The sequence below is a fragment of the Adlercreutzia shanghongiae genome, from assembly GCF_035830635.1.
In the GTDB taxonomy this organism is placed as follows: domain Bacteria; phylum Actinomycetota; class Coriobacteriia; order Coriobacteriales; family Eggerthellaceae; genus Adlercreutzia; species Adlercreutzia shanghongiae.
This window is the reverse complement of record NZ_JAYMFI010000001.1, coordinates 343629-401299: the sequence shown is the minus strand read 5'-3', so window position 1 is coordinate 401299 and position 57671 is coordinate 343629. Positions and strand designations below refer to the sequence as shown.

The 57671-nt window shown below is 60.6% G+C and carries 45 protein-coding genes and 1 riboswitch (1 of these 46 only partly in view); of the genes, 35 read left to right on the top strand and 10 right to left on the bottom strand.

Going from position 1 to position 57671, the window contains the following annotated elements; genetic code table 11:
- On the top strand, positions 1–181 hold the end of the coding sequence (locus VJ923_RS01785) for a molybdopterin-dependent oxidoreductase (RefSeq protein WP_326437914.1). The gene continues 635 nt to the left of window position 1, outside the view; the window shows 181 of its 816 coding nt (coding positions 636–816); its start codon lies off the left edge, out of view; its stop codon occupies positions 179–181.
- Between the two features lie 241 nt (positions 182–422).
- Positions 423–1520: an aldo/keto reductase gene (locus VJ923_RS01780; RefSeq protein WP_326437912.1), complete on the top strand. Its 1098-nt coding sequence runs from the start codon at positions 423–425 to the stop codon at positions 1518–1520.
- Positions 1521–1538: 18 nt separating this feature from the next.
- On the opposite strand, the gene VJ923_RS01775 is transcribed toward VJ923_RS01780, so the two are convergent.
- Positions 1539–2426, bottom strand: a complete 888-nt coding sequence (locus VJ923_RS01775) for a LysR family transcriptional regulator (RefSeq protein WP_326437910.1) — start codon at positions 2424–2426, stop codon at positions 1539–1541.
- Between the two features lie 153 nt (positions 2427–2579).
- Between VJ923_RS01775 and VJ923_RS01770 the strand changes: the two genes are divergently transcribed.
- From VJ923_RS01770 to VJ923_RS01750, 5 genes are all read left to right on the top strand, one after another.
- Complete coding sequence (locus VJ923_RS01770) at positions 2580–3419, top strand: SDR family oxidoreductase (RefSeq protein ID WP_326437908.1); 840 nt, start codon at positions 2580–2582, stop codon at positions 3417–3419.
- Positions 3420–3421: 2 nt separating this feature from the next.
- Entirely contained in the window at positions 3422–4195 is a 774-nt protein-coding gene (locus VJ923_RS01765) for a carboxymuconolactone decarboxylase family protein (protein ID WP_326437906.1), read from the top strand.
- Between the two features lie 230 nt (positions 4196–4425).
- Positions 4426–6108: a molybdopterin-dependent oxidoreductase gene (locus tag VJ923_RS01760; protein WP_326437903.1), complete on the top strand. Its 1683-nt coding sequence runs from the start codon at positions 4426–4428 to the stop codon at positions 6106–6108.
- Between the two features lie 29 nt (positions 6109–6137).
- Positions 6138–6647, top strand: a complete 510-nt coding sequence (locus tag VJ923_RS01755; RefSeq protein WP_326437901.1) for a hypothetical protein — start codon at positions 6138–6140, stop codon at positions 6645–6647.
- 147 nt (positions 6648–6794) lie between these two features.
- Positions 6795–7667 (top strand): LysR family transcriptional regulator, encoded by an 873-nt coding sequence (locus VJ923_RS01750; RefSeq protein ID WP_326437899.1) that lies wholly within the window; start codon positions 6795–6797, stop codon positions 7665–7667.
- 301 nt (positions 7668–7968) lie between these two features.
- Here VJ923_RS01750 and VJ923_RS01745 read toward each other — a convergent pair whose 3' ends face one another.
- A complete protein-coding gene (locus tag VJ923_RS01745) occupies positions 7969–9216 on the bottom strand; it encodes a RidA family protein (RefSeq protein WP_326437897.1) in 1248 nt (415 codons plus the stop codon).
- 285 nt (positions 9217–9501) lie between these two features.
- On the opposite strand from VJ923_RS01745, the gene VJ923_RS01740 reads away from it, so the two are divergent.
- The 8 genes from VJ923_RS01740 to VJ923_RS01705 all read left to right on the top strand — a co-directional run bounded on the left by VJ923_RS01740 (position 9502) and on the right by VJ923_RS01705 (position 16709).
- Positions 9502–10314, top strand: a complete 813-nt coding sequence (locus tag VJ923_RS01740) for an MBL fold metallo-hydrolase (protein ID WP_326437895.1) — start codon at positions 9502–9504, stop codon at positions 10312–10314.
- A gap of 174 nt (positions 10315–10488) precedes the next feature.
- The gene (locus VJ923_RS01735; protein WP_326437893.1) at positions 10489–11403 is read left to right on the top strand and encodes a MerR family transcriptional regulator; all 915 of its coding nucleotides are present in this window, start codon (positions 10489–10491) and stop codon (positions 11401–11403) included.
- A 232-nt stretch (positions 11404–11635) separates the two neighbouring features.
- Positions 11636–12340, top strand: a complete 705-nt coding sequence (locus tag VJ923_RS01730; protein ID WP_326437891.1) for a 4Fe-4S dicluster domain-containing protein — start codon at positions 11636–11638, stop codon at positions 12338–12340.
- Positions 12340–13239 carry an NrfD/PsrC family molybdoenzyme membrane anchor subunit gene (gene nrfD / locus VJ923_RS01725; protein WP_326437889.1) on the top strand — a complete coding sequence of 300 codons (900 nt, stop codon included), beginning with the start codon at positions 12340–12342 and terminating at the stop codon, positions 13237–13239. The genes VJ923_RS01730 and nrfD overlap by 1 nt, the downstream gene beginning before the upstream one ends.
- A 41-nt stretch (positions 13240–13280) precedes the next feature.
- Entirely contained in the window at positions 13281–14759 is a 1479-nt protein-coding gene (locus VJ923_RS01720) for a molybdopterin-dependent oxidoreductase (RefSeq protein ID WP_326437887.1), read from the top strand.
- 12 nt (positions 14760–14771) lie between these two features.
- Positions 14772–15578 carry a molybdopterin-dependent oxidoreductase gene (locus VJ923_RS01715; protein WP_326437885.1) on the top strand — a complete coding sequence of 269 codons (807 nt, stop codon included), beginning with the start codon at positions 14772–14774 and terminating at the stop codon, positions 15576–15578.
- A gap of 244 nt (positions 15579–15822) precedes the next feature.
- Complete coding sequence (locus VJ923_RS01710) at positions 15823–15963, top strand: hypothetical protein (RefSeq protein WP_326437883.1); 141 nt, start codon at positions 15823–15825, stop codon at positions 15961–15963.
- Complete coding sequence (locus VJ923_RS01705) at positions 15960–16709, top strand: DUF3800 domain-containing protein (RefSeq protein ID WP_326437881.1); 750 nt, start codon at positions 15960–15962, stop codon at positions 16707–16709. The genes VJ923_RS01710 and VJ923_RS01705 overlap by 4 nt, the downstream gene beginning before the upstream one ends.
- Positions 16710–17011: 302 nt before the next feature.
- Here the strand turns inward: VJ923_RS01705 and VJ923_RS01700 are convergent, their stop codons facing one another.
- Positions 17012–17446 carry an FKBP-type peptidyl-prolyl cis-trans isomerase gene (locus VJ923_RS01700; RefSeq protein ID WP_326437879.1) on the bottom strand — a complete coding sequence of 145 codons (435 nt, stop codon included), beginning with the start codon at positions 17444–17446 and terminating at the stop codon, positions 17012–17014.
- A 652-nt stretch (positions 17447–18098) separates the two neighbouring features.
- Here VJ923_RS01700 and VJ923_RS01695 point away from each other — a divergent pair.
- The 6 genes from VJ923_RS01695 to VJ923_RS01670 all read left to right on the top strand — a co-directional run bounded on the left by VJ923_RS01695 (position 18099) and on the right by VJ923_RS01670 (position 27413).
- The gene (locus VJ923_RS01695) at positions 18099–19496 is read left to right on the top strand and encodes an MFS transporter (protein WP_326437877.1); all 1398 of its coding nucleotides are present in this window, start codon (positions 18099–18101) and stop codon (positions 19494–19496) included.
- A gap of 65 nt (positions 19497–19561) precedes the next feature.
- Positions 19562–21838, top strand: coding sequence for a molybdopterin-containing oxidoreductase family protein (locus VJ923_RS01690; RefSeq protein ID WP_326437875.1), 2277 nt, complete (start codon positions 19562–19564; stop codon positions 21836–21838).
- Complete coding sequence (locus tag VJ923_RS01685; protein ID WP_326437873.1) at positions 21831–22163, top strand: oxidoreductase; 333 nt, start codon at positions 21831–21833, stop codon at positions 22161–22163. The genes VJ923_RS01690 and VJ923_RS01685 overlap by 8 nt, the downstream gene beginning before the upstream one ends.
- Before the next feature lie 426 nt (positions 22164–22589).
- Positions 22590–24005, top strand: a complete 1416-nt coding sequence (locus VJ923_RS01680) for a helix-turn-helix transcriptional regulator (RefSeq protein WP_326437871.1) — start codon at positions 22590–22592, stop codon at positions 24003–24005.
- Positions 24006–24215: 210 nt separating this feature from the next.
- A complete protein-coding gene (locus tag VJ923_RS01675) occupies positions 24216–25760 on the top strand; it encodes an MFS transporter (RefSeq protein ID WP_326437869.1) in 1545 nt (514 codons plus the stop codon).
- Positions 25761–25820: 60 nt separating this feature from the next.
- Positions 25821–27413: an ABC-F family ATP-binding cassette domain-containing protein gene (locus tag VJ923_RS01670; protein WP_326437867.1), complete on the top strand. Its 1593-nt coding sequence runs from the start codon at positions 25821–25823 to the stop codon at positions 27411–27413.
- Between the two features lie 27 nt (positions 27414–27440).
- On the opposite strand, the gene VJ923_RS01665 is transcribed toward VJ923_RS01670, so the two are convergent.
- Positions 27441–28907 carry a response regulator transcription factor gene (locus VJ923_RS01665; RefSeq protein WP_326437865.1) on the bottom strand — a complete coding sequence of 489 codons (1467 nt, stop codon included), beginning with the start codon at positions 28905–28907 and terminating at the stop codon, positions 27441–27443.
- Positions 28908–29173: 266 nt separating this feature from the next.
- Between VJ923_RS01665 and VJ923_RS01660 the strand changes: the two genes are divergently transcribed.
- The 7 genes from VJ923_RS01660 (at position 29174) to VJ923_RS01630 (ending at position 39258) form a co-directional block, all read left to right on the top strand.
- Complete coding sequence (locus VJ923_RS01660) at positions 29174–30925, top strand: FAD-dependent oxidoreductase (RefSeq protein ID WP_326437863.1); 1752 nt, start codon at positions 29174–29176, stop codon at positions 30923–30925.
- A 295-nt stretch (positions 30926–31220) separates the two neighbouring features.
- On the top strand, positions 31221–32873 hold the full coding sequence (locus VJ923_RS01655; RefSeq protein WP_326437861.1) for an FAD-dependent oxidoreductase: 1653 nt from the start codon (positions 31221–31223) through the stop codon (positions 32871–32873).
- A 106-nt stretch (positions 32874–32979) separates the two neighbouring features.
- Positions 32980–33885, top strand: a complete 906-nt coding sequence (locus tag VJ923_RS01650; RefSeq protein WP_326437859.1) for a LysR family transcriptional regulator — start codon at positions 32980–32982, stop codon at positions 33883–33885.
- A gap of 209 nt (positions 33886–34094) precedes the next feature.
- Entirely contained in the window at positions 34095–35033 is a 939-nt protein-coding gene (locus tag VJ923_RS01645) for a LysR family transcriptional regulator (RefSeq protein ID WP_326437857.1), read from the top strand.
- Positions 35034–35165: 132 nt separating this feature from the next.
- On the top strand, positions 35166–37844 hold the full coding sequence (locus VJ923_RS01640; protein WP_326437856.1) for a molybdopterin-dependent oxidoreductase: 2679 nt from the start codon (positions 35166–35168) through the stop codon (positions 37842–37844).
- A gap of 4 nt (positions 37845–37848) precedes the next feature.
- On the top strand, positions 37849–38667 hold the full coding sequence (locus VJ923_RS01635) for a 4Fe-4S dicluster domain-containing protein (RefSeq protein ID WP_326437854.1): 819 nt from the start codon (positions 37849–37851) through the stop codon (positions 38665–38667).
- Between the two features lie 84 nt (positions 38668–38751).
- On the top strand, positions 38752–39258 hold the full coding sequence (locus tag VJ923_RS01630) for a hypothetical protein (protein WP_326437852.1): 507 nt from the start codon (positions 38752–38754) through the stop codon (positions 39256–39258).
- Between the two features lie 465 nt (positions 39259–39723).
- Here VJ923_RS01630 and VJ923_RS01625 read toward each other — a convergent pair whose 3' ends face one another.
- Positions 39724–40716, bottom strand: coding sequence for a hypothetical protein (locus VJ923_RS01625; protein ID WP_326437850.1), 993 nt, complete (start codon positions 40714–40716; stop codon positions 39724–39726).
- A 526-nt stretch (positions 40717–41242) separates the two neighbouring features.
- Between VJ923_RS01625 and VJ923_RS01620 the strand changes: the two genes are divergently transcribed.
- From VJ923_RS01620 to VJ923_RS01605, 4 genes are all read left to right on the top strand, one after another.
- Positions 41243–41662: a peptide deformylase gene (locus tag VJ923_RS01620; RefSeq protein ID WP_326437848.1), complete on the top strand. Its 420-nt coding sequence runs from the start codon at positions 41243–41245 to the stop codon at positions 41660–41662.
- Positions 41655–43778 (top strand): HelD family protein, encoded by a 2124-nt coding sequence (locus VJ923_RS01615; RefSeq protein ID WP_326437846.1) that lies wholly within the window; start codon positions 41655–41657, stop codon positions 43776–43778. Before VJ923_RS01620 ends, VJ923_RS01615 begins: the two co-directional genes overlap by 8 nt.
- Before the next feature lie 291 nt (positions 43779–44069).
- Complete coding sequence (locus VJ923_RS01610) at positions 44070–45854, top strand: ABC transporter ATP-binding protein (RefSeq protein ID WP_326437844.1); 1785 nt, start codon at positions 44070–44072, stop codon at positions 45852–45854.
- Between the two features lie 178 nt (positions 45855–46032).
- On the top strand, positions 46033–47349 hold the full coding sequence (locus VJ923_RS01605; protein WP_326437842.1) for an ATP-binding protein: 1317 nt from the start codon (positions 46033–46035) through the stop codon (positions 47347–47349).
- 79 nt (positions 47350–47428) lie between these two features.
- Here VJ923_RS01605 and VJ923_RS01600 read toward each other — a convergent pair whose 3' ends face one another.
- A complete protein-coding gene (locus VJ923_RS01600; protein WP_326437840.1) occupies positions 47429–49114 on the bottom strand; it encodes an FAD-dependent oxidoreductase in 1686 nt (561 codons plus the stop codon).
- Between the two features lie 274 nt (positions 49115–49388).
- On the opposite strand from VJ923_RS01600, the gene VJ923_RS01595 reads away from it, so the two are divergent.
- On the top strand, positions 49389–50786 hold the full coding sequence (locus VJ923_RS01595; RefSeq protein WP_326437838.1) for a helix-turn-helix transcriptional regulator: 1398 nt from the start codon (positions 49389–49391) through the stop codon (positions 50784–50786).
- Positions 50787–51057: 271 nt separating this feature from the next.
- On the opposite strand, the gene VJ923_RS01590 is transcribed toward VJ923_RS01595, so the two are convergent.
- Complete coding sequence (locus tag VJ923_RS01590; protein ID WP_326437836.1) at positions 51058–51525, bottom strand: hypothetical protein; 468 nt, start codon at positions 51523–51525, stop codon at positions 51058–51060.
- A 122-nt stretch (positions 51526–51647) separates the two neighbouring features.
- The gene (locus VJ923_RS01585; protein ID WP_326437834.1) at positions 51648–52220 is read right to left on the bottom strand and encodes a GNAT family N-acetyltransferase; all 573 of its coding nucleotides are present in this window, start codon (positions 52218–52220) and stop codon (positions 51648–51650) included.
- Between the two features lie 160 nt (positions 52221–52380).
- Here VJ923_RS01585 and VJ923_RS01580 point away from each other — a divergent pair, with 160 nt between their 5' ends.
- Positions 52381–52806 (top strand): hypothetical protein, encoded by a 426-nt coding sequence (locus tag VJ923_RS01580; RefSeq protein ID WP_326437832.1) that lies wholly within the window; start codon positions 52381–52383, stop codon positions 52804–52806.
- A 436-nt stretch (positions 52807–53242) separates the two neighbouring features.
- On the opposite strand, the gene VJ923_RS01575 is transcribed toward VJ923_RS01580, so the two are convergent.
- Positions 53243–54700 (bottom strand): alanine/glycine:cation symporter family protein, encoded by a 1458-nt coding sequence (locus tag VJ923_RS01575; RefSeq protein WP_326437830.1) that lies wholly within the window; start codon positions 54698–54700, stop codon positions 53243–53245.
- Positions 54701–54763: 63 nt separating this feature from the next.
- Positions 54764–54881, bottom strand: a riboswitch (glycine riboswitch).
- A 281-nt stretch (positions 54882–55162) separates the two neighbouring features.
- Between VJ923_RS01575 and VJ923_RS01570 the strand changes: the two genes are divergently transcribed.
- Complete coding sequence (locus VJ923_RS01570) at positions 55163–55834, top strand: SanA/YdcF family protein (RefSeq protein ID WP_326437828.1); 672 nt, start codon at positions 55163–55165, stop codon at positions 55832–55834.
- A gap of 64 nt (positions 55835–55898) precedes the next feature.
- Here the strand turns inward: VJ923_RS01570 and VJ923_RS01565 are convergent, their stop codons facing one another.
- On the bottom strand, positions 55899–57647 hold the full coding sequence (locus tag VJ923_RS01565) for an FAD-dependent oxidoreductase (protein ID WP_326437826.1): 1749 nt from the start codon (positions 57645–57647) through the stop codon (positions 55899–55901).
- Between the last annotated feature and the right edge of the window lie 24 nt (positions 57648–57671).

The following is a 57671-nucleotide window of genomic DNA, read 5'->3' as shown; positions in this document are numbered from 1 at the left end:
CGCCAATCAACTGTGGCTGGGGTCTACCTCAGCTCGTTACTTCGCTCGTGACATTATTGCCATCACCGTGGAAACGCGTGACACCTCTGAGGTGCCGGCCGCTCCCGGAATCGATGCGGCTGAGCGCGACTATGCGAACCTGCCGAATGTGGGTGTTGCTTTCGGCGGCACGGTGAAGTAACCCGAATCAAGCCCTCCCTCTGAAGCCCGCGACGGTAAACGGCGCGGGCTTTTTGTATCTTCATGTGGTTCCATGCATTAGTCGATTGAGCATTAGTCAGACTTATGAAGTGAAGAAGAGCATGCGATTGCTTGCAAGATTCCTCAATCTTACTATAGACTGAGGGCGCAGCATGGCCTTGCGTGCGTCATTGAGTTTTATGTCTTCCCGGAGCAGGTCGAAGGCCTGGAAAGGATGCCCTATGGAATACCGGACACTGCCCCATGGCGGGGAGAAGATCAGCGTCATCGGCCTGGGGGCCGGAAGCCTGCACAATTCATCGACCGCAGAGATTGAGCGAACGGTGCGCGCGGCCATGGAGGCCGGCGTGAACTACATGGACTTCATCCCCAGCGAGGCCTCGGCCTTCGAGGGCATCGCCCGGGCCCTGCGCGGTCAGCGTGACCGCATGATGTTGCAGGTGCACCTTGGCGCCGACTACTCTCGCGGAGCCTACGGCTGGACCACCGACGCCAAGACGGCCATCCGCGAGTTCGAGGAGCGTTTACGCACTCTTGACACTGACTACGCCGACTTCGGCTTCATCCATTGCATCGACGAGGATGCCGATTTCGACAAGGTGATGAACGGGGGCATTTGGGACTACGCCTGCCGCCGCAAGCAAGAGGGCGTCATTCGCCATCTGGGCTTTTCTACCCATAGCGTGCACATCGCCCGGCGTTTTTTGGCCACGGGGGCCATGGACATGGGCATGTTCTCGATGAATCCCATGTACGACTTCACCGATGAATCGGCCTACGGCAAGGGCAGTGCTGATGATCGTGCTTCGCTTTACAAGGAGTTCGAGCGCGCCGGCGTGGGCATTTCGGTCATGAAGACCTTTGCCGGTGGCCAGTTGCTCGATGCGGTGGCTTCGCCGTTCCATGCGCCGCTCACGCCGGTGCAGTGCCTGCAGTATGTGCTGGACAAGCCCGGCGTCATCGTGGCCCTGCCCGGTGTGCGCAACGAGGCCGATCTGGCGGATATGCTCGCTTGGGTTGACGCGACGCCCGAGCAGCGCAGCTATGCGGTCATCGGCCAGTTCGCACCGCCCGAGGCCGAAGGGGTGTGCGTCTACTGCAACCACTGCCAGCCCTGTCCCGAGGGCATCGCCATAGGTCTTGCCAACAAGTACTATGATTTGGCGCGTCTGGGCGACGCCATGGCCGCCGACCACTACCGCACGTTGGAGCGCCACGCGAGCGATTGCACCCACTGCGGGCACTGCAATCGCCGCTGCCCCTTCGGCGTCAATCAGAGCGCCCGCATGACCGAGATTGCGGCGTACTTCGGGGTGTAGCGTTTGCGGCAAGCGGGGTTAGGCGAAGAGGCCCTCGAGGATCTCGGCGAACTCCTCGACGAGGGGAGTGGTTCGACTCTTCAGCCAGAAGGCGTAGTACTCGTGAGAAAGCTGCTGGTCGCCAGAAGTTGTTAAGGGGATGCGGCGCAAAATGGTGCCCGAGGGTCCTTCGGCCAGGCGCGACTCCGTGGGCATGAAGCCGTGGTTACCGGCCACGAGCATGCGGCCCTCTTCGCGGGAGCGCACGAAGAGGAACTCTCCGTCGAAGTTCAGGTGGTCGCGATAGAAGGCGCGCTCGACCTCTTCCAGTTCCGGGGAGGCGATGAGAATGGCGGTCTGGTTCTTGAGAACGCCCACGGTAAGGCGCTCGGCGGTGGCGAGAGGATTGCTCTCGGAGAGCTCTGCGTAGGCGTAGCCCGTCATCAAATAGCGGTTCTCGAAATCGTCGGACAGCTCGCGGCGCCGGTCGTTGAAGGCCATGTCCACGGTGCCGGCAAGCATCATGCGGTACAACTCGTCGTGGCTGCCGCCGATGGCATTGATCTCGATGTGCGGATGGCGCGCGGCGAAGGCGGCCACAGCGGCTTGCACTTCCCAGCCTTCATAACGGTTGAGGTACCCCACGGAAAGCTTCGCCCCATAGCCACCGGCGATACCCTGCACCTCGTAGCGCAAATCTTCCAGCTGGGCGAGAATGTCGGCGGCTTTGCGATAGAAGTGCTCCCCGGCGGGAGTGAGGCGGAAGCTACGGCCGCGGCGTTCGATAAGCTCGATGTCGAGGTCGCCCTCGAGCGCCTTCACCTGCTGGGAGATGGCCGATTGCGAGACGAAGTTTTCCTCAGCAGCTTTGGTGAAGCTGCCACTTCGGCAGACGGCGCAGAAGTATTCCAGCTGACGCATGAGCATGGCGCATCCTCCTTTAGCGTGATTGCATTAGTGTAACTGATGAAAAGCAAAAGTTATTGGAATTGTTGATAAGTATAAAGCCGCTTAATATGGGCTCATGGCAAAAGCGGATCTCGGTTGGCCCGCGAAGACACGAAAAGAAAGAAGGTCGCCATGGACAACGCGAATACGTGGCTTGTCACCGGCGTAAGCTCCGGCTTCGGCAACGAGATGACTCGACAGCTTTTGGAGGCCGGCAAGACCGTCATCGGCACCGTGCGCTCGAGGGATAAGGTGGAAGAGCTCATCGAGCGCTACCCTGACACCTTCGACTGCGTCATTCTGGATGTGACCGATGTGCCTGCCGTGCACGAGGTTATCAACGCAGCTTTCGATCGTCATGGTGTGATTGACGTCGTCGTGAGCAATGCAGGCTACGGCCTGTTCGGCGCGGCTGAGGAGCTTTCCGATGCCGATATCGACAAGATCATCGCCACTGATCTCACCGGGTCCATCCAGGTGATTCGCACGGCACTGCCCCACCTGCGCGAGCAGGGCCATGGCCGCATCATCCAGGTTTCCAGCTACGGCGGGCAGGTGGCCTACGCCGCCAACAGCATGTACCATGCCTGCAAGTTCGGCATTGAGGGCTTTTGTGAATCGGTGGCCCAGGAGGTGGCGAAGTTCAACATCGGCGTCACCATCGTCGAGCCCGGCGGTGCGCGCACCGAGTTTCGCTACGGCAGCGCGCATGTGGCCGATCTCATGCCCGCCTACGATCACGTGCACGGCTTTTTGAACATGCTCGATCCCGCTAAGGGCTTGGCTGCGGGCGATCCTGCGAAGATGGCCGCGCGCATGATTGAGTCAGTGGCCATCGAGCCGGCGCCGCTGCGCCAGGTCTATGGAAGCCAGGCGCTTGCCGCCACTATCGAGCGCCTTGAGGAGCGCCTGGGCGACTACAAAACCCAGACGGAACTGGCCGCTTCTACCGACTACCCGGCAGGTGAGTAGCCATGACCTACGAGGCTCGTATCACCGAAGACGCCCGCGCCTTTCATGAGAAGATGTTCCCGGGCTACGAAAGTGACTTTCTGCGTACCGACCCTGAGTTCATTGAGCGCTTCGACAATTTCGCCTTCGACGAGGTTGTCACGCAGGTGCAGCTCGACGACGAGACACGCTATCTGGGCTGGCTTGCCACGCTTCTGGGTTGCCAGGGCATCGATGAATATTGCGCGATGCTCCCTGCCGCGTTGCGCAACGGCATCACGCCCGTTCAGGCGAAAGAGGTTGTCTATCAGGCCGTGGCCTATCTGGGTATTGGACGCGTGTTCCCGTTTCTGAAGGCGACCAATGAGATCCTGGAAGCCCAGGACACCCAGCTTCCTCTGCCCGAACGGGCAACCACCAAGCCCGAGCGCAAAAGCCGTATGGCCGCAGGCGAGCAGGCGCAAGTCGACATCTTCGGCGAATCCATGCGCGATTACAAGTCGAAGGGCAATCCCGATTACCCCTGGATAAACGAGTGGCTCGTGGACAACTGCTTCGGCGACTGGTACACCCGCGGCGGGCTCGATCTGAAGCAGCGCGAGCTCGTGACCTTCTGTTACATCGCCGCCCAGGGCGGCTGCGACGCACAGCTGCGTGGTCATGCCGGCGCGAATCTGTCCGTGGGCAACTCCCGCGAACTGCTTATCCGCGTCGTCTCGAGCAACCTGCCCTTCATCGGCTATCCCCGCACCCTAAACGCTCTGGCCGCCCTCGATGCGGTGGCGCAGGACGGATAGGCGTTTGCCTGTATCGCGAAACGTCTCCTGTGAGGGGTGCATACCCCTCACAGAGGTTGATGATCTGAAATATCCAGACAGATGGCACGTTTTTAAAATGAAACATAAGGATCAGCGGCTTCTTATGCCCATGAAGGGGGGTGCGGACCACGGACCGGAGCGGTGGAGAGAACCGCCTCGGTGCCACAGGCAAGCCACTGGGAAACGGAAACGTTAAGGAGGAGAGTTTCATGACGCAACACAGTGAGGCACCGAAACAGCGTAAGGCGCTAGCCTCGCGCAAGCAGCGCCTCGGCGCTCTCGTGCTCGGCTTCGTGATGGCTTTGGGGCTGGTGAGCTTTGTCGCTTGCGCACCGCAGTCGTCAACGGGCGAGAACTTGCCGAGTACGGCCGCCGAGGAGCCCTCGATGGACTTCCGCCACTACGGCGGATCGGCCGAGGGCTACGAGTACATGAACACCACCGATGCGGTGGAGGAGTATTCCAAGCATCTGAAAGACTGGACGCTCAACGACAATTTAACCGATCTGATTCCCGTGGTTGTCACTCTTGAGGACGGCACGCAGATTCAGAAGGTGCCGAGCGATTTCAGCAATCGCTTCGCTCAGCCGGATTTCCGCAACGGTACCGAGGTGCACAACATCGAGGGCTTCAACAACCTTATGTTCAATGCGGACAATCGTGGCTGCACGAGCAGCTGCCATAGCTTGGAAGAGGCTATGGCCAACGAATCGTGGTATCACTTCAGTGCGTTCTTGACGGGCTACAACACCGAGCAGACGGTCCAGACGTGCAAGGGCTGCCACAGCGAAGAGCACGAGGTTGGCAGCGTTCCCTTCAAAGATGCTATGCATACGCTGCACTACTCTAACGCGGCCTTCAACGCCATGGAAGGCGATTGCCAATCCTGCCACTATATCGACTGGGGCGGCGAGTATAAGCTATGGGACGAGGTCAAGTATGATTTGTTCACTGGTGTGACCGACGTGCCGGCTGATACGGCTGCGGCCGAGTTCTCCTTCGACCAGACCACCATTACCGACCGCGATGATCTTTGGTTCAAGACCTCGCGTCTGGCTCAGAAGGACATGCCCACCGATGCCGATGTGAGCCAAGAGGATCAGGATAACTGGGTCATCAAGGTTGACGGCGATGTCGATCAGCCCTTTGAGATGACCCTGAAAGAAATGACCGAACAATTCGGCACCAAGACCGAGGTCTTCGCCACGGCCTGCACCGAGACCGGCGTCGCTGCCGGCACGGTTGGTAACGTAGAAGTCGAGGGCATTCCGCTGAGCGCCATCATTGAGTACGCAAAACCGCAGGCCGGAGCTGACGCTGTCGTGTTCGCGGGCGTCGATACGTACGCGAACAACTGGGGCCCCTCTCTCGAGGACGTCCTGAAATACGACGGTGTTTTGGTCACGAAGATGAACGGCGATATCCTCTATGCCGAGCAGGGCTATCCTGTGCGCTACATGTCCCAATGCATTAGCGCCGGCAACGCTATCAAGCAAGTGCAGGAGATTCACATTGTTAACACGCAAAAGGAGAATTCCGAGTACGCGATTTTCGGCACCTATGGCGTGTACAAGCCGCTGTCCGGCGTGCTGTCCGCCTATGACGGACAGATCTTCCCGGCGGGCCAGCCTATTCACCTGGAAGGCTACTCCTATGCTTTCGACGAGCCCATCAGCAAGGTGGAGTTCTCCTTCGATGGCGGGGAGACCTGGAAGACCTACGAAACACCGAACACTGAACCTGGTCCGTGGGTGTACTGGAAGCTCGATTTGAGCAACGAGTTCACCGAGAAGGGCGCATATCTGGTGAAGGTGAAGGCAACGAGCCTGCAGGCCGATGGCACCGAGACGCCTGCGCCTGCTGTGACCAACTTCCTGGTCAACGTCCGATAAGCCAACCTGGTTCACTGAAGGAGACGATGATGGAAAAGACAGTAGATGCCCGCCGTGCTGGCGCAACGCTGCTTGCCGGAGCCATGGTTCTCACCGGCGCCGGAGCCGGGCTTGCGACTCTCGCTGGCGAAGGAGTCGCCTATGGCGCCCCGATCAACGCGACCGAAGAGGCCGTCGAGATCGGCGGGGCCTCTGCGGACGCAGCGCAGCGCGAGGTGGTCGGCGAGTTCGCCTACACCCAAGATGCCGTTAGCTCCACGACGGAGATTTCAAGCGTGTTCAACAAGGCGGCGGCTGTGCTTTGCGCGAAAATGCCCGAGTATACCGCCGATGCCCTTTCGAACAACGTCAAGCTGGTGAGCCCGGCGGCCGTTATGGACGTGGCGCTTGACGCGGTAGAAGGCGACGAGGATGCTCCGGTGCTGCGCTTGGGCTGCGCCTGCTCCAGCAACGTTGCTGGCGGCGGCGCCATTATGAATGCCGATATCAGCGGCGTACCCCTGTCAGTTCTCTCCGATGTTGTGTGGGCGGTGCGCTAGCGCCCGCTCTGCCGAAGACGTTAAACTGACATAGTGCGAACGCGGACGGCGCTTGCAGGATTCCCTCCCACCTGCGAGCGCCGCTCCGCTTTGCTGCGCAACGGCTCCCGTTGCGCTTTGGCGGTTTGAGACTCTGGAGGGAATCTCATGCTGAACCTCATACACTTGCAGTCCTTCCTCGTCGTCGCCGAGGAGCAAAGCATTACCAGAGCGTCGAAGAAGCTGTTCATGAACCCCTCCTCGCTTCAGCAGCAGATGAATCTGTTCGAGGCGGAGCTGGGGTTCAAAGTGCTGGAACGCTCGCGTCGCGGCTGCTCTCTTACGGCGGCAGGTGCGGTTATCGCCAAGCAGGGTGCACGGCTGCTCGGTGATGTGGACGAGATGCTTGATGCCGCCGCCGAGGTAGCTGGGAACAGCGAGCAGACCATCACCATCGCCCTTGCGGCCCCCTTCAACGCGCAGGTGCTCATCGATGCTTTCAAGGAGCGCTACTCCTATGTGCGCTTCAAGCATGTGCCCTATGCCTATTCCGATAGAGACGAAATGATGGCCTCATTGGCCGAGGGGAAAGTCGATATCGTGGAGTACGGCTATATTAGCCAAGTTGAGGGAAGAGGGGTAAGCTTTCAGGAGTATGACCGCGACAAGATGTGCCTTGCATGCTCAACATCCCACCTGCTCTCGCAGCTCGAAGAAATCCCTTTCGAGGCGCTGGAGGGGCTGACGATTTACGCTTGCAAGAACGGCAGCGACATCAATCGGGTTATCGCTGAGTATATCGATCGCCATGGGCTGAAGGTCAATTTCCAAAAAACGCTTTACAGTCCCGAGCGGGTAATGGATATCTGCGAGCAAGGAGATGCGTTCTTGCTCGCAGAAGATCAAGCGGGAATGTTCAAGCACCTGCATATCATGCCACTCATTCCCGAGTTCTACTATCGTCACAGTTTTGCCTATGCAGACGACTGCCGCCCCGTTGTGGCGGAGTTCGTAGAATTCGTTCGCGAAGGGCTTCGGTAAGCCCAGGCGATAGGCGGATTGAGCGAGCTCGCGGGGGCTTGACCGAGAAACAGTAAACGACAGTAAAACTTTTGGAAAACAGTAAACGACAGTAAAAACTCCGTGAGTTCTTTCCCGCTTCGATCTGGACTAGCGGTGCTTCTGCCGTCTTTTGCGCTGACGGCCTTATTTGCAGAAAAGGTGAATGGGAAGACCTCGAGAAGAGACGATGAAAACGAGCCCCGGCGATGAGGCGCCGGGGCTCGGATGGGGGCGGCCCGATCGGAAGGCCGCAGGTAAGAGAGAAGAGAGTGGGTTGGCGTTAGGCGATGGGCGGGGTTCCCTCCCAGTTGCCGGCGATGGCGTCAATCATGACGCGGGCGCCGCCGGGAAGGGTGCCGGTGCCCACAAGGCGGCGGGCCGGCGTTCCCTCGGGGAAGAAGCGCAGGTAAGCCTCGTTCATGGCGTCGGCATCGGCCAGGTCGGCCAGATACACGTTCACCTTCACGATGTCGGCGAGGGAGTGATCCACCGACTCGATGATGGCCTTGATGGCGGACAGGCACTGCTCGGTCTGGCCGGCCGCATCGGCGCTTGTGTCGGTGGGCAGCTGGCCGGAGATGTTGTTGTAGTGCGAGAAGGCCACGGTCTGAGTGGACAGCGGGCAGATGGGCGCCGCGTCGGTATTGTTGGCCTCGATGATAAGGCCGTGACGGTCCTCGATGGCCTGGGGCGGGGTGCCGTCGCCATGGGAGACCACGGCCTCGATGGCCACATCGCAGTGCAGCGGCAGATCGGCCACGGGCACCACGGTGCGAGCCGGCAGGTAGTTCACCGCGCGAGCGATGCCGGAGTCGGGGAAGAAGGTCTTGTACACTTCGTTAACGGCGTCCATGTCGGCCAGATCGCGCACGAGCACGGTCGCCTTCACGACGTCGTCCAGCGGCACGTCGATGCTTTCCAAGATAGCCTTCACGTTGCGCAGGCACTGGGCGGTCTGCGCGGCCACATCGCCCAGAATGGGACGGCCGCTCTTCGGGTCCAGCGGCAGCTGCAGCGAGATGTTGTTGTAGTGCGAGAAAGCCACGGACTGGGTGGACATGATGTCGTAAGGCGCCGCGTGGGTGTTGTTGGTCAGCTTCAGCAGATCGCCGGCCTGGGGCACGGACTGGGTGCCCTCGCCGTTGTCGACGAGTGCCTCAACCATGACGAGTGCACCCTGGGGCAGGTCGTTCACGGCCATGACGGTGCGGGCGGGCAGGTAGGTGGGGAAGAAGCCCATCTGCACCTTGTCCACCGCGTTCACGTCCATGATGTCGCGCACGAACACCGTGAGGCGGATGATGTCGTTCAGGTCGTGGTTGATAGAGGCAAGAATAGCCTCGATGTTCTTGAAGCACTGCTCAGCCTGTGCGGCCACGTCGCCCTCGACGATGGCGCCAGTGGCCTGGTCGATGGGAAGCTGGGCCGAGAGGTTGTTGTAGTGGCTGAAGGCCACGGTCTGGGAATACAGCTTGCTTACAGGTGCATTCTCGGTATTGCGTGCCACCACTACGTTCGGATCGCTCATGGTTACCCCCTTGCAGGTAAGAATCGGATAGCGATTTGTGCAAGTGCATTAAACTTTGAGAAACGGGTGATTGTCAAGGGATTTTCACTACTATCCCCGTGTCAATAGAGCGCGGTTGCGAGCTTCATGAATGCCAACTTCCCTGAAATCACAGGTCATAGACTCAAAATTATGCATGTGAGCAAAAAGTAACAACATGAAAAAATTTTGCGGGAACCATGGCGCGCGGCTCGCTCGATGCGCCCTGCGGTAGGATGGCGAAACGATTTTTTGCGAGGAGCGCCCATGATTCGACTGCACATACTGGCCAGCGGAAGCGGCGGCAATGCCGCCATCGTGGAGAACGGAACGACCGGGGAGGGCGTGCTCATCGATTGCGGCATCTGCAAGCGCGACTTCTTCGCTCGCGCTGAGGAGGCCGGATTCGACCTGGCCGGCCTGCGCGCCGTCGTAGTGACCCACGATCACGGCGACCATACTAAGGGTCTCGGTGTGGTCATGCGGGGTCTGGCAAAGGCGGGCGTGGTGCCGACGGTGCGCACAAGCGCGGCCATCTTCGCCGCCTCGGCCCCGCTGCGCGATGCGGTGGCCAGCGTGGATGCGCCGTTTGCTCCTTTTGCGGCGGGGGACGTGCTTGAGCTGGTCGGGCTGGCCGTGCGCCCTTTCCGAACCTCCCACGATGCCGCCGAGTCCTACGGCTTTCGCTTCGATGAACTTGAGGGCGGAGAAAGCGACTCCCTCGGTTACGTGACCGACACCGGCATCATGACGGAGGAGGCGCGCGACGCGCTGGCGGGCGTGCGCCTGCTGGCGCTGGAGAGCAATCACGACGCTCGCATGCTGGAGGCGGGCCCGTACCCCTACGCCATCAAGCAGCGCATCGCCTCCGAGCGCGGGCATCTTTCCAACGCCCAGGCGGCAGAGGTCCTCGGCCGCCTTGCCCACAACGACCTGCGCCATGTGGCGGCCATGCACGTCTCCCAGGAGAACAATACCTACCGCCTGCCTCGCGAAGTCTTCGAAGCCGTTATCGCCGAGCGGGGCCTTGCGACCACCGTCTCCGTCGCCTTCCAAAACCGCCTTGTGACCATCGAGTGACGCGAGCGGGATATTTCGTTTCTCAACATAGTGCAAAAGGAAGCGGCGTTTGATGAGGACCAAGATTAGATAAATGAGCAAAATGAATTCAGCTTATGGTAATTCCGCGAGGTGCTGTGCGAGGTGCACCGTTACAATGGGGGCACGGGAAAGCCAGGTGCAAAGGGGGTTGCCTTGGGCGAGTTGACCATAGGCCAGATGGCTCGATTGAATGGGGTAAGCGAGAAGACGCTGCGCTTTTACCAGGAGCTCGGCTTGCTTGCGCCGAGCCGCGTCGATGCGCATACGGGCTATCGATACTACCGCCTTGATCAGTGCCTGGTTATCGATATGATTCAACGACTGCAGCAACTGGGCTTCACGCTGAGGGAGATCGCCGATATCGCGGCTAGCGAGAACGTGGAGGCGCTGGCCGCCGCCCTTGACGAGCGGCGCGCAGCCTATGACGAGCAGCGCCGCGATATAGAGCGGCGCATGGACCTCATCGATGCGCTGAGCAACAATTGCCGCCTGTTCCTCAGTCATCCCGTGCTGTTCAGGCCCATGTTCGTGCAGCGCCCGCCGCTGTCGGTTCTTGCGCTGCCCAGCGAGGCCTATGGCGCCGAGAGCGAGGTCGTGCACGATGATGTCAGCGTTCAGAACTGGGGGCTGGCCACGCGGTTCTTGAAGAAGGCCTTGGCTGACCGAGGATGGCCCGATGCGCTTTTCCGTGATGTGGGCATCGTCATACCTGAGACTGATGGAGAATACGATAAGGCAAATTGCATGCTGGCGGTCGTGGCTGAGGACGTTCCCGAAGATGCGCGGCCTTTCGTGAGGCGGTACCCTGAAGGGCCGTGCGTCATGATGTATTACTCCCAACGGTTCTATCTCGACGACCAGTCGCCCATCGCGCTGTCCCCGAACGAAGATCCCGATATGGTCCTCGTTCGGATGCTTGGCGAATATGCGGAAGCAGCGGGAACCTCGCTCAAGGGCGATTACATCTGCGAGACGCTCATCGATTCGCTCTCGTCTCTGTTCGAAACGGGCGAAGAGCTGTATCGCGTGAGCATTCCCGTAGAAGATCGCGGGGGAATCTCCTGGTAGAAGCCAATTCCGCCGGTGCTTTAGCCAACCTTGTCCTATAGGGGAAGGTTGCACGAATCCTTTTGTCATCCTTGCGGAAAATGGCCGCCTTTCGCTGTCGCGCCCCTTGCATTTTGAACCTAATTCGAAGAAAAATCCTTCGATTCCTTCTTGACTCTTCCCTGCGCGGAAACCTCTATGGTCGATTCGCTGCCCGTAGAGGCAGGAGAGTTGAGGAGGAAAGGAGGGGAATATGAGAGAGAAGAGCCTGTGGACGCGACGCGGTGTCATGCAGGGCGCGGCTGCCCTGGCAGCCACGGCCGGATTGGGAATGACCGGTTGCGCCATGGAGCAAGCCTTAGCCAGCGGCGCTGAGCCGACCGGCGACGCCCCGACAGCGCAGGAGCCAGAGCGCGACGTGCGCTACGGCATGCTCATCGATGCGCGCAAATGCGTTGGGTGCGATGCGTGCTTAAGGGCGTGCCACCGTCAGAATCGCTTGCCCGAAGGCGTTGACTTCATTCATTTCCCAGAGTTGAAAAGCGGAATGGCGCCCTATGTGTCGACTCAAGTCGTGCCGGTTCAGTGTGCTCACTGCGACGATGCGCCTTGCGCCACGGTGTGCCCGACGGGAGCTACGCATAAGGGCGAAGGCGGTATCGTGGAAGTGGACGAGAACCGCTGCATTGGGTGCAAGTACTGCATGGCGGCCTGCCCCTATCAGGCCCGCGTTGCCAACCCAGAGACGGGCACCGTCGACAAGTGCCGGTTCTGCGCCTCGAAGGTGGGCACCGATGACGAGCTGCGCATCTCTTGCGTGGAGGCCTGCATCAACCACGCGCGCATCTTCGGCGACTTGAATGATCCCGACAGCGAAGTGTCGAAGGCCATCCGCACGCATCACGCGCAGCCTCTTCTGGGCGACCTGACCCAGGCGAAGACCTTCTATGTGAGGTGATGGGCGTGGAATTCGAACCTGTTTGGGACTCCATTATCGCGTGGTATTTGTTCCTGGCCGGCTTGGGCGGCGGCGCGTTCGCTTCGGCAGCCTTCCTGCGCTGGAAGCATCCAGAGGCGCGCTTCATGCGCCGTGCGGGGCACTTGATTGCGCCAGTCGTGGTGATTGTGGGCCTTTTGCTGCTCATCGTCGACGCCAAGGGCGGCCTTTACAATCCATGGCGATTCGTCTTCTTGCTGACGAACTTCAACTCGGTGATGACCTGGGGCGTGGTGTTTCTAAGCGTCTTTACAATCGTGTCGCTCATCGCCGTTCTCATGGATTTCCTGAAGAAGGAGATGCCGTGCTGGCTCGAGATCGTCGGTGTCGTGTTCGCCGTGGCGGTGGCTATGTACACCGGAGCGCTTCTGGGCGTGTGCAAGCCCTTCCCGCTGTGGAACAGCGCGCTTCTGCCGGTGCTGTTCTTGGTGTCTGCCTTCTCAACGGGCGCGGCGTTGGTGCTTGCCGTCGGTGCGCTGTTTGCGGGTAAGGAGTTCGATGAGGTGGGCCTGTTCAAGAAAGCGCATTTCTGCCTGCCCTTGATAGAGATCGTCCTCGTGGCGCTTCTGTTGTTCGTAACGAGCTCGACCTCGCTTGCGGGGTGGAACTCGGTGGCGTCTCTCGTCTCGGGAGAGTGGGCCTTGCAGTTTTGGCTTGTCTTTGTGGTTTTGGGTCTGGTCCTTCCCAGCATCATCGACGGCATCTTGCTGTTCGCAGTGTCGCCGCAGGTCGAGGAAAGTCGCGGTGCGCATGGCTTGTCGGCCCTCGTTGGCATGGGCGTGCTCGTCGGCGGCTATTTCCTGCGCTACCTCATCGTTGTCGCGGCTCTGCCTATTACGGTCGTTGCGGCGGCCCTCTAGCGCCTGAAGGACTATCAGGTTTTTTGAAAGGAGATTCGGCTATGAAGCCTAAGAACAATCGCAGAATCCTGTGGGGCGTTGTCCTCGCCAGCGTCTGCGCCGGCGCCCTCGCCTGCGGGTGCGCCGCTCAAACCGAGGACGAGGGGACTCTGATGGAGACCTACGAGCCCAAGCTTGTCATTCGCGAGGACGGCGTGGAGATCCAGCGCACGCCGAGCGAGAACCTGTCGGCCTCGGAAGAGGGCGATGGCGTGTATCACAAGCCCGTGCGCAACGTCCCGAAGAACACGTTCTACCTGAAAGCGGACGACCGCGGCTGCAACGCGTGCCACGAGGATCTGCTCGACACGGTTTCCACCACTGAGTACAACCACCCGAAGCTGACCAACGATATCGGCACCGAGACGACGGTCCAGCAGTGCATCACCTGCCACACCGAAGGGCAGGTGACCATCGCCAACTCGTTCGGCGGCATCGTCCACGGCATTCACTCCGAGGTGGAGGACGCCGATTGCTGGAGCTGCCACTACGCTTCAGAGGATGGCAACGATATGCAGCTGTGGGACAACGTGAAGCACCAGGTCATGCACGGTATCCACACCTCGGACACCGTTGAGGGGACCTTCAACTTCAATCAGGATCGCATCGTTTCCCAAGATCAGCTTCCCAACATCAACTGGCAGGGCTATGAGAACGACTACCTGCGCAACGAGAAGACCGAAAGCGGTGCCCCGCTTGATCAGGATATGCTGGATAACTGGACCATTACGGTGACCGGCATGGTGGACAACGAGATGACGTTCTCTCTCAAGGACCTCATCGAGAACGCGGAGTCCGTCACAACCACCATGGTTGAGGCCTGCGTCGAGATCGGCGATGGCAACAACCTGATCGGCCAGGCCGAGGTCACAGGCATTCCGCTGAGCGCCTTGCTGGAGAAAGCCGGCGTGCAGCCGGAGGGCGGCACCGTTATGGTGAACTCTTCCGACGGATTCAACGGCGCTTTCGACATCAATCTCATGAAGACCCACGAGCCCTTGCTGGTCTATCAGATCAACGGCGAGCCCATCCAGTGGCAGCACGGCTATCCGGTGCAGCTGTGGCTTCCCGGCGGCAACGCGACTACCTTCGTGAAGCAGGTCTCGAACATCGAGATCGCCCCGGCGGAGGTGCTCGAGTCCTACCCGCCGTTCTACCTCATCGACTTCTGCAAGCCCGTGGTCGGCTTCACCAACCTCGATGAGGGCCAGGTGCTCAAGAAGGGCGAGCCCTTCACAGTCGAGGGCTACGCCTATGCATTCAGCCAGCCGGTGAAGGCCATGGAGTTCTCTCTTGACGGCGGCGAGACCTGGACTCGCTGCGACACCCCCGACACGGTAACCGATAAGTGGGTGAACTGGGCGCTGACCATTACGCCGCAAGAGGAGCACGCCTACGTGCTGCGCGTCCGTTGCGTGGCGGCCAACGATATGGTCAACGAGGATGTTGTCGAGAAGATGTTCAACGTCAAGGCGAAATAGAGGAGAGAGACGATGAAGAATACAGGCAAGAAGGTCGTGAGCCTTGTCGCTGCCTCGTCCATGGTGATGGGTGCGGTGGGCGCCACGCAGGCGCTGGCTGCCGAGACGGAAACGCTCGTAAGCGCCGCTCCGGTTTCGGCCGAAAGCGACTACATTCAAAGCACACGGGTCAGCGCCGAGGCGGTCGAGGGCAGCTTCACGTTCACCCAAGGCGTAACGGCGGCCAACGAAGTGATGTCCGACGTGTTCCGCAAAGCATCGGCATATCTGTGCGGTTCGTCTTTTGCTCCGCTTGCCCAGGCGGGCTCTGCCATGGGCGACGGAACGGTTGCCGTGAAAGGCGCGGTTGACCAGCAGCTGTCAGTGAACTTGGAGGAGCGCGCCGAAAAGGACGGCGTTACCAAGGTGATGGGATGCTCGTGCTCTGGGGACGGAATCGGTGGATCGTCCCACGGCAACGCCGAGGTGACCGGTGTGCTGTTGCGTACGCTTCTCGACGAAGCGGGCGTGCAGCCGGGTGTGAACACCATCGTGTTCGAAGCTTCCGATGGCTACGAGGTCGCGCTTCCCCTCACCTATGTCATACAGCGTTACAGCATGCTCGTTACGCAAGTCGGCGGCGAGCCGGTCGCCGACGTCATGGGCGGCGCAAATCAGCTGTGGCTCGGGTCGACGGCGGCAAACAGCTATGTGCGCGACGTGCGGTCCATCACTTTGGAGTCGCGCGAGGTAGCGCCGCAGGCCCCTGGCATGACAAGCTGGAACGATGAGGGATCCGCAACGCCCCACATCAGCGTATCGGAGGGCGCCAGCATCTAAGCGAGACATCTCCTTTCCCTCAAGGGGCGGCAGGCTCTCAAGGCCCGCCGCCCCTTTGTTTTGCATGCTGAAAACGGGCCCGTGTCCTTGCGTCATCAAGCAGCGCATCGCCCCCGAGCGCGGTCTTGCGATCACGGCCTTCGTCGCCTTCCAAAATCGTCGCGTGACTATTGGGCGACGTGAACGGGATATTTCGTTTCCGTGATATGATGCAGAAGAAAGCGAGCGATTGAAGGGGGCGCCCATGGCGTGCGCTGCAGCGACTCTCAGCATGGAGGATATTCGTGCCACGATGTTTCCATTGTTGACCAATGTCTTTGAATTATCCGAACTCGACGCCGGTCCGTTTCGCGATACCGTCCTGCGAGAGGCGGTCGCGCTATGAGGGACGACGCCTATCGCCTTCCCTGCATTTCGGAGGTGGGCCATCAGCTTCCGGACGTTACCGACGAAAGGAAGATTGGCGAAGCAAGAGCGCCAGGGCGTCAGGCGACCGAGATGGCGAGCTATGCCTACCTCGATGAAGCTGGCGATCTTAATTTCAAGGAAAACGGAAGCAAATGCTTCATCATGACTTGCGTCCACTGCGAGCGTCCGTTCAAGGCGTGCCATGAGCTGCTCGATTTACGGTACGACATGCTTGAGAGCGGAGATCTCGCGGGCTACTTCCATGCAAGCGAAGATCGCACTGTTGTCAGAGAGAAAGTGTTTGGGGTCATCCTCGACCATCTGTCTGAATTTCGCGTATGGTCGGCGATTATCGACAAGGCGACCCTCGATCCCGATGTGACTCCTCGGGAAGTTTACCAACTTGCGTTCGGAACTCTGTTTGCCTCGCCGACCAAGGAAGGCGGGCGAGGCCACCATCTTATCCTGACCGACGACCTCCCAAAAGCCGCGCGAAAAGGCGACATCAAGGGAGCATTGAAGGGTATCGTGAAGAGGTGGTCAGGGGAGAATTCCCGCTACCGGCTTATCCATCAGCGCTCGGAAGGCGATTTCAATCTGCAAATCGCCGACTACTTCTGTTGGGCGCTCTATCGCAAGGAAGAACGCGGGGATGAGTACTGGTTTTCCAGATTGTCCGAGGCCTGGGAACAGAGAATTGTCGTTGCTGCAGACAAAAAATGACCCCCCAGCCTATCCGTTGCCGGAAGAACCCACATGCGGTTCGTATCGGGAGGGGGGAACGTTTGATGAGAGTATATCGCAAATAGTCAGTTTTGGCTAGCAGTTGAGGGACGGGACGGCCGTGTAGATGGCTCGAATGCGATCGAACGCGGTGCCCCCTAATCCCCCTTCGTCGCCTTCCAAAACCGTCGCGTGACTATCGAATGATGCGACGGTCGCGCAACATGGGGGAGAGCAAAAAACAAGTGGGCGCCGGGAGAAGCGGCGCCCACTGCGAACCGGAAAGGTCTGATTGGCGAGGGCTAGCGGAGCACCTCTAGGAGCTTGACTTCATAGACGAGGTCTTTGCCCGCCAGCGGATGGTTGAGGTCGACTTGCAGCGAGTAGTCGTTGCGGTCGATGATTTTCGCCGGTCGGCCTTTGGTCTCGCCGGGCGCTCGCCACATGACGCTGTCCCCGGCGGCGAGGTCCTTCGAGCCCGCTATCTGGACGGCGGGAATGATCTTTACCCGTCGCTCATCATGAGGGCCGTAGGCATCTTCGCAGGCTATCTCGATGGTGCGCGTCTCTCCGGGTTGCATTTCAGCGAGAGCCTCTTCAATGGGCTTCATGACAAAAGCGCTGCCGATGATGACTTCGTAAGGGTCGTTGTCGTCGCGTCGATCGAAAACCTCTCCGCCTTTGATGCGCCCCTCGTAGGAAATGGCCACCTTGTGCCGAGATGCGTCTTTGACCATGGTTGCCTCCTTGTTTTGGCTCTGACGTAGACTCCTGCAAACGAGCTATTTCTGGGGGTCGGGCGCGCTCGGGGCGCCAGGTGCTGCAGGGGCGCCAGGAGCCGAGGGGGCTCCGGGGGCTGCAGGGGCGCCAGGGGCAGAGGGGGCTCCGGGGGCTGCAGGAGCCCCCGGAGCGCCGCCGCCGGGCTGAGTCGCCGGAAGCTCGGCTCCGCAGGCCTCGCACACGGTGGCGAGGGAGGGGTTCTCGGCGTTGCACTTGGGGCAAACTTTGGGGACAGAAACCTGGGTTGGTCTAAAGCACATGATTCCTCCTCGGTCGATGGCTCGAACGTGCGCGTTCGATAAGCTCTTCCAACCATCGCCTTTTCTTTGCTGCCCGTAAACGGCCGAAAGTGATGAAAACGGCCTTTGCGGCCCGGCAAAAAAGCATTCATCAGTTTTTGACTAATCGTTTCATATGTTTCGGCGGTATCGCTCGCAGCGCCTTCCCCTGTAAAACAAAGGGCAACGTTCCATTGCTTCGGCTTGATCCGAGGTCAGTCGTCGCCGAAAACGACTGCCGCCTTCAGAGGAGGAAGGAGGATGCAGGGCGCGCGATGGGGTCATCGCGATGGAATAGAAACATCAACTCGTTAAAGAAAGGGGGAGTGTGATGTCCGAAGGTTCCCAAGTGCCGGAGAAGCGCACTTCCGGTCGCTCGCTCGGTTGGGCCGTGTTCTTCGCCGAGTTCTTCCTGTGCTGCGGCATGGCGACGTACTTCTACGCCAACTACATCATGACCGACATCATTCATCTGCCGGTCGACCAGGTATCGGGCATTATGGCCGTTGGAAGCATCGTGGCTGTCGTGCTCATCTTCATCGAGGGATTTCTGGTCACCAACACGAGGACCAAATTCGGTCAGTACCGTCCCTGGATCGTCGGCTCCTATTTCGTGTTGGTAGCCGCCATCTTCATCCTGATGTTCCTCGATGGCGATTCCATGCTGGTGGTTGCGCTCTGCTTCGTGCTCTACTCGCTGGCAGCATTCGCCGCAGTGGCGCCGGCGTCGCCGAAGTACACGCTGTTCGCCAACATTTCCGGAAGCGACAACGATCTGCGCAACTTGCTCAACGCCCGTATGTGGGGCGGCAACAGCGTATCGAACTTCATTGTGTCCGCCATTCTGTTCCCCATGATCGCGCTGCTCTCCATCAGCGGCTCGGAGATCTGGGGTTGGCGCATCACGCAGATTATCATGATCGTGGCTACCACCATCGGCGTCATCATCATCTGCAAGATCAGCGCCCCCTATGACCAGTGCAGTGCCGCGAACGGCGCCCCGGAGGTAGAGGAAGAGCACGTTTCCGCAGGCGAGATGATCAAGGCCGTGGTTACCAACCGCCCGGCTCTGGCCATCACCTTGGCGGACTTCTTCCGCTATGCCGGCGTCAACGTGTTCTCGCTGCTGACGATCTATCAGTGCGCCTATGTCATCGGCGACATGGTGCTGACTTCCACGGTCATGGCGGCTTATTCGCTGGCGACCATTATCGGCTCGTTCGCTTCCACGGGAATCACGAAGCTGTTCGGTGGCCGCAAGCGCATGTCCATTATCGTGAGCTTGATTGCCGGCGTCGCTTTCGTCCTCGTGGGATTTTTCGGCCAGTCCTCCGTGTGGCTGATCGCCCTTATTGCCATCGCCGGCTTCTTCAATTCTCCCATCGATAGCGTCGGCGTGGTCATGTACATGGATGCCGGCGAGTACTGGATTGCCAAGACGGGCAAGGACACTCGCCCCTTCATCATGAACATGCAGCCTCTGGTCATTCAGGCAGCGACCGCGGTGGCCTCGGTCATCATGGGCGTCGCCCTTACAACCTCGGGCTTTATAGCCGGAGAAGCGCTCACGGCTGCGGGAGCTCAGACACTGACCATGTGGCTCGGCATGGCCACGGGCGCCGGCTTCATTCTCTTTGCGCTCTGTCTCATCCTCATCCACAACATCTCCGATAAGAAGATGGAGGAGTACATGAGGCTGAACGCCGAGAACGGCCTGACGCTGGAGTAGCCCCGTACATCTGGGATTTGCGGTCACGAGAAGAGGGCCGTGAACGATAAAACTAGGAGGAGAATATGGAGTTCAAGAACGATCTTGGAAAACCGTGGCGCTGGGAGGAGGATGGTCTTACCGTCACGCGTTCCTGCGCGTGGTCTGCTCCGGGATGTCATCCGGTTGGCTGCGGCTTGAAGTACTATGTCGATAAGGAGGGCAAGCTGGTCAAGGTCGAAGGCGATGAGAACCATCCTGTCACCAAAGGCCGCCTGTGCATCCGCTGCCTTACTCTGAAGGACGTCATCTATCATCCCGATCGCGTGCTGTACCCCATGAAGCGCGACCCGAAAGATCGCGGCAATGCCGATGCGTGGGAACGCATCAGCTGGGACGAGGCCTATGAACTCATCGAGAGCGAGTACCATCGCATTGTGGACGAGTACGGCCCCAACGCCATCTGCTGCTGGTGCGGCACCGGCCGTCAGGGCGGTATCATGCACCCTTATCCCGCTGCCGTGTTCGGCACCAACAATGCTGTGGACTGCCTGTCCGGTGCGGCCTGCTACTCGCCGCGCAACATCGAGTGCTTCGCCATGCTCGGCGGATGGTACCCCGAGGTGGACATGGCCGCTCAGTTCAAGGATACCTACGATGATCCGCGCTACAAGGTTCCCGAGTGCATTCTTTTGTGGGGCAAGGCGCCCTTGGCCTCCAACGGCGACGGCCTTTGGGGTCACGGCCTCATTGAGCTAATGAAGCGCGGCACCAAGCTCGTTGTGGTTGACCCGCGCGTTACCTGGCTTGCCAACAAGGCCGAGTACCACCTGCAGATCTGGCCCGGCACGGATACCGCCCTGGCCATGGCCATGAACCATGTGATGATCAGCGAGGGTCTCTACGACAAGGAATTCGTCGATCAGTGGACCTGGGGCTTCGAGCAGTTCGCCGAGCGTGTGGCTACCATGCCGCCCGAGCGCGCCGCCGAAATCTGCGGCATTACCGCCGAGGAGATCTACGAGGCCACGCGCTTCTACGCCAAGGCGAATCCTTCGGCCGTCATGTGGGGTCTCGGCTGCGATCAGCAGGAGAACGCCTGTCAGCTCGGCCAGGCCATGATCGGCCTCATGTCGCTCACGGGCTTCCTGGATGCCCCGGGCGGAACCACGGTTGGCGGCGCCGAGGGCTACGGCAACATCAACTTCGGCACCGACAAGATCTCCGAAGAGGTCAAGATGATGACCATCGGCCTTGACCAGTACCCGTGCTACTGCGAGTTCTTCCAGTACGGCGAGAGCTCCAATGCCCTGAAGGCCATGGAGACCGGCGAGCCCTACCCCATCAAGATGTCCATGTTCACCGGCAACAACATGATGGTCTGCAACGGAGCCGAGCCCAAGCGCTGGCACGACGCCCTGCTGGGCCTCGAGTTCAATATTGGCCTCGACCTGTGGATGACCCCCTCCATTCAGGCTTCCTGCGACGTTATGCTCCCGCTGTCCACCTTCGTGGAGCAGGACGGCGGCGTCACCCCGTACTACGGCGGCACCAACGTCTACACCGGCGCTCTCAACAAGGCCATCAGCGTGGGCGAGTGCAAGAGCGACCTTGAGATCACCCTCGAGCTGGGACGTCGCATCCATCCCGAGTGGTTCGAGGAGATTCCCGACCTGAACACCTGGATCAACGAGATCGAGTGGGCCCAGAAGTACGATTTCAAGAACATCAGCGAAGAGGTCGTCCACCAGCATGGCGACGATATCTTCAGCTACTACAAGTACAAGACCGGCAGGCAGCGCGAGGACGGCCAGATCGGCTTCGAGACCCAGTCCGGCCGCGTGGAGCTCTACACGACGCTGTTCGAGTACTACGGTGAGGATCCGCTGCCGCACTACGATCCGTCCAACCGCTCTCACGAGGTGCTCGTCGACCTCAAGGACAAGTACCCCCTCAAGCTGACGACCGGCGCCCGCAACTACGCGTACTTCCACTCCGAGGGTCGACAGATCCCGTATCTGCGCGAGACCCATCCCGATCCGATCGTGCGCATCCATCCCGAGGATGCCGCGGCCCGCGACATCCACGACGGCGAGTGGGTCGTCATTGAGAACGAGATCGGCAAATGCCAGATGCGCGCCGAGGTGACGCCCATTGTGAAGAAGGGCATGGCCCAGGCCGACCACGGCTGGTGGTTCCCCGAGATGGACGGCAACGAGCCCACGCTCTACGGCGCCTGGAAGAGCAACATCAACCTGCTGCTTCCCACGGGTCCGAAGTACATCGGCAAGCTGGGCCTGGGTGCTCCCTACAAGTGCAACATCTGCGAAATCACGAAAGGCGAGGTAGGTATCAATGCGTAACGGACTCCTGATTGATTACGAATGGTGCACCCATTGCCACTCCTGTGAGGTGGCCTGCAAAGAGGAGCACGGCATTCCGGTGGGCCAGTGGGGCATCCATCTGCACGACGAGGGCCCCTGGGAGAAAGACGACGGGAAGATGAACTGGTTCACGGTGCCCGTCCCCACCGACCTGTGCGATTTGTGCGAATCGCGCGTATCCGAGGGCCGAGAGCCAACCTGCGTTCATCACTGCCTGGCCTCCTGCATGAAGTTCGGCCCTGTGGACGAGCTGGCCAAGGAGCTTGAGAAAAAGCCCCGTCAGGTTCTTTTCGTTCCTCGGTAGGATGAGCGGCAAAGTCATACATTTTGCGTGACGATTGGCGCGCGGCCCTGCGATAGACTTGCAGAGTCGCGCGCCTGCTGCTGTTTCATGAAAGGAAGCAACATGGGGCGTTGTTGGGGCGGTTGTCGCGGATGCGGCCAGTGCAAGTGCTCGCAGCTGAGGGTAAGGCGCTGTCCGCATTGTCGAGAGCCGCTTGAAAGGGACTTTCACGGAAAGCTCTGCCCTCATTGCGGGGCCGTGCTCCCCCCGCCTCCGGGGGTTGCCGACTCGTCGGCTTCCCGCGAGGAAGAAGGCTGAGGCGGGCTGCAGGCGAAGGTCTTTGCGAGGCGGGGGATTGGCTCCTGCCTCGCTTTGTGTTTGAGCGACGGATAGACGGGGCGAGCAAGAATGGCTGGAGAAATGCTTCGAAGCGGGCGAACGCGATTTTTGGCAGCGCTGGTGGTGATGTTCGTCTGCCTGCTGATCATCAACGACTTGATTACCACCGGTTCGTTTGCAAATGTCGACGCGCTTGGCGTGGGGGAGCGCGTCCCGTGGCTGGAGTCGTCCCCCTTCCTTTTCCCGACGCTCATAGACGGCATCGTCGCGTTGGTGCTGTGCTGTTTTTCGAGCACCCTGCCGGTGTCTTGCGCAAACGGCCCCCTGCGCACCGTGGCCCTGGGCGCGTTCGTTCTCGGCTTCTTCATCGTGTCTGTGCCGGTCGAGGCTGCGGTGCTTTCGACGCCGGCGGTGTATTTGGCGGGTGTATCCTGCATCGTGTTTTGCCAGACGGTGCTCTTCATCGGGCTCATGGAGCTTCTTTCGACGCTGCCGTTGGCGCTCATAAAGCGCATCGCGTTGGCGGCTATGGCCATCCATGTCGTCGTTATGCTGGCCATTGGCTCGTTGGAGTTCAACCAGGGGGGATGGGTCATTGCTGCGCTCGTGCTCGTCGTCGTGCTGTGCTGGCGCTATGCCTGGACTAGGAGGGGCACGTTCGCCGCCGAGGACAGCTTGGGAATCGTGAGTCTCAAGGGGTCCAGCGTGCTTGTCGTCGCGCTCGGCTTTGCCGTCATCGTGGTGGCCGTTACGTTTCTCTCCCCGGATGCCGCTTCGGTGGAGCAGGGTCTCGACTACTATTACAGCAGCCTGCTGCTCACGCGCGTTCCCAGCATCGTCATCATCGCCTTGCTGCTTTTGGTGGTAGATGACGACGACTACACCGTTGGCATGAAGCTGGTCGAGACGGTGGCCTTGGTGGCCTTCATCCTCTATGGCACAAGTCACGCCTCCCTGTCGCGTCTGGTTTCGTTGTTCGCCTACACGCTGCTCGATATGATTCCCCTTATCGCCGTGCTTGAGTTGTCGACTCGGGTGGATGTCAAGCCCGTGCGCCTGCTGTGCGGCTTTCTCGCGGTGTTCGGGATAGCCCAGGCCGTCGGTATCGCGCTGAGCCTGCTGGCTTCGAATCTGCCTTCGAGCGCTGCGGGAGAGCGCGGGGGGTATGTCGGCGAGCTGCTCGCCATGGCCGTTGTGGCGGTCTCGCTGTGGGTTTTGAGCACGCGGCACATGGGCCTGTTCTTCTGGGGGGATATGGGTCATCGGAGGAGCCAGGATCTCTCGGAGTGCTCCGCTGGCCTGTCGTCGGCAGACATCGTGTCCGAGCGCTACGGGCTATCGCAGCGCGAGGCCGACGTGCTCGTCTTTCTGGCGCAGGGCCGGAGCGCCGCCTTCATTGCCGAGGAGATGTTTCTCAGTCCCAGTACGGTTCGCAGCCATATCCAGCGTATCTATATGAAATGCGGTGTCCATTCGAAACAAGATCTGCTCTCGCTGATTCAGGCGGCTTCCGAAGAGGGGTAGCCGCAAAGGATGTGTGGGCGAGGTGATAGATGGGCGGGTGCGTTGACTTTGCCTGAAGGTCGAATAAACTAGGTATGTCATCGGAGGACTGGTCATCGTAATGGCACGGGCGGCGAGCCGCTTCAGTCGATTGGAAGATGCCGAGTGAGCTCGGAGCCTGCAGGTTAGGGCGAACGGGATTTCGGCCCATCGACGAAAAAAGGATGCACCATGTCCGACACCATCCAGATTCCCCCTCATATTTCAGCGAAGCGGCGCTGGGCCTCTTTGGCTGTTCTGCTGTTTGCCCAGCTCGTCGTCTCTATGGATATGACCATCCTGAACATCGCGCTGCCCCATATGGTGGCGGAGATTCAGCCAACATCGGATCAGCAGCTGTGGATCATCGACGCCTACTCTTTGGTGCTGGCAGGCTTGCTTGTGCCTTCGAGCTCTCTTTCGGACCGGTTGGGCCGGAAGAAGACCTTCCTTCTAGGCGCAGCGATCTTCGGTGTCGCTTCGGCGCTCATCATGTTCGCTTCTTCGGCCGGCGCCGTCATCGCCATTCGCGCAGTGCTGGGCATCGGCGGCGCCTTTATCATGCCGACGACGATATCTATGATCCGCTCGGTATTCACTGACTCGAAAGAGAGGGCTACGGCCCTGGCGGCCTGGTCGGCTCTGGGAAGTCTTGGCATGGTGCTAGGACCGCTTATCGGAGGCTTTCTTCTCGAGCATTTCAGCTGGCATGCGGCATTTCTCGTCAATGTCCCGCTCATGGGTCTTGTCGTGTTTGTCGGTCTGCTCATTCTTCCTGAAATCAAAGTGAGGCGAGCCGGTGCGTGGGATGCGCCGGCAGCCTTGCTGGCGCTTTTGGCCATGGTGCTCATGATGTGGGGCATCAAGCATCTGGCCGCAGAGCTTTCGTTTTTCAACTCCGAGGGCCTTGCCGCTCTGGTTGCGGGCATCGGCCTTATGGTGCTTTTCGTTGTGCGGTGCCTGCATTCTGAGACGCCGTTGCTCGACTTAAGGTTGTTTTCGCTTAGGCCGTTTCGCGGGGGCGTGATCACGGCCCTCTGCTCCATGTTTGGTATGGCGGCCCAGCTGTTTCTGCTGTCGCAATGGCTGCAACTGGTGAATGGCTCGGGGCCTCTCGAATCCGGCATGTTGCTCATCCCCCAGGCGGTGGCAAGCATCGTGGCCGGCATGGCGGCTCCTGCGTTGGCGATGCGCTTGGGGGCCAAGCCGGTCTTGCTGGGTGGTCTGGGAATAGGCGCGGTGGGAATGCTCATGCTGCTGCCCTTTATCGATGACCTCACCCTTGCCCCTATTATCGTCTCCACGGTTCTCGCGGGCTTATGCACGGGCTCCCTTTCAGTGGGCTCTGCCGTCATCATGTGCGCTACGCCGCGCGAGAAGGCCTCGAGCGCGGCAGCGTGCGAGGAAGTTGCCTACGATATGGGCAATGTCCTGGGTGTTGCCGTCATTGGATCGGTGGCCTCCATCGTGTATGTGCTGGGGCTTGACCCGGCTGCACTTGCGGCCTCGGGGCTTGACGCTGCCTCTATCTCGGCAGCGGGCGAGTCGTTCCCGGCTGCCGTGGCTATCGCCCAGCAGGCTGGTGCGACAGAACTGCTCGCCGAGGCTGTCCGGGCTTTCGATCACTCTGTCGTCGTGGCTTCGGCCATAGGTGGCATCGCCATCGCGCTGGCCTGTGTAGCCATTGCGCGCCTCATTCCGAACGGCCTTTCCATTACCGAAGAGATAGAAGGGTAAGGAGGACCCATCGGTCGTAGGTAGGAGCCCGGCATTGTCTGCCCAGCCGAAGGGGGTTTTATGAAAATCAGCATAAGTCATGCCACGGTGTCTCATGGGATGGACATCGTGCTTTCCGATGTATCGTTCGCTGTGAAGGGGAACGAAAAGATAGCTGTGGTTGGACGCAACGGCTGCGGGAAGACGACGCTGCTCAATCTCATTGCCGGAAGCGAGACGGCGGAGCCTGCAGGGGCGGTATCGCGTCGCAGCGGGCTTACCGTTGGCTTTCTGCGGCAAGTGACCTTTGGCGACGACAGCGTTACCTTGGAAGACGAGGTGAAGAAGGCCTTTCCCGCCATCAACGAGCTGCGCGAGCGCATCGACCGCCTGCAGGCGCGCATGGAGTCCGACCCGGATGAGAGGGTCATCCAGAAGTACGTGGATGCCCTTGAACTGTTCGCCCATCAAGGGGGCTACGAGTATGAGGCGGATTACGAGTCGGTGCTTCGCCACCTCGGGTTCACGCGCGATGATGAGAAGCGGCCCCTTTCGTCTTTTTCCGGCGGACAGCGCACCCGCATCGCCTTCGCCCAGGTACTGCTGAATAAGCCCGACGTGTTGCTGCTCGATGAGCCGACCAACCATTTGGATATTCCCACGATACAGTGGCTCGAGAGCTATCTAAAGTCGTACGAGAGCGCTGTGGTCGTGGTCTCTCACGATCGGGAGTTTCTCGACAACGTGGCCGAGGTCGTCTACGAGATCGAGTACGGGCGCATGGAACGCTACGTGGGCAACTACACCGTCTTTGTGGCGGAGAAGGAGCGCACCTGGGATAAGCGCCAGCGAGCCTACGAGGCCCAGCAGGAAGAGATCGCCCGCCTTGAGCAGACGATCGAGTCATTCAAAGGGCATCCCACCAAGGCGGCCATGGCCCGGGCCAAACGCAGCCAGCTCGATCGCATGGTGAGGCTCGAGCCCCCGCGCAAGTACGATCTGAAAACCTTCAACCCCATCTTCGAGCCGGCGCGGCGGGGATTCACCGAGGCGCTTCGCGCCCGCGATCTGGCGCTCGGGCGCCAGGGAGGCGAACTGGCCCGGTTGAGCTTCTCTATTGAGCGCGGGCGCAAAGTGGGCGTCATAGGCCCGAACGGCTGTGGGAAATCGACGCTTTTGGAAACACTTGCGGGGCGAGTAGCCCCCCTGGGGGGCAGCTTCGCTTTCGGCGGCAATACCGATTTGGCATATTTCGAGCAGCTAATCGCTGCGCCCTCGGGCGACCAGACGGTGTTGGAGAGCTTTTGGGGCGAGTTCCCCGGACTTACCAACAACGAGGCACGGGGAGCCCTCGGCTCGTTTCTCTTGGGCGGTGACGACGTTAACAAAGCGGTCTCGCGCCTGTCAGGCGGCGAGCGGGCGCGTCTCGAGCTGTGCCGCATGATGGCTCGCCGTCCGAACTTCCTTTTGCTGGACGAGCCGACCAACCATATGGACATCCCAGGCAAAGAGGCACTGGCTAACGTGCTGCAGAGCTATGCGGGCACCGTGTTGTTCGTTTCCCATGACCGCGCGTTCCTTCGTGCCGTGGCCGACGCGCTCATCGTGTTCGACCCTGTTGAGGGGGCCTACTACTTCCCCTACGGCTACGACGAGTACGCCGAGGTCTCCTGAGCGACCTCGGGGTTCGGCTGCATAGTCTTACGCCTCATGGGACTGGGCGAGGGTGAGAAGCTCTTGCTTGGAATGGACGCCGCACTTTGTGTAAATGCGCGAGACGTGGGTGCGCACGGTGTTGGGGCTTAAGCACAGCTCCTCGGCGATGAAGGTGGCCGATCGCCCTCGCGTGAGCAATTCCAAAACATCGGTCTCGCGGGCCGTGAGGCCGCAGTCGGCGGCGACGGCCTCGGCAGTGGCGCGGATGTCGGAGGTAGGAGAAGACACGGGCTCGGTAGGGGAGAGCTCTGCAGCGCTTTGCTCTTGAAGAGGTGTCATTTGCTTGAGACCCAGGGGCTGTCCCCAGAAAAAGCGATCCATATTCTTCTCGGTGGCAAGCCAAACGACTGCGATAACGACGAGGCAGCAAAGGGCGAGTCCGAGAATCGTCACGGTGCCGAACAGGGGCGAAAGCCCTGTTTCCGCAAGGCCTAAAAGGGATCCTGCGGCAACGGATACCTCGTAGGCGAACAAGTAGCCCACCACGACGCGCTCGGCTTTGAAGGCGGCGTAGGAAGCGAAGTCAACCAGGGCCACAAGGGGGATGAACATGAGCAGATTGAGGGCCACCAGCGATACATCCCATGACACCATGATGGCGCCGGCGCCCATGAACACGACGAAGGCGAGGATGGCCGCCGTACCGACCGTCTTCGCCGCTACGGCGTAGACAAGGTCGTGAATGCCGAAGAGCAGCACGCAGATGATGACGGCGGCAATCGATTGCGTCACAACCCAGCCCGTGACTCCGCCAAAAGGACCGCTTCCCACGAAACTGAAAGAAGGGTCGACGGAAAGAGGGGAGAGCGCCGTGCAGCCGACAGTGAGGATGATAAAGGCTGCAGCTACGGGAACGAGGGCCGAAGAGGCGATGGACACGCGAACGGTGATCGGGGGTGTGTCGGCCGTGCATCGGCGGCTGAGTACCCACAGCAGCGCTGCCAAGGGACCGAGAGTGATGACGAGTACATCGGCGGAGGCCGGCAGCAACATGGGAAGCAGCATAGCGAGGAAGCGCGAGAGGAACGCTCCGAAAACGATGAGCTTTATGGTGCTGAGGGAGAAGTGCGCCATGCGAAGGAGGATGACGGGCTTGAGGAGCGCCGGACCGACGGCGGCGAGAAGAAACCCGGCGAAGGCGAGGGCAAAGGGCTGCGGCATGCCGTAGGCGCTCGTTGCCGCCGAGATTGCCCCTGCGGTCATGCAGAGGCCCGATGCAAGGGACAGGGGCAGGGGCTTTGCACGTCCGATGATGCGGGGGGCAACGAGCAGAGGAAGAAAAGCTGCGGCCTGGATGAGGCAGTACAAGGGGTACATGACCGAGGAGAGGGCGGTTTCGGCGAGCATGAGCCCTGAGCAAATCATCTCTTCGTAGATGAAGAGACACCCAAGCGATGCTCCGACGAAGACATGCTCTTTCCATGGCTTGAACGAAGTGTTCAACTCTGGCACGGCGGTCCCTCCCCCTATTGACTTGCAGCTTGTTTCATCATACCGCAAACAACTCCGCAGCAACGTTTTTTTAGTAGGCGTTTACCGGGCATTTCTCAAAGATACATCGTTTTGCATGATGGAAAAATACGTCGTTTTGGGGCTTGGTCATATTGCGATTGGACGGCAAAGTTCTCGATGTCCGAACTGAGAGGACGCCGCCGGCGACCATAGGAGAAAAGGGGATTGCCTGCGGAGAAAACGACCACTCTATACGAGGAGGGAACATGTCCAACAAGACCGAACTGACCCGACGCAGCTTCCTGACGGGAGCCGGCGTCATTGCTGCCTCCGTGGGCGCTGCGAGCCTTGCCGGCTGCGCACCTCAGGCGCAGGAGTCGCTGAGCGAGACCGGTGGCAATGCGGATGGTGCGACCGCTGCCGTGGCAGACGGGACGCCCACATGGCTCGGCGCTGAGCCCGAGGTTGATGAAAGCGCACTCGTCGAGACCGTCGATTGCGACGTGCTCGTGGTAGGTGCTGGCACCGCCGGCTGCTTCGCCGTGTGCTCGGCCGCCGAGGAGGGCGCCAAGACGGTGCTCATCGAGAAGTACGCCGAGGGCGCTTCCAGCGGCATCCGCGACGACATCGGTGCTGTGGGCACCAAGATCCAGGCCGAGGTGAACTCGACCCTGGATGTGGAGCTTTTGGCCCGCTGCTTCCAGCACACTTCCGGCTTCCGCCAGAACCAGCGCGTGGCCAACGTGTGGTTCAACGAGTCCGGCGAGACTTACGACTGGTATGCCGATCGCGTCGAGGAGGCTGGCTTCAAAGCGAACATCCGCCAGGCGAAGCCGTCTGACGACGATCAGTACACCCCCTACGGCATCCCGTCCTTCGACACCTGCCATTATGTTCAGTGGAAGGAAGGCGTGACGCCGCTCGAGAACGTGGGTCCCTCGAACAACCGTGGTTGCGAGACGCTTATTAACTACGCTCGCGGCCTTGGCGCTGACTGCCGTTTCGAGACCACGATGACCAAGCTTATCAAGGAAGGCGACCGCGTGGTGGGTGCTTACGCTGAGGCCACCGACGGCCCCATCCGCATCAACGCCGCCAAGGGCGTTATTCTCTGCACGGGCGGCTATTCCATGAACCCGGATATGATGTCCGCACTGCAGCCCGAGATTGTGCGCGTGGCTCCTGCCATCAAAGAGTCTATGCCCGGCGCCACCGGCGACGGCATCAAGGCGGGCCTGTGGGCCGGCGGCGTGCTCGATTTGGCCCATGCCTGCAGCTGCGCGCCGGAGCAGATCATTCCCGAGGGCGTGGCCTACGAAGATATCGATCCCATGGCTCTCGGCTTCTCCATGTGCGGCATGCTGCCCTTCCTGCGCGTGAACACCGAGGGCAAGCGCTTCTGCAACGAGGACGACCTGTTCGACTCCACGAGCCACGAGCTGGCTTACCAGAAGGATCCGTACTTCATCACGCTGTACGACAGCAACTGGGCCGACTACGCTCAGAAGTTCAACGTGTACCACGCCTACCGCTTCACGCCCTACGACAACGGTGCGCTGCAGCTGTTCGGCGACACGGAGTTCGTGCAGGCCTCCATTGACGAGATGGTGGAGTCTGGCACGGTCATCAAGGCCGACACCCTTGACGAGTTGGCTGAGCGCCTCGACATCCCGGCCGACACCTTCAAGGCCGAAGTTGCTCGTTACAACGAGCTGGTGGCTGCGGGCAAGGACACCGACTTCTATAAGCCGGCGTTCCGCCTGACGCCCTTCGACACTCCGCCGTTCTACGCCGAGCGCAACCTCCAGGACGTGTACCACACCATGGACGGTCTCATCATCGACGAGGACATGCGCGTGCTCGACGAGGTCAACGAGCCCATCGAGGGCCTCTACGCCGCTGGTGACGTGTCCAGCTGCTTCCTCGGCGCCACCTACCTGGGTGTTGCCGCCGGCATCGCCTCGGGCCGTTCCATCACCTTCGGTCGCCATGCCGGCCGCGTGGCCGCCCAATCCTAGGCTCTTCAGCATCTGACGGATTCACCCCTCCCCCTCCCTCTCCGTCAGATTGAGAGACAAGGTGCCCCTGTTTTCTGCACGACAGGGGCACCTTTTGTTTTATGGGGCTTTGCCTGCTCTCTTATGCCCCGCGGCAAAAGATGTAGTTACGGCCGATAGAGCTTCTTACATTAAGGGCTGAGCCTTAAGCTATCTTCCAAACCATGTAATTCCGTAACGGGGTGATGCTGGCTATGATGAGCGAAGAGCAACGAAAGAGTTGCCCGTTAAGCAAAGGTATTAGGAGGGTGGCGGAATGATCGGCAACAATCAGGTATCCCGTCGTACGTTTATGAAAACTGCTTCAGCTGGCATGCTTGGTCTGGCCGCTTTGGGCATGACCGCGGGTTGTGCGCCGAAGGGCCAGGACATGGCCGACACCAACGGCGCTGCCGGCAGCGGAGCGCCGGAGTCGTGGGACGGCGAGTACGACTTCGTGGTGGTGGGCTCTGGTACGGCCATGATCGGCGCGCTGACCGCCGCGTCCCAGGGCGCGAAGGTGGCCATCGTGGAGAAGGGCTCGCAGCTGGGCGGCACGACGCGCCTTTCTGGTGCCGGCGCCCGGGTGCCCAAGAACCAGAAGCAGGTGGCCATGGGTCTCGGCGAGGACCTCTCCGACGAGGAGATCATGGGCTACATGGAGGCTTGCGACGTGTACAACGGCTCGACCCGCGAGACTAAACAGGACTATTTGGATCACGCCGCCGCCGTGTTCGAGTGGTGCGAGGAGAACCTCGGCATGGTGCTGGACTCCGGTCCGGTGGGCGACTACACGTCCCTTCCCGGATCGAAGCGCGCCGGTCGCTCCATCTCGCCGGTGGATGCCAACGGCGAGATGATCGTAGGCGAGCAACTGTTCGGCGACATCCTCATCCCGCAGGTGGAGCAGAACGGCATCGTCACCTATCTCGACACCGAGGCCACGGAGCTCGTTCTGGGCGAAGGCGGCGCGGTGATTGGCGTGAAGGCAAAGGACGGCTCGTCCGACTTGTTCCTGAAGGCCGAGAAGGGCGTGCTTCTGGGCGCCGGCGGCTTCGAGCACAACGACGCTATGCGCGAGGCCTTCATGAGCGTGCCGCTGTACGGCTCCCTCGGCGTGGCGGAGAACACCGGCGACGGCCACCGCATGGGCGTGGCCGCCGGCGCCGCTCTGGCCAATATGGAATCTTACTGGGGCTGCCCCTTCTACGTGCTCGGTGACGGCACCGAGATGGTGGAGACGGCCACCGACTGGGGCGACTACGCCGGCCTTCCCGGGGCCATCATGGTGAACGCCGCCGGGAAACGCTTCACCGACGAGAGCTCTGGCTATCCCTGGATGGGCATGTCCTTCGGCGCCTTCGACGCGAAGACCTGCTCGGTGCCGAACCTGCCGGCCTACCTTGTATTCGATACCAATCATGTGGCCTCTTTCGGCTGGCCGGCCAACGAGGAGAGCCAGCCGGAGTGGCTTGGCGAGTACGCTACGCTGGAGGAGCTGGCCGCCGGCTGCGGTATCGACGCCGCCGGCCTTGCCGCTGAGGTGGAGCGCTACAACCGCTTCTGCGACACCGGCGTCGACGAGGACTTCGACCGCGGTAAGAGCAATTATACCTCGCTGCTGGAGTTCTCTCTGACCGAGACACCCGAGATGCCGAACATCTGGCTTGCCAAGATCGCCACGGCGCCGTTCTACGCCGTGCGCATCGGCCCCGGCACCATCGGTACCTGCGGCGGCCTTAATGTGAACGCCGATTCCCAGGTGCTCGATTACGAGGGCAGCCCCATCGAAGGTCTGTACAGCTGCGGCAACAACGCTGCCAACATCTTTGGCTCGGCCTATCCGGGGGCGACGGCCACCACGGGTCAGGGCTACTACCGCGGTTTCAAGGCGGCCAACCACGCGCTGAACTTGGGACTGCTCGGATAGAGACGTGAAGTTTTCTACTAAAAGTAGGTTAGACTAAGCGGAGCGGTCGGGAGGTTTCCGGCCGCTCTGCACGTTCGCGCCTGAGGGCGCGGGGAAGGGGAGGGTCGTGAACGACCAGCAGCTGAAAAGCTTCATCGTCGCCGCGGAGGAGGGTAGCCTGTCGAAGGCGGCTGCGCGCTCCTACGTCTCAGTGCCCTCGTTCTCCCAGCGCATCCAAACGCTCGAGCGCGAGCTGGGCTTCGCCCTGTTCGCGCGAAGCGCCCAGGGCGTGACGCTCACCCCGGCTGGCGAGTCGTTTTTGCAGACCGCGCGTACCGTTGTGAGCGTGTATGAGGACGGCTTGGCGCGCGCCGTATCGCTGGCCCGCAACCGCGTGCGCGTGGGGCATCTGTCCAACGAGCCGTTCCCCTCGTTCTTCCCGGGACTCATCAACTATTTCGCCCGCAGCTTCCCCGATATCGAGGTGGTGTTCCGCTTCGCTGCGGAGTCCACTTGGGTGGAAGGGGTGCGCGACGGCCTGTCCGATGTGTGCTTCGCGACGCCGCCGAGCGACGATGCGACCTTCGAGAACCTGCGCTTCATCCACCTGTTCGACGATCCGGTGTACCTGTGCGTGTCGCCGGCGAGTCCCGTGGCCGACTGCACGGAGGTGGGGCATGGGGCGCTCGACGGCGCGACGGTCTACATCCAGCCGGACTACCGAGGGCTGCCCTCCTTCGAGGCTCTGTTCGCCCTGGCCGAGGAGGGGGCGACGGTAGTGGAGGCCGAGTTCAGCAAGGAGCTCATCATGCGCGTGGTCATGGAGGGCCACGGCGTCATTCCGCTGCCGGGCCAGTACTTCGCTAGCTGCTGTCCGCCGCTTGTGCCCGTGCGCCTAAGCGGCGATACCATCGACCAGGGAGTGATCTACCGCGCCGACGCGTCACAGCCCGTGCTCGATTTCGTCGCTTGCGCCGAGAGGTATTTCCAAGAGGAGGGGAGCGCGCTCCTCGCCACGGGCTGGGCTCGCTGAGGCCCCATCTACATCGTTACCGCATATACGCGCCCTGCGCCACAGAGCAGGGCCTTGCGACCGCGGTCTCCGTCGCCTTCCAAAACCGCCTTGTGACGATTGGATAAGCGTTCTATACGGGTGCGCACAGTGGTATGATTGGACAATCTCGAGAAACGGCAGGTGCGGTGAGCGTTTGATCGCTGCGAGCCCGAGGGGGTATCGGCGCAATGGATCTATTCGAGATGAGGCAATTTCTTGCGGTAGCCGAAGGGGGCACCATGACCGCTGCCGCCAAGGAGCTTTTTGTCTCTCAGCCGACGTTGAGCCATAACTTGAAGAAAATTGAGGCAGAGCTTGGTTGTCAGCTCTTTGATCGTTCCCACAATCGGATGCAGCTTACGGCTTGCGGCGAAATTGTGCGCGACTCGACCCTTCGCTTTTTCGAGGAATACGACCGCATGCTTGAGGAGATTCGTCAGCAGCAATCGAGAGAGGCGGCTTCCCTTCGGTTGGGGTGCTTCGCCTATGGCACGGGGTCGCTTCTGGTTCCCATGCTCGCGGCAACGATGCCGGAGGCGACGTTTGCGGTACGATGCTGCAGTGAGAGCGATCTTCTTCGGGGCCTTGCAAGTGGCGAGTTCGATGCAGTCATAGCGAGCAGCGAGCTTCGTCGCCCGGGATATGGCTGGCAAAAGCTTTATAACGAGCAGGCATTCGTGTCGGTCCCTTGCAAGAGTGAGCTTTCGGGCCGTGAGTCGCTTTCGGGTGCAGACCTCGTTCCTTATAGATATGTGATAAATGACGATGTGGGGTTCGGCGGCTGGTACAAGCGCATTCTCGATCAGGCTGGCGTTCCGGAAGAATCTGTTGTCGCCATCCCCTTTCGGGGATATCTCCAGTCGAAGGACCTTATGCCCGAGTTCAGCCTCATCACCTCATTCGTTATGAACTACATGCGGACGAGTGATATTCGTGCCGTCATTCCCCTCGATGAACCCTATGCACGAAGGGACATCGGCCTTCTTACGCCGAAAAGCCCCCACAACCAGGTGAAAGAGCTTCTGCGAAGGGCAAGGGATATGGCTCCGTTCATTCTCTCGGGAAATGCGAGTGCCTCGTTCTCACTCTATCAGAACGGAGAGGCGAACTTCACCATTACGGCTTGATGCGTAAGGGCGCTAGCTGGTCTGATTAATCATATTGATAGGCCTATCAATATTTGAAGGGGACGCTTTGGTGCCCGAGGGACCTATCTTTTTCTCATCGGCAAACGAAAAGGAGAGAAAGGTAGGGTGACCATGTCGAAGACTGCAGACAAGACCGTCTACATGACCACGGGTTTGCTGGGCTTTGGCGAGGGGTCGAATACGGCGGCCATCGATTTGCTCGATGGCGAGATCGTGCGTGTTCGCCCCCTCGATCTGACCGACAAGTATGCGGAGGAGGACCTGCATACCTGGAAGTTGGAAGTACGCGGCCACAGCATCGATCCGGGAACGAAGACGACGCTTCCGCCTCATGCCCTGGGCTATAAGAAGCGCGCTTACTCGAAGAATCGCGTTCCCTATCCGCTCAAACGCGTCGACTTCGACCCAGAAGGGGAGCGCAATCCGCAGAACCGCGGCATTAGCGGCTACGAGCGCATCAGCTGGGATGAGGCGACCGACATCATCGCCAAGGAGATCCAGCGCTGTATCGACGAATATGGCCCGTCGTCGGTGTTCATTCAGGGTGACGGTCACGGCGAGTCAAAGCTTCTGGGCGGCGGCCACGGGTGTTCGACGCGTCTGATGGATTTGCTGGGCGGTTACACGGTGCAGTCCCGCCAACCCGACAGCTGGGAAGGCTGGTACTGGGGAGCCAAGCACATGTGGGGCATGGACCCCATCGGTCAGCAGTCGCTCCAGCAGAATCTGTTCCGCGACATTTCGGAAAATTGCGAGCTCGCCCTGTTCTGGGGATGCGATCCAGAAACGACGCCGTGGGGTTGGGGCGGACAGACTCCTTCGCGCATTTGCTACTTCTGGAGCGAGATTGGCATCAAATCCGTCTATATTTGCCCCGACCTCAACTACGCGGCGGCCGTTCACGCCGACAAGTGGATTCCTGTGCTCCCCAACACCGATGCGGCCTTGCAGCTCGCCATCGCCTACACCTGGCTCAAAGAGGGCACTTATGATCAGGAGTACCTCGATTCGCACGCGGTCGGGTTCGAGAACTTTTCTTACTATGTGCTCGGCGGTGAGGACGGCGTTCCCAAGACGCCGAAGTGGGCGGAGCAAAAGTGCGGCGTTCCGTCGCGCCAGATTAAGGCACTTGCTCGTTACTGGGCGAAGAAACGCACTTCCATTATCCACTGCAATGGCGGCGGTTTCATTCGTTCGGTCTTCGCCCATGAGCCCGCCCGTCTTGAGGTGGCCTTGCTCGCCATGCAGGGCGTGGGCAAGCCCGGTCGCAACATGTTCAAGCTCATCGAGTGGGGCCTGTTCGGCATGAATACGCTCAACCCCATGCCGCGTTCCGAGTGGGGCACCTACCTTGGCAAGGCTTTCACGGGCCATGTGCAAGGATCGGGCCTTCGCTGGTTTGTGCCGCAGACGCTTGTGCCGGATGCCATTACGCTTCCAGAAGGGGAGAAGCTCTCTTGGTACGGCCATGTGCTGTGTGCCTTGCCGCGCGAAGACCAGTTCAACAAGTTCGAATACCCGGCTGCTGATGCGTCGCGCATCCATATGTTCTGGACTGACAGTCCCTGTTGGTCGACCTGCTGGAACGGCGGCAATCGTATGCAGGACGCCCTGCGCGATTCCTCAATCGAGTTCATGCTGGCCCAGCATCAGTGGATGGAGAATGACACGCTATTCGCCGATATCATTTTGCCCATTTCAACGAAGCTCGAGCAGGATGATATCTCTAAGTCGAGCCAAGGCGGCATCAATGACATCGTAGTGAACGAGGAACAGGCCATAGCTCCTGTGGGTGAGTCGAAGAGCGATATTGAGGCCGTTCTCGCCATCGCCGCCAAGCTCGGACTGGAAGAGAAGCTCATGGAGACGCTCTGCTATGCCGAAGATGAGGATTACCGCCAGGATGATGGCCGCACAGGTGACGAGAAGATGGCTTTTGACGATCCTCATCCCTTTGGTGAGCCTTCGCTGCAGACCTTGAAGAAAATCGCCTACAGTGTCGGTGGTCTCGACCATCGTCTGGATTACGACGAGTTCTTGGAAAAGGGCTATCTCCCCATTCCCTTCGCGGACGACTGGTACGACGATCCCATCGGCATGACGTCTTTCGTCGAAGACCCTGAGGGCAATCCTCTCACAACGCCTACCGGCAAGATTGAGTTCTATGCAACGGGTATTGCCGATCATTGGCCGGGCGATGAGGAGCGTCCGCCAGTTCCCCACTGGATCGAGGAATCCGAAGCCCATCACGAGCGCCTCACCAATGAGCGCGGAAAGGACTACCCCTTCCTGCTCGTGTCGAACCATCCGCGTTTCCGTGTGCATGCTCAGCTCGACGATGTAAGTTGGCTCCGTGAGATTGACATGTGCAAGATTGAAGGCCCCGATGGCTACCTTTACGAGCCGGTGTGGATGAACCCCCTCGATGCTCGCGCTCGCGGCCTCAAGGACGGCGATATCGTCAGCCTCTACAACGAGCGCGGCCGTGTGCTGGGCGCCTTGAAGGTAACCGAGCGTATTATGCCTGGTGCTCTCAGTCAGGATCATGGCGCTCGTGTCGACGCCATCGTAACGGGCACGGGCGGTCTTGATCGAGGCGGTGCAAATAACCTTATCTGCCCCGGGGCAACTACATCGAAGAATGCACCTGGAGAAGTAACCAACGGCTTTTTGGTGAACATCGAGAAGGTCGACGTCCTGGAGCTGGCTAAGCAATATCCCGACCAGTTCAATCGCGATTACGATCCCGCAGAGGGTCTGGTCGCATCGGCGCGAATCGTGAAGGAGTAGAGAAATGGGCAAGGTTTTCGTTATCGACCCTGCGAAGTGCAACGGATGTCACAACTGCCAAATTGCCTGCAAGGACGAGCACTGCGATCGAGCATGGCCTCCCTATGCGGCGGCGGAGCCCGATACGGGTCAGTTCTGGATGAAGGTTGAGGAGCATGTTCGCGGCAGTGTGCCCAAAGTCATGATTTCCTACGTGGCCAAGCCGTGTATGCATTGCGAGGACGCCCCCTGCATGAAGGCGGCGCAGGACGGTGCCGTGTATCGTCGTGAGGACGGGCTCGTTATTGTCGATCCCGAGAAATCAAAGGGGCAGCGGGCCATCGTGGACGCGTGCCCTTACGGCGCGGTCTATTGGAACGACGCGCTGGAAATTCCCCAGAAGTGTACTGGGTGCGCCCACCTGCTCGACGATGGCTGGAGTGTTCCCCGCTGCGTAGACATGTGTGCCACCGGAGCGCTGCGATTTGGTGACGAAGAAGATTTCGCGGAGGAAATCGCCCAGGCGGAATATTATCCGTGCGATTCAGATTGCGCCCCTCGTGTGTACTATCTGAACTACCCCAAGCGCTTCGTAGCGGGTGAGGTGTACGACCTGGAGGCCGATGAGGTCGTCATCGGAGCTGCCGTTACCTTGACCGATGAGGAAGGTACCGAGATGGGCGCCGTTGATACTGATGATTTTGGCGACTTCTGGTTCAAGCAGATTCCCGCCAAGCGCTACATGGTAACCATTGAGGCCGAGGGCTACCTGCCTCGGACCGTCGCCGCCGATGCGAGCGGCGAGGATGTCAATATCGGTGCTATCGAATTGTTCAAACTGTAAAGCTTGCGGTCAGCGTGTCGGTTGGGCGGGAAATCGTTCTGACCCAGCCGACTGACTGCGCAAAACTACTCATGAGGGAGTACTATGAAAGCGAAGGCCTTTGCGTTCAATGCCATTTACAACGTTATCTTCTCGGCGGTGATGAGCGCCGTCGTTACCTTGGCCTCGGCCTCAGTGGGCGGATTCCCCATCCTGCCCGAGAGCTTCGCCGTCGATTTCGGCATCGGGTTCTGCATTGCCTGGGTTATCGGCATGGTGTTTCCCATCCGGAAGATGGGCGAGACCTTTGCCCATGCCGTGGGAGCCTCGTCGCGAGTCGGCGTCTCCTTGCTTTCGGCGCTCATTTGCGGAACATTCTTCTTCTGTATCTTGAATTTTGTTATGACCGCTATTCATTCGGGCTTCGGGACTTTTATGGGCGATACCGGAATGCCAATCTCGTTTATGAACCGCTACATGGATGGCCTGCTGACGAAGTGGCTCTACACGATTTTTACCGTTGTGATGACCATGCCGCTGGCGTTTATGGTCGCGCACAAGGTCACGGGCTTTCCGCCTCACGCTGACCAAGAGAAGGACTTGGTTGTGTAGGGTTTCGTGACGAGAAGCATCTGCCCCGTCATTTAATGCTCCGTTAGGTTACGATTGAAAGGATATGTTATGTGTTTCAGACCACCCGTTGTTGATGCTGGCCCGATGAAATGTCCGCAATGCGGCGGTGAAGTACCCGCCGATGCCGATGCCTGCCCCCATTGCGGAGCAAAGGAAAAGCCTGCACCATCGTCAGCTCCCACTATTCCTGAGGCGCCTTCCATTCCTGCGGTGCCCAAGATTCCTGCGGTGCCGAAAGCTCCTGGGGCGCCCAAACAATAGGCACAAACGTTAAGAAAAGACCAATACGGGGAGTCACGCCTGAGTGTGGGTGCGACTCCCTTGTTTTTCTGCGTTACCTGCCACCTGCCTCGCGAAACCTTCCAAGGGTTCATTGCCAATCGGGGCGTTTCCGCGGCGGTTTCCGTCGCCTTCCAAAACCGCCTTGTGACGATTGGCTAAAGCCTACAGTTCCAGTGCGTAGACGCGGCCGGCGCCGCAGAGCTTACCGAAGATGTACTTGTTGGAGGCCGATTCGTCGCTCGTGTAGACGCGGCCTTCGTGGGACTCGATGCCCTCCTGCATGGGCGGGCCGGTCACCTCTTCGGCGAGATTGCGGGAATCCAGGCAGTACAGCGGCACCTCATCGCCGGCATTGGTGGTGAAGGTGCCATCGGGGGCGGCAAGGTTCACGTCGTAGACGAGCAAATGCGACGGCGCGAGGCCGAACGAGGTGGAGAGCACCACCTTCCCCTCGGGCGTAAGACACGTACCCTGCACCATGCCGGGGATGGAAAATGCATTGTCGGGCACGGTGGCGAAGCGACCGGGGTTGGCGGGATCGGCCGCGAAGGCGTACATGATGGCGGGGTTCTCGGTGCCATCGGGCGTCGTGATGTGGTGGTTATCCGGCGTCTCGTAATCGCCCGGGTAGTAGAAGTTGCCCAGCAGCAGCTGCCCCTCTTCGATGTTCATGAAGGCAGGGGAGAAGTCGACCTCCACCTTCTCTGTGGCCTGGACGGTTGCGCCATCTTCCGCGAACAGCAGGCTGTCCATAGGGATGACGAGGTAGCCCTCTTCGCAGGCGAGGTAGGCATACTGCTCGTTGGTGGTGATGGCCGATCCGTGACCGTCGTAGGAGCTGCCGTCGGGTAGGGTAACGTAAAGGGTCTGCACCGTGCCGTCCGCGGTGCGGCGGTACAACGGAGACGGAGAGTGGTCGGCCATGTATCCGCTGAACAGCCACGAATCGTCGGCTTCCACGTGGTCGAGGTCCTGGGGAACGAAGCCGGTGCTGATGCCGGGAATGTCGAAGGGCGATTCCGCGCGTTCGAAGAACGGCGCGAAGGTAGAGCGGATGTAAATGTTCAAGCCCAGCACGGCAATGAGCGCGAGACCCACGATAACGCCCGCAACGATGCCTACTATCTTCAGCGCTCGATGACTTCCTGCTGCCATGGCGACCTCCTTGTGTTTCGGTGATTGTGCCAGCTCAGATGACGCCAGCATAGCCCACCTCTTCGCACGTAAGCGGTCTGCCCGCGCGGCTGTCATCGCATTGTTTGGCCGGAAACGCGCCCGTTTCCGCATCCGCGGGGGCGACGCGGGGGAATGTGGGCGGGAACGCACCCGTTTCCGCATCCGCGGAGGCGAAACAGGGGAATGTGGGCGGAAGCGCGCCCGTTCCCGCCCGGACGGGGGCAACGAGGGGACATGGTGCCGGAAACGCGTGCGTTCCCGCCCAGACGAGGGCGATAAGGGGCCCCGGTGCCGGAAGCGGCGCCGTTTCCGGCAATGCTGACGAAAAGCGGCGGCTTCTATGCGGGAGCGGGCTCGTTTTCGACCTCAACTGCCGGCCTGCGAACACTCTTGCGCGAAACTGGGCGAGCTTTCGGCTTCGGGGGCGCGGTAGTGTATACTCTTTAGTCGCATTTTTCCATGAGCGCGACGGCACGGGCCGGCGCGAAACCCCAAAGGAGCCCCTGTGATCAAGGAGATTATCACCGACGAGGAAATCCTGTCGAAGCCCTGCGAGCCGGCGACGGCCGAAGACGCGGCCATTGCCGACGATTTGGTGGAGACGCTGCTCGCCAGCGACGAGGCGGTGTGTTTGGCCGCCAACCAGATCGGCGAGACGAAGTGCATCGTCGCCTATCTGAACGAGGCCGGCAAGCCGGTGGTCATGTACAACCCGAAGATTTCCCAGAAGCTTAAGCCCTACACGGCGGTGGAGGCGTGCCTCTCCCGCGAGGAGCCCACGGGCGTTATGCGCTACGACTGGATTCGCGTGGCCTACGACCGCCTGCAGGATGGCAAGCTCGTGCCGGCGAAGAAGAAGCTCGAGGGCAACTCCGCCCAGGCCGTCCAGCACATGATCGACCATTGCGAGGGCATCCTTGTCTAGGGAGAACGCCGATGCTGTCTTCGCGGCGGAACAGGCCCATCTGAGCGAGACCTACGGCAAGCTGGAGAAGATCGGGCGCGATGCGCTGGCCGCCATGGAGGCGGTGGCCGCCCAGGCCGCCGAGGATAAGAAAAACATGGCCGACGAGCTGGCTGTGAACTTCGCCACCTGGGATGACATCCTGGAAACCCATGCCGACATCGTGGCCATGAACAACATCATCGAGGCCCACGATATGGCCAACTCCGTGCAGGCCGAGCGCCTGCGCGCGGTGGAGGTGTTGCTGCGCGAGCCCTACTTCGCGAAAATCGTGCTCCAGTTCAAGGAGGGCCAGCCGGCCAAGGAACTCTATATCGGTTCAGCGGGCGTGTCCGATGAGAACTACCGCCGATTGGTGGTGGACTGGCGCAGCCCCGTGGCCGAGGTGTACTACAACCAGACCATGGGCCCCACCTCCTACGTGGCCGACGGGCGCACCATTCACGTGGATTTGCAGCTGCGCCGCCAGTTCGAAATCGAGGAAGACCGCCTCATCACCTACTTCGACTCCGATGTGGCTATCGAGGACAAGCTGCTGCTCGCCTCACTCGCCCGCGGACGGTCGGCCCACATGCAGGCCATCACGGCCACCATCCAGCGCGAGCAGAACCTGGTGGTGCGCCACGAGGACGTGCCCGTGCTGCAGGTGGCGGGCATCGCCGGTTCGGGCAAGACCTCGGTGCTCATGCAGCGCATTGCGTATCTGTTCTACCAGCACCGCGGCGCCCTGGATCCGACCCAGGTGTATCTCATCTCGCCGAACCCGGTGTTCGGCCGCTACATCGACCGCGTGCTGCCCGACTTAGGCGAGCGCAATCCGGAGATTCTCACCTGGGAAGAGTTCCTCTTGCCGCTTCTGCCCGAGGGCCGCGGCGTGGGCGAGGGTGACGTGCCGCTTTCTCGTTTGCGCGCCATCGATGAGGCTGTGGCCTCCTTCGAGTTCACGCGCAGCGATTTCCGCGACATCGTGAGCGCCGGCGTGCGCCTCATCGGCGGAGACGCGGTTGAGAAGGTGTCGGCGAAGTTCGCGAATCTGCCGGCCGGCCCGCACCGCGCCACGCTTATGGGCGAGGAGCTGACGAACCGCCTGACCGCGCGCTTGAAGTCGCTCGCAGCCCAGGAGAGCACCCATGACGAGATTGCCTCTCTTTCCGTGGACGAGCAGCTGCGCCTGTTCGGCGAGGTTTTCGATCCGCAAAGCGACGAAGAGGCCCGCTCGCTGGCTATGACCTATTTGGAAGAGAAGCACGCCGACGCGCTGGCGGCCATGGCCTCTATGGATTGGCTGAACGTCGATCGCGTGGCGGCTCGCCTGCTCGGCCGCGAGGGCCTGACCTCGGTGGAGTGGGTCTACTTGAAGATGGCGCTCACTGGTTTGGGCAACCCCGAGGCCCGCTACGTCATGATCGACGAGGCCCAGGACTACTCGGAAGGCCAACTGGCCGTGCTCGCCCGCTACTTCCGGCGGGCCCACTTCCTGCTTCTGGGCGACCCGAATCAGGCCATTTTCGAGGGAACGGCCACGTGGGATGAGATGCGCGCGGTGTTCGAGCAGGAGCGCGGCGCGGTGTCCTCGTGCCGCCTCATGACGAGCTATCGCTCCACGCCGGCTATCACCGACCTGTTCGCCCGCCTTCTGCCCGAGGGCGAGGCCATGGAGGTCGCCTCGGTCCAGCGCGAGGCCCCCGCGCCGGAAGTTATTGTGTGCGCCGGCGCCGAGGAGTGGAAGGCGGCTTTGGCCGACGCCGTGCGAGTGGCTCGCGAGGCCGGCGGCCTTACGGCGGTCATCGTGCCGTGGAAAAGCGACGCCAAGCGCCTGGCGAAGACGCTCGGTGATGCGGTATCGGTCACGGTGCTCGGTGAGGGCGACAGCTTGCCCGGGGCCGGCATCGTCGTGGTGCCGCTTGCCCTGGCGAAGGGCCTTGAGTTCGACCGCGTCATCATCCCCGATGCCTCGGCGCGCGCCTTCCCCGAAACCGACCTCGCCCGCCGCCGCCTCTACACCACCCTAAGCCGCGCCACCCGCCACCTCACCATTTTGTCGAATGGCGAGATAACGGAACTGCTGGCGCACTAGGGTTGCCCGGCGGGGGCCAGGGGGCATACCTCCATGCTCAGACAGTCCTCGCTTGGTGGGAATGCCCACTGGGCATTCCCAGTCGCTGCGGAACTGCGCGTGGAGGCACGCCCCCTGTCCCCCGCCTGCTCAACTGCGGCTGAGCGCAGAGGGGCGCGGGGTGGTGCTCACCAAGCGAGTTCCGCAGCGAACGAAACAGGACTAAATGTCCTGTTTCGCCGAGCGAGGACTGTCTGAGCGACTGAGCATTACCCCGCGCCCCGACCGCGAGGAGTTAGGAGAAGAGGAGCTATGGCGAAGAAGCAATCGTTGACGATGCGGAGTTTGCATTACTACTGGCTGGCCACGCGCCGCCATTTGGGTCTGTTCGTGGCGCTCGTCGCCTCCACCATCGGGTTCTGTGGCTTCCTCACCTACGGCAACCCCTACGTGATGAGCCTCATCGTGGACCGCATCAGCGCGGCCCCGGTGGCCTCCGACGAGGTGTTCGCGGTGTTCGGGCCCTACATTGCGGCGCTCATCGGCATCAATCTGGCGGGCCAGACATGTTCCAAGTTACAGGACTACACGCTTTGGAAGCTGCAGATCGCCGTGAACTACGACCTGGCCACCACGGCTTTCGATACGCTGTGCCGCCAGTCGCTGTCGTTTCATTCCAATCGCTTCGGCGGCACGCTTGTGAGCCAGACATCAAAGTTCATGGCCGGCTATACGCAGCTTCTGCAGACGATGAACTTCCCGTTTCTGCCGATTCTTTGCTCCATTACGTTCACCTGTCTCATTCTGTTTCCGGCCGTGCCGATGTACGCGGCGGTGCTCATGGTGCTGCTCGCGGTGTATGCAGTTATCAGTTACCTCATGTACAAGCGCATCCTGCATTTGAATGAGCAGGCGGCTGGCGCCCAAAACCAGCTGTCCGGTGAGCTGTCGGATGCGGTCACGAACATCCTGGCCGTGAAGACCTACGGGCGCGAGGACTACGAGCGAGGGCTGTTCGACGTGGCCAATCGCGAGGTGGTGGCTCGCGACTCCAAGCGCATGCGCGCCTCGCTCACGCGCGGTATTGTGACGGCGGCTATCACGGTGGTCATCATGAGCGTGGTGACGGTGTTCATGTCCGGAGGAAACGCGTGGTTCGGTATCACGCCGGGCACCATCATTCTCATGTTCACCTATACGAACACGGTCACCAACCAGTTCAACTTCATAAACACGGGCTTGCAGCGCATCAACCAGGCCTTGGGCGATGCGAGCGGTCTTACGGCGGTGCTCGACGAGCCGCTGCTTGTGGCGGACAGACCCGATGCGAAGCCGCTGGAGGTGGAGCTGGGCGACATCAACTTCAAGGGCATCAACTTCTGGTACACCGACGGCAACGTGCGCACTCAGGTGTTCAAGGACTTCAATCTGAAGATTCCCGCTGGTCAGCGCGTGGGCTTGGTGGGCATGTCCGGCGCGGGGAAGACGACGCTCACGAAGCTGCTGCTGCGTTTGGCCGACATTCAGGAGGGCGAGATTTTGGTGGATGGCCAGAACGTGGCCGATATCACCCAGCAGAGCCTGCGCCGACAGATTGCCTATGTGCCCCAGGAAGCGCTGCTGTTCCATCGCTCCATCGCCGAGAACATTGCCTACGGACGACCCGATGCCACTATGGGTGAGATTCGCGAAGCGGCTCGGGCAGCCAATGCGCTCGAGTTCATTGAGGCGCTGCCTCAGGGTTTCGATACCATCACCGGTGAGCGCGGTATCAAGCTGTCGGGCGGTCAGCGCCAGCGCATCGCCATCGCCCGGGCGATGCTTGCCGACTGTCCCATCCTCGTGCTGGATGAGGCCACGAGCGCGCTCGATTCGGAAAGCGAGGCGGCGGTGCAGGAGGCTTTGGGCCGGCTCATGGAGGGCCGCACGGCCATCGTGGTGGCGCACCGCCTGTCCACGGTGGCGAGTCTCGATCGCATCGTCGTGCTCTCCCACGGCAAGATCGAGGAGGACGGCCCCCATGCCGAGCTGGTCGCCAAGGGCGGCGAGTACGCCCGCCTCTGGAACCGCCAAACCGGCGCGTACATGGAGGACTAGGGAGTATCGCTGCTGCGGATTTCCTTAAGGCGCTCGGCTAGCTCGGCTCCGAACTTTCCCACTTTGTGGGTGAAGTTCGGAGCCAAAAATTGAAAAAAGCCACAATAAGCGGTAATATGGCTCCGAACTTTCCCACTTTGTGGGTGAAGTTCGGAGCCATATAATTTGGAGGTGAGCCATGGCCGTCATCGAACGTCCCCGCTATTTGGAGAAGCTCATTGCAAAACAACATAATGGCCGCGTGAAAATCATCACCGGTATTCGCCGTTGCGGGAAGTCCTTCCTCTTGTCGAATCTGTACCGAGCTCACCTTTTGGCAAACGGCGTGAGAAACGATCGGATTATCGACATTGCCCTCGACCGCAAGGAGTTCGAGGATCTGCGCAACCCCGAGAAGCTGTACCAGTACATAGTGGAGCGTGCTACCTCTCCGGATACGCACTATGTGTTCATTGATGAAATCCAGCTGAGTTATCGAGTGAAGCGCCCCGGTGTGGATGAGAGCCTGGTTCCCAAGGAGGATCGCGACCTTCTCTACACGACCTTCTACGATGTGCTCAACGACCTTATTGCGCGAGACAATTTGGACGTGTATGTAACGGGCAGCAACTCTCGCATGCTTTCGTCCGATATCGTGACCAACTTTCGCGATCGCGGCAGCGAAATCCGCATGTGGCCGTTGAGCTTTGCGGAGTATTGCAACTACAGCGGGCTTGAGAAAGCCGACGCTTGGAGCCGCTATCTGGTATATGGCGGAATGCCTGTCGCAGTGCTTGAATCTGACGACCGAGAGCGCGAGGTCTACCTGAAAGGACTGTTCAATACGGTCTACCGGGCGGATATCGTCGAGCGCTTCGATATCGAGAATGTCGAAGCGCTCGATCAGCTGGTTAAGGAGCTCGCTTCTGCTGTGGGCTCGCTCACCAACCCAGCTAAGCTGGCGAATACTATGAATTCAGTGGCCCGAGCGGGTGTTTCCGACAAAACCGTCAAGCGCTATCTGGATGCTCTCGAGGACGCCTTCGTCTTCTCGAAGGCCGAACGCTACGACGTCAAAGGCAAGCGCTACTTCGATTACCCTATGAAGTTCTACGCCACCGACGCAGGGCTGCGCAATGCTCTTCTTAATTTCCGGCAAATCGAGGAAACGCACCTCATGGAAAACATCATCTTCAACGAGCTTGCCATGCGCGGCTATTCGGTCGATGTGGGTGCTGTACGCGTTGTGGAAACGAAGGACGGGAAGCGCACTGACGCAATGCGCGAGATCGACTTCGTGGTGAACCGCGGTCACGAGAGGGCGTATATCCAGTCGGCCTTCCGTCTGGATGGCGAGGCGAAGAAACAACAGGAAATCACTCCGCTTCTGAAGAGCGACGACTTCTTCAGGAAATACGTGATAGTAGGCGGTTCGCAGCAGCCGTGGACCGATGAGCGGGGCATAACCTACATGGGCGTCATCCCGTTTCTGCTGCAACCGGAGCTGCTTCAATAGGATCGGGCCCGCACGGGAGGGGGATGCGGGCCCGATCTGGAAAGGGCGCTGCGGCCCTGCGGTATAGCTTTGAACGTCGCTAGAGAGTTGCCAGGTGCTCTCCGAGGTTCTTGCCGAACGTCACGCATCGGCCCAGGCTGACGCCCGGCACGGGGGCCTCGATGTAGTCAACGCCGAACAAGCCGGCGGCAACATTGCCGACTCCGTACAGGCCCGGGATGGGGTTGGCGTTCTCGTCGAGAAGCTGGTGGTTGACGTCCACGTTGAGGCCGCCGACCGTCACGCACATTTCGCTGAGCATGCGCAATGCGTAGAAAGGCGGCTCTGCGATGGTGGTCATAAGCTCGCGGCGTTTTCCGAAGTCGAGGTCGTTGCCCGCCTCGGCGAGCTCGTTGTAGCGTGCAATGGTTTCCTTGAGCGATTCCAGGGGAAGCTCGGTTTTCTCGGCGAGCTCTTCCAGCGTGTCGGCCATAACCAGCGAGCCTGACTCGAGCTCGTACTGCAGCCAGGCCTCCTCGTTTTCGACGCTCCAGGGAGTTCCTAGCTCGCGGAAGTCTTGATCCCAGCTCATGCCGCCGGACACCTCAAGGCTCGCGGGAATCTCGGTGCGCCATTTCGCATCGAAGATGGACCAGGAGGTTCCGTTCGGCTGCTGAAGCTGATTGATGCACATGTTGACCGAGTCGCAGTCCTCGTTGCAGTAGCGCTTGGCAAGGTTGTTGACGTGCAGATAGAAGTACGGGTAAGTCATCGGCAGAAGCATAAGGGGCTGAGGTCCCATCTGGAAGACGCCGCCGGCCCAAAGGCCCATGCGATGTCCCAAGCCCGTGCCGAGCGAGACGTTGCTGTAGTCGAGGGGGTTGCTGTAGGAGGCGAAGTCGAACTCGGTGAGCTCTTCCATCATCTCCTCGTTGGCGCCGAAATCGCCCGTCGCCAAAACGACGCCCTTCGATGCCTTGTAGCGCACATAGCTTCCATCGCCCTTCGACGCGATGACGCCGGTGACGCTCTCGCCCTCTTTCTCGAGCTGCTCGGCCGTCGTGTTGGTCAGATACTGGCCTGACGCCTCGACTTCCTTGCGAAGGCACGTGATGATGTCGTTGCCGCCGAACTGGCCCTTGGAAGGGTCGTATAGCGGGCCGTCGGGGAACTCGATGGGGCGGATGTAGTTGTAATAGGTGTCGCTCTCGCTCTTCATGGCCGCCAGCACGGGTCGGCACCCCCAGTTGACGGCTTTCTCGACGACCCAGTCCAGCGCCGGGCCGCTTTCGCGAACGAAGTTCAGAATGATGTCCGGACGCACGCGGTTGGCCGACATATGAGTCCAGTCGCGAACCATCTGGTAGATTTCCTCATCCGACAGCTCCAATCCGGCTTCTTTTGCCAGGGTGGAGTTGATGCCGCCGAAGTCGAAGCCCATCATGCGGGGCTCCTCGTTTTGCTCGAGCACGATGACGCTCAAGCCGTTTTCGATGGCCGCGGCACCCGTGCTGACTCCGGAAATGCCGCCACCGATGATGACGACGTCCGCTTCGACCGTGTCGGTGATCAGGCTCTCGTCAATGGGCTCGGGAGCCGTGCGCCAGGAGCTTTTGGCATTGGCCTCGCTGGTTGCGGCGAGCGCTTCGGGGTCGGAGCTTTGCTTGGGGGCGCAGCCAGCGAGCAAAACAGTTCCTCCTGCCAATCCTGCAGCCGCTGCCATGTGCAGGAAGTTGCGGCGGTTAAGCTGGGGACCCTCCGACGGAATATAGCCGTGTTTTTCCATTCCCTTTTCCTTTCGTAAGTTTCCGTTGCTCTTTTGGAGAATTGCGGTTTCGCCAAAAGACGGGACGACTGTAAAGGCGCACCGAGGAGTTTGAAACCAAGAGAAATGAGTGAAATACGGGAAAATCTCTCTCATGCAAAATGAGTGAAATCTTATTTCTCCTGTTCAGGGCCATGGCTGAGATCACGTTCGAAGAGAGGTAGCTCTATAATGGGGAAAGCTTGCAATGAGGCGCATTTAAGCGACTGAAGAGGCGAAAAAGGGAGGGCATGGCATGGGAGGCGGTAAAGGTAGTGGCTTCTTTGCAGCGGCATTCGCGATTGGATTGGGGCTGTGCTGGGCCTCTCAGGAAATGGTGGTCCTCTGCGTTTCGCGAAGTCTTGGCGCGCCGGATATTCCTACTTCAACGTATCTGACGCTTCGGCCCCTTGTGATAGCCGTGGGGCTTCTATTTGCGATGGTCGGTCCGCGTGGAAACGTGTTTATGAAACGAGGCGCCCTCTACGCCGTTGCGAGCGTCGGTTTGATTGGGGTGTTCGTATTCGCGCTGTTCGCCCAGGTGCCCCTTCTCATGCTGGCGGGCTTTTCCCTGTTTGTAGTTGCCGCCGCCATCGTCATGATTTGTTGGCTGAAGGCGCTCTCGGATAGTCCGGAGGATATCGGACGGCGAGCAATTGTGGTGACGGCACTGGCCTCAACGGCCGGAACCTTATTGTGGACGCTTGACGGAACGGTACTTGTCCTGCTTGCGGCAATCATGTTCTCCCTGAGCTCCAGCATCCTCGTTGCCGCCTCGGCGCGGACGCCTGCTGCCGATTCCGGCGATACTGCCGACGTGAAGCCGCTCAAATTGGTGCCTTGGCGCTGGGCTGCTGTGGTAGGCGCAGGGGTTCTCATGACGAGTTTCGGCTTTCTTCAGTTCACGGTTTACCATTACTCTCACATTGACAACACGCCCCATGAGTTCTTTGCCCATGCGCTCGCGCTGCTCATGCTTTTATTTGTTCTGTATGCTGCCCGCGACAGAGAGCCGGCCATCGGATCGAAGCTCGCCGTCACAGCGATGCTGTTCGCCTTTGTCTTCATGTCTGTGTATAGGGATTTTGCCTGGTTCTCCACGGTGCTGGTCGAAGCGGCCGAGGGCATGTTCGAATTGGTGATTTGCTATGTGCTGATGGACTTCGTGAGGCGGAACAGTCTGTCGGCGTGGCGCGTTTTTGGATGGAACACGGTGTTTACGGGGGCCGCTCAAGCGCTTGGCTCGGGACTCTCGGTTGTTGAGCATTTTTTCTTTTCGTCAGATGCGTACTCGGTGCTAGGACTTTTGCTCGTCTCGCTGCTCATCGTAACTGCGATTTGGCTTTTGAACGATAAAACAATCGCAGGCTTTCTTTGGGGGGATACCCCCATTTCCGGAGAGGATGCAGCGGCGGGGGAGCTGTCGTTTGACGAGAAAGCCGCGGCAGTATCAGAGGCCTACAAGCTAACTGCGAGGGAGTGCGAGGTCATGCTGCTCTTTGCTAAGGGGCGCAGCTCGTCATTTATCGCTGAATCTTTTTGCGTGAGCACCAACACCGTCAGGTCCCACATTGTCCATATTTACGCGAAATGCCTCGTTCACTCTCGACAGGAGCTTATATCGCTCATCGATAACTGGGTGCCCGAAAGCTGACAGCCTCGTATGCAGCGACGGGAAATTTTGCAGAGAGGCGCCTTGGTTGCTGAGCATTTTTTGAACTCGGAGTCTACGTCATCCCGCCAGTTTGTAGGAAGTGCTACGGCCGCCCGCTGTTTCGTCTCGCACGAGCAGGCCTTTGGCTATAAGGTCGTTGATGTCGCGCAGCATGGCGATTCATGCGGCGATTGGCAATCTATTCACCGCATAATTTGCGGTGAATAGGGAAGAAGCGTAGGTTGAAGCGGGAGTTTGCGCAGCGCTGGGCCTATAGCTTCACGACGACATCGGTGGGACCCGACTCGGTGGCATTGATGAGGACGATTGAGGAGGGACCGGCGATGTCGCCAGTGCTCAAGGCGTAGAGGCCCGGGCTGCTCACGGTGACGGAGCCGAGCTCGTCGGCTTTCAGGGTGCGGTCGCGCGAGGGGATGATGGTGCCATCTTCGGCCACCGACGCCGCGCCTAGATACACCTCATCGCCGCCCTCCACGGCAAACGTGAGGCCCGTTTCGATAGCGCTGGCGGAACCGGCACCCTCTGCGGCAATGCGTCCGTCGCTGTGGCACGAGGCGCACTGCTCGCCCGACTTCGTGATGGGATGGTTGGAAGCGCAGCCGCCCAGGGTGAAGAGGCCCAAGCCCAGGCAGCCTGCCAGCATAAGGCGCAGCAACGCGATTTTCCTACGGAGCGCGGCAGAGGGGGAAACGGTGGTCGGGGACGCGGTGCGGGCCATGAAATATCTCCTCATGAAATCGGTGCCAGTGCCCGCAGTGTAGCATGACGCTTTTGCTCGCCCATCATACGGAGAAGAGTATTTCGTCAGCAAAAGAGGAATCGATCCATTCCCGGACGACGCTAAAGTGCTTTTTCGAAGATGACGAAGCCGCCGTCTGGGTCATCGGCGTAGGGGCCGGGACCGTAGCTGAGGCAAGCGCGACCGAGGTTCGCGAACCCGAGGGCCTCGTAGGTGCGCTGGGCGCCGAGGTTGTCAACGAGGGTGTCGAGGCGAACGGCGCGCACGCCCTCGTCGCGCAGGATGTCCTCCACGGCGGTAAGGAAGGGCCGGGCAAGACCCTTGCCGCGGAAGGCCGGATGCATGGCGAACAGGTGCACCACGGCCGCCTCTTCGGGTGCGGCTTCAACCTGCCAGGCCACGTTCTCGTAGCCCGGCGCCGGCGCGCGGTCGGCGATGAGCGCGCCGGCGATGTCGCCGCCCGCCATAGCGACGAAGAGCGCTCCGCTTGCGGCGGCTTCCTTCAGCTGGTGCGCCGCCGGATGGGTCCCTATGACCCAGCGCGGGTTGTTGTCTGTTCCCGCGACCGCTTCTTGTACGGCGCGGTACATATCGAGCAGGGCGTCAACAAGCTCGTCGGTCGCCTCGCCATCCGCGAGTCGTAGGATGCTCATGGATGTGCCCGGGTTCGCCATAATGGTCCTCTCAATCGTTTTCCTACGCCATTGCGCCGCCAGTTGCGCAGGGGAGGGGGTATTGCTAAGGTTTGGGGCAGATGATACCTCATGGAAGGCTGGTATGCAGGGTTTTGTTCGCTGCGTCGCCGGTCGGGAAAAGAGAGCAAGGCGCAAAACGATGGTCAAACGTGAGAATCTGCTCGTGATAGCTGGGCTGTTTTGGATATTCGCCGGTGTGAACGTGGCTGGCATCGGCGTGCGGAGCTTCTTCGAGACGGGCTCGTCGGCCTGGCCGTGGATGCTCGTCGTCATGGCGGTGGTCTTTATCGGCTTCGGACTTATGTTTCGCAAGGTGTCGCGCAAGCACGCCGCGCGCATCATGGCCCACCCGTGTGATCGCGTGAGCTTCATCCATACCTTTGATGCCAAAGGCTACCTCATCATTGCCGTCATGATGGGCGGCGGCATTGCACTGCGCGCCTTCAACCTAGTGCCCCAGGAGTTCATCGGCAGCTTCTACCCCGGTCTTGGCGCCGCCCTCGCCCTTACCGGTGCCACCCTCATCGCCGCTCGCTGGGGCAAGGGTCCGGCCCTGGCCAGGTAGGTGGAACGCCCTCGGCTTCCACGCAAAGGGAATCTCGTCTCATGGACGTGCGGGAAACCCCGTCTCATGAGCATGCGACAGCACCCTGCCGGCTCTCCGCAGGACGCTCGCCGCTTTTGTTCCGGAAATATGAAATATAGGGCTTATGTTGCAGAATAGGGGATGCGTGTCCATATCGCGATTATTTGCCCAAGCGAAATTTTTTCTAGCCAAATAACGGCGAGATGGACACATTTTCAGCTGCTTTGGACGCCGTGCGAGCAAGAGGGGAGCAATAATCCCCTGGTCAGAGGCTTGCGCATTCTTGCTCTCTTTGCGGAACGTGTCCACATCGCGATTATTTGCCCAAAAAAGAGCGGGCCGTCGCGATGACGACCCGCTCCTGAGGAACGGATGCGCTTGGCTTGGTGCGCGCTTAGCAAAGAGCTCGGAGAGCTTACTTCAGGCGGTTGGCGCGGGCGCGGGCTTCGTCTTCCAGCTTCTCCTCGGCAACATCGGTGGCTTTCTTGTCGTGCTTGGCGTTGGCGATGGAGAGCACGGCGCCAGACAGGGCGAACAGCGCGATGGCGTTGGGGATGACCATCAGCTGGTTGAACATGTCAGCCATCTCCCACACCAGGTCGTTGGAGAGCAGCGAGCCCAGGAAGATGAACACGAGCGCGATGATGGTGAAGGGCAGCACGGCCTTCTTGCCAAAGAGCCATTCCACATTCAGCTTCGCGAACAGGTTCCAGGAAAGAATCGTCGAGAAAGCGAAGAACAAAAGGCAGATGGCCACAAACCACGCACCGGGGCCAGCGCCGAAGAACTGGCCGAAGGCGAGCTGGGCGATGTTGGTCTTGGTGATGGTCTCGGCGGTGAGCGTGGCGTAGTCGCCCGTAGCGAGCATGCCGTCGCCGACGTAGAGCACCGACAGCACCACGAGCGCGGTCATGGTAACCACCACGATGGTGTCCACGAACACGCCGATCATGGCCACCACGCCCTGCTCGTGCGGGTCGCGCACCTCGGCGAGCGCATGGGCGTGCGGGGTGGAGCCCATGCCGGCCTCGTTGGAGAACAGGCCTCGCTTGGCGCCCTGGCTGATGGCGGCGATGATGCCGAAGGTGGCGCCGCCCACGGTGGCCGCGGGGTTGAAGGCGCACTCGAAGATGAGCGCGAAGGTGGCCGGGATGGCCGGGGCGTTCATGACGAGCACGATAAGCGAGCCGAGCACGTAGAGAATGGCCATGACGGGCACGATCTTCTCGGTGACCGCGGCCAAACGGGACACGCCGCCGATGAACACGATACCGGCCAGCACGACAATAATGAGGCCCATGACCCAGGTGGGCACGCCGAAGGCGGTGTTCATGGTTTCAGCGATGGAGTTCGACTGCACCATGCAGCCCATGAAGCCGAGCGCCAAGATGATGGCCACGGCGAAGAAGCCGGCGAGGAACTTGCCCCCGTTGCCCTTAAAGGCGGTGGTGATGTAGTACACCGGGCCGCCGTGCACGGTGCCGTCCTCATCGACCACGCGGGTCTTTTGGGCCATGACGGCCTCGGCGTAGTTGGTGGCCATGCCGAGCAGGGCGATGATCCACATCCAGAAGATGGCGCCCGGGCCGCCCACGATGATGGCGCCGCAGGCACCCACGATGTTGCCCGTGCCCACCTGGGCCGCGATGGCGGTGGACAGCGCCTGGAACGACGTCATGCCGCCGCCCTGGTTGCCTCCGCGCAGGCTGAAGTCGCCGAACACGCGGCGCCAGCCCTCGCCGAAACAGCGGAACTGAATGGCCTTCGTGCGCACGGTGAACCAGATGCCCATGCCGAGCAGCAGGATGATCAGGATGTAGTTCGAAAGATAGTTGTTGATGGTGGTAACGATACCAAGCAATGCCTCTTCCACGGCGTTCCCTTCTTCTCGTGAGAAAGCTCTGGGGAACCCATGGGTGGCAGGCCGAAGAAGCCGTGTCGCCGCTCTGTCCGTTTGCCTGAGAGATTCGGCCCGCTCCGCTTCGCGAAGCTATCCGCTTGCGCGGGGCCTTGCACCTTCGGCACTCACTTAAGAGTTCTCCAGAGTTTTCTCCGCCTCCGGTTCGCCGCTCACGCTCGCGCTGCACCTCTCGGCTTGCGGTCGCTCGGGCATCCCGAAGACATCACAGAAATGTTGACTCGGCCACTATACGCTTCGCCGCCTTGGCAATCAACAACTATTTTGCTCAACGTTGCACGCCGTGTTCGCATTCCCTGCGAAAGGCAGCGCTGCGGCGGCGCAGGAGCCCGAAGGACGCTTACCTTTTCCTTAACTTACGTCCATCTGATCGCTGCGCGCGGTATATTCGTTTCGGACGTTCAAGGAGGATGCGAAATGGGTACGTGGCTGAAGCGAATCGGGCTGGGTGTTCTGGCGCTGGCTGTCCTCGGGGCTGTGGCGATCTTTGCGATAGATGCCCATGTGCGCTCCTCTGCTGAGTCGCGGATTGTGACCGCCGACGAAGCGGCTTCGCTTGGCGATGTCGATTGCGTGCTGGTGCTCGGATGCGGGGTGCGTCCCAATGGGCACCCGAGCGACATGCTGGCGGACCGCATTGCCCAGGGCGTTGCGCTGTACGAGAACGGGACGTCGCCGAAATTGCTGATGAGCGGCGACCATGGTCGCTCCGACTACGACGAGGTGAACGCCATGCGGGATGTGGCCGTGGAAGCCGGTGTCCCGGCCGACGACGTGTTCATGGACCACGCGGGCTTTTCCACCTATGAGAGTATGTACCGGGCGCGCGATGTGTTCCAAGCGAAGCGCATCGTGATCGTTTCCCAGAAGTATCACCTGTACCGCGCTCTTTATGTGGCGGAGCGGCTTGGGTTGGATGCCTACGGCGTTTCGGCCGACCTGCGGCCCTACGCCGGCCAAGAAGCCCGAGATCTGCGAGAGATCCTGGCCCGAGACAAGGACTTTTTCACGTCCCTGGTGCAACCACTGCCGACGTTTCTCGGCGACCCCATCTCGTTATCGGGAAGCGGCAGCGCCACCGAGGGGTGAGGTTCGCCCGTCCGCGCCGGGGAGGGACGACGCGGACGGGCCCGTGAGGGGGGAGCAGGAGGGCCTACAGGTTATCCTTGATGTGCTTCACGGCATGGCGGGCGAAAGTGACGGTGCGGCCGTTCGCATTGCCGATGAGCAGCTCGGGGTAGGAACCGGCATACAGGCTGCCGGAGCAATTGCCCACGGCGTACAGACCGGGAATGGGATCCTGTGCGGCATCCAGCACGCGTCCGTGCTCGTCGATCTTCAAGCCGTCAATGGTGCACAGCACGTGTCCGCCGAAGTAGGCACCCGTGAAGGGCGGCGTGGTCAGCGGCAGCAGATCCTTCGCTTCTTTGCCGAAATCGGCGTCCTCGCCGGCTTCGCAAAGCTCGTTGTAGCGCTCGACGGTGGCCTTGAGCGCATCGGCGGGCATGAGCAGCTTCTCGGCCAGCTCTTCCAGAGTGTCGGCTTGCTGGATGATGCCCATTTCCATGCCCTGGGCGATCATCATGTCGTTGGCCTCGAAGGTGAGGCCCTCGCCGTTGGGGCGCCCGTCGAGCAGCGTGCTTTCCGAAGGCACGATGCGCGAGCAGCCCAGGGTGTGGAAGGCTCGGATGTGCTCCTGGTAGTTCGCGTCCCAGATGGTGGCGATCTTGTTCTCGGGCTGATAGGTGGCCACGAACAACGGATAGTCGTAGGGCGCGCTCTCGCAGCAGACGCGCTCGCCGCGCATGTTCACGCGCAGGAACGGCTGGTCGCCCATCCAGCAGGAATTGCCCTCGTAGGGGGCGCCCAGGGGAGCGTCGGGGGCGATGGCGGCGCGCGAGAAGGTCATGAGCGTGGGAATGGCGTCCTTCACGCCGCCGGCCCAGATGCCGGCTCTGATGCCCGAGCCGTCGTTGCCCATCTGGGCCATAGATACGCCGCCGATGCAGGCGGACTGGGGATTCAGCTCGGCTAGCAGATCGGGGTCGGCCTCGTAGCCTCCGGTGGCCAGAATGACGCCCTTCGAGGCGTTGATCTGCTTGTAGCCGTCGGCGTCCTTCACGATGGCGCCGGTCACGGTGCCGTCGTCTTCTTGGATGAGCTGCACCAGTTCGGTTTGGTAGCGTACATCGGCGCCCTTCTCCACGGCGAAGTCCATGAGGTAGTCGCTCACTCCCGGCAGGGCGTGCATCATGGCCGCCGGATCTCCCGTATCACCGGCCTTCGCCTGGGCCTCGGCCATCTGCTCCTCGGTGTAATCGCAGACGAACCCGTGCTGGATGGGGTAGACGGGCCATACGCCGTGGAAACCGCTGCCGGTATCGGTCTCGAAGAACGGGTTCACGCCGCGATCGGCCACGGTGTCGGAAATCCAGTCGAAGGTGGCGCCGCCCTCCTCGATCCACGTGCGCGCGACGCGCGGGTTGCAGAAGCCGTTGGTGTAACGGGTCAGCTCGTTCATGACGGCCATCTTGTCGGGGGTCACGCCGTACTGCTCGTCGATGCGCGAGCCCACAACGCCTACGAAGGTCTTAATGGAGCCGTGGGATGCCCCTTTGTCGATGGTGATGGCCTTGACGCCTTCCTCGGCGGCTGTGGCGGTGGCGACGATGCCGCCCGCACCGCATCCGCAGATGAGCAGCTCGCACTCCTCGGTGGCGACGAGATCGAAGCTGTCGAGGGGCGCCGGTTCGCCGTACCAGGTATTGCCGGTGGTGGCGAGGGCTTCCTCGGCGACGGGCTCTCCGGCACCCGATGCGCTCGGGGCGCAGCCGACGGCGGTTCCGGCGGCTGCGACGGCTCCCGCGATAAGGCCGCCCTTGATAAACGTTCTGCGATCCATGATCTCCCCTTCCTGTTGTCGTGG

Excerpts from the sequence above, each read along its gene's own strand:
- VJ923_RS01645 (WP_326437857.1), top strand. The coding sequence starts at position 34,095 with ATGGATCTATTCGAGATGAGGCAATTTCTTGCGGTAGCCGAAGGGGGC.
- VJ923_RS01640 (WP_326437856.1), top strand. The coding sequence starts at position 35,166 with ATGTCGAAGACTGCAGACAAGACCGTCTACATGACCACGGGTTTGCTG.
- VJ923_RS01570 (WP_326437828.1), top strand. The coding sequence starts at position 55,163 with ATGGGTACGTGGCTGAAGCGAATCGGGCTGGGTGTTCTGGCGCTGGCT.
- VJ923_RS01745 (WP_326437897.1), bottom strand. The coding sequence starts at position 9,216 with ATGAGCGATCCGAACGTAGTGGTGGCACGCAATACCGAGAATGCACCT.
- VJ923_RS01590 (WP_326437836.1), bottom strand. The coding sequence starts at position 51,525 with ATGGCCCGCACCGCGTCCCCGACCACCGTTTCCCCCTCTGCCGCGCTC.
- VJ923_RS01660 (WP_326437863.1), top strand. The coding sequence starts at position 29,174 with ATGTCCAACAAGACCGAACTGACCCGACGCAGCTTCCTGACGGGAGCC.
- VJ923_RS01605 (WP_326437842.1), top strand. The coding sequence starts at position 46,033 with ATGGCCGTCATCGAACGTCCCCGCTATTTGGAGAAGCTCATTGCAAAA.
- VJ923_RS01655 (WP_326437861.1), top strand. The coding sequence starts at position 31,221 with ATGATCGGCAACAATCAGGTATCCCGTCGTACGTTTATGAAAACTGCT.
- VJ923_RS01715 (WP_326437885.1), top strand. The coding sequence starts at position 14,772 with ATGAAGAATACAGGCAAGAAGGTCGTGAGCCTTGTCGCTGCCTCGTCC.
- VJ923_RS01760 (WP_326437903.1), top strand. The coding sequence starts at position 4,426 with ATGACGCAACACAGTGAGGCACCGAAACAGCGTAAGGCGCTAGCCTCG.
- VJ923_RS01780 (WP_326437912.1), top strand. The coding sequence starts at position 423 with ATGGAATACCGGACACTGCCCCATGGCGGGGAGAAGATCAGCGTCATC.
- VJ923_RS01720 (WP_326437887.1), top strand. The coding sequence starts at position 13,281 with ATGAAGCCTAAGAACAATCGCAGAATCCTGTGGGGCGTTGTCCTCGCC.
- VJ923_RS01770 (WP_326437908.1), top strand. The coding sequence starts at position 2,580 with ATGGACAACGCGAATACGTGGCTTGTCACCGGCGTAAGCTCCGGCTTC.
- VJ923_RS01585 (WP_326437834.1), bottom strand. The coding sequence starts at position 52,220 with ATGGCGAACCCGGGCACATCCATGAGCATCCTACGACTCGCGGATGGC.
- VJ923_RS01695 (WP_326437877.1), top strand. The coding sequence starts at position 18,099 with ATGTCCGAAGGTTCCCAAGTGCCGGAGAAGCGCACTTCCGGTCGCTCG.
- VJ923_RS01600 (WP_326437840.1), bottom strand. The coding sequence starts at position 49,114 with ATGGAAAAACACGGCTATATTCCGTCGGAGGGTCCCCAGCTTAACCGC.
- VJ923_RS01740 (WP_326437895.1), top strand. The coding sequence starts at position 9,502 with ATGATTCGACTGCACATACTGGCCAGCGGAAGCGGCGGCAATGCCGCC.
- VJ923_RS01675 (WP_326437869.1), top strand. The coding sequence starts at position 24,216 with ATGTCCGACACCATCCAGATTCCCCCTCATATTTCAGCGAAGCGGCGC.
- VJ923_RS01710 (WP_326437883.1), top strand. The coding sequence starts at position 15,823 with ATGGCGTGCGCTGCAGCGACTCTCAGCATGGAGGATATTCGTGCCACG.
- VJ923_RS01625 (WP_326437850.1), bottom strand. The coding sequence starts at position 40,716 with ATGGCAGCAGGAAGTCATCGAGCGCTGAAGATAGTAGGCATCGTTGCG.
- VJ923_RS01705 (WP_326437881.1), top strand. The coding sequence starts at position 15,960 with ATGAGGGACGACGCCTATCGCCTTCCCTGCATTTCGGAGGTGGGCCAT.
- VJ923_RS01755 (WP_326437901.1), top strand. The coding sequence starts at position 6,138 with ATGGAAAAGACAGTAGATGCCCGCCGTGCTGGCGCAACGCTGCTTGCC.
- VJ923_RS01670 (WP_326437867.1), top strand. The coding sequence starts at position 25,821 with ATGAAAATCAGCATAAGTCATGCCACGGTGTCTCATGGGATGGACATC.
- VJ923_RS01775 (WP_326437910.1), bottom strand. The coding sequence starts at position 2,426 with ATGCTCATGCGTCAGCTGGAATACTTCTGCGCCGTCTGCCGAAGTGGC.
- VJ923_RS01700 (WP_326437879.1), bottom strand. The coding sequence starts at position 17,446 with ATGGTCAAAGACGCATCTCGGCACAAGGTGGCCATTTCCTACGAGGGG.
- VJ923_RS01565 (WP_326437826.1), bottom strand. The coding sequence starts at position 57,647 with ATGGATCGCAGAACGTTTATCAAGGGCGGCCTTATCGCGGGAGCCGTC.
- VJ923_RS01730 (WP_326437891.1), top strand. The coding sequence starts at position 11,636 with ATGAGAGAGAAGAGCCTGTGGACGCGACGCGGTGTCATGCAGGGCGCG.
- VJ923_RS01635 (WP_326437854.1), top strand. The coding sequence starts at position 37,849 with ATGGGCAAGGTTTTCGTTATCGACCCTGCGAAGTGCAACGGATGTCAC.
- VJ923_RS01685 (WP_326437873.1), top strand. The coding sequence starts at position 21,831 with ATGCGTAACGGACTCCTGATTGATTACGAATGGTGCACCCATTGCCAC.
- VJ923_RS01750 (WP_326437899.1), top strand. The coding sequence starts at position 6,795 with ATGCTGAACCTCATACACTTGCAGTCCTTCCTCGTCGTCGCCGAGGAG.
- VJ923_RS01630 (WP_326437852.1), top strand. The coding sequence starts at position 38,752 with ATGAAAGCGAAGGCCTTTGCGTTCAATGCCATTTACAACGTTATCTTC.
- VJ923_RS01690 (WP_326437875.1), top strand. The coding sequence starts at position 19,562 with ATGGAGTTCAAGAACGATCTTGGAAAACCGTGGCGCTGGGAGGAGGAT.
- VJ923_RS01580 (WP_326437832.1), top strand. The coding sequence starts at position 52,381 with ATGGTCAAACGTGAGAATCTGCTCGTGATAGCTGGGCTGTTTTGGATA.
- nrfD (WP_326437889.1), top strand. The coding sequence starts at position 12,340 with ATGGGCGTGGAATTCGAACCTGTTTGGGACTCCATTATCGCGTGGTAT.
- VJ923_RS01765 (WP_326437906.1), top strand. The coding sequence starts at position 3,422 with ATGACCTACGAGGCTCGTATCACCGAAGACGCCCGCGCCTTTCATGAG.
- VJ923_RS01595 (WP_326437838.1), top strand. The coding sequence starts at position 49,389 with ATGGGAGGCGGTAAAGGTAGTGGCTTCTTTGCAGCGGCATTCGCGATT.
- VJ923_RS01610 (WP_326437844.1), top strand. The coding sequence starts at position 44,070 with ATGGCGAAGAAGCAATCGTTGACGATGCGGAGTTTGCATTACTACTGG.